This window comes from Pedobacter sp. MR2016-19 (assembly GCF_014947265.1).
In the GTDB taxonomy this organism is placed as follows: domain Bacteria; phylum Bacteroidota; class Bacteroidia; order Sphingobacteriales; family Sphingobacteriaceae; genus Pedobacter.
The window spans coordinates 1-57,671 of the sequence record NZ_JADCNK010000021.1 but is presented as its reverse complement, the minus strand read 5'-3'; the positions used below and the strand labels follow the sequence as shown (position 1 = coordinate 57,671).

At 38.0% G+C, this 57,671-nt stretch carries 49 protein-coding genes (1 of these 49 running past the window's edge); 21 read left to right on the top strand and 28 right to left on the bottom strand.

The window, feature by feature from the left end; translation table 11 throughout:
• From IM793_RS20645 to IM793_RS20625, 5 genes are all read left to right on the top strand, one after another.
• Positions 1 to 1,245: the 3' end of an XrtN system VIT domain-containing protein gene (locus IM793_RS20645; protein ID WP_193424645.1), read on the top strand. It extends 1,269 nt beyond the left edge of the window; the window shows 1,245 of its 2,514 coding nt (coding positions 1,270-2,514); its start codon lies beyond the left edge, outside the window; its stop codon occupies positions 1,243 to 1,245.
• A complete protein-coding gene (gene xrtN / locus IM793_RS20640) occupies positions 1,239 to 2,576 on the top strand; it encodes an exosortase N (RefSeq protein ID WP_370629836.1) in 1,338 nt (445 codons plus the stop codon). The genes IM793_RS20645 and xrtN overlap by 7 nt, the downstream gene beginning before the upstream one ends.
• A complete protein-coding gene (locus IM793_RS20635; protein WP_193424641.1) occupies positions 2,573 to 3,076 on the top strand; it encodes a hypothetical protein in 504 nt (167 codons plus the stop codon). Before xrtN ends, IM793_RS20635 begins: the two co-directional genes overlap by 4 nt.
• Positions 3,039 to 3,815 (top strand): oxygenase MpaB family protein, encoded by a 777-nt coding sequence (locus tag IM793_RS20630; RefSeq protein WP_227256334.1) that lies wholly within the window; start codon positions 3,039 to 3,041, stop codon positions 3,813 to 3,815. The genes IM793_RS20635 and IM793_RS20630 overlap by 38 nt, the downstream gene beginning before the upstream one ends.
• Before the next feature lie 944 nt (positions 3,816 to 4,759).
• Complete coding sequence (locus IM793_RS20625; RefSeq protein ID WP_193424639.1) at positions 4,760 to 5,356, top strand: GIN domain-containing protein; 597 nt, start codon at positions 4,760 to 4,762, stop codon at positions 5,354 to 5,356.
• Between the two features lie 452 nt (positions 5,357 to 5,808).
• Here IM793_RS20625 and IM793_RS20620 read toward each other — a convergent pair whose 3' ends face one another.
• The 6 genes from IM793_RS20620 to IM793_RS20595 all read right to left on the bottom strand — a co-directional run bounded on the left by IM793_RS20620 (position 5,809) and on the right by IM793_RS20595 (position 15,359).
• A complete protein-coding gene (locus IM793_RS20620; RefSeq protein WP_193424637.1) occupies positions 5,809 to 7,443 on the bottom strand; it encodes an ABC-F family ATP-binding cassette domain-containing protein in 1,635 nt (544 codons plus the stop codon).
• A 508-nt stretch (positions 7,444 to 7,951) separates the two neighbouring features.
• The gene (locus IM793_RS20615) at positions 7,952 to 8,851 is read right to left on the bottom strand and encodes a glycerophosphodiester phosphodiesterase family protein (RefSeq protein ID WP_193424635.1); all 900 of its coding nucleotides are present in this window, start codon (positions 8,849 to 8,851) and stop codon (positions 7,952 to 7,954) included.
• A 27-nt stretch (positions 8,852 to 8,878) separates the two neighbouring features.
• On the bottom strand, positions 8,879 to 10,288 hold the full coding sequence (locus tag IM793_RS20610; RefSeq protein WP_193424633.1) for a RagB/SusD family nutrient uptake outer membrane protein: 1,410 nt from the start codon (positions 10,286 to 10,288) through the stop codon (positions 8,879 to 8,881).
• A gap of 67 nt (positions 10,289 to 10,355) precedes the next feature.
• On the bottom strand, positions 10,356 to 13,538 hold the full coding sequence (locus tag IM793_RS20605; protein WP_193424631.1) for a TonB-dependent receptor: 3,183 nt from the start codon (positions 13,536 to 13,538) through the stop codon (positions 10,356 to 10,358).
• A gap of 83 nt (positions 13,539 to 13,621) precedes the next feature.
• Positions 13,622 to 14,692: a FecR family protein gene (locus tag IM793_RS20600; protein ID WP_193424629.1), complete on the bottom strand. Its 1,071-nt coding sequence runs from the start codon at positions 14,690 to 14,692 to the stop codon at positions 13,622 to 13,624.
• A 79-nt stretch (positions 14,693 to 14,771) separates the two neighbouring features.
• A complete protein-coding gene (locus tag IM793_RS20595) occupies positions 14,772 to 15,359 on the bottom strand; it encodes an RNA polymerase sigma factor (RefSeq protein ID WP_193424627.1) in 588 nt (195 codons plus the stop codon).
• 664 nt (positions 15,360 to 16,023) lie between these two features.
• Here IM793_RS20595 and IM793_RS20590 point away from each other — a divergent pair.
• Positions 16,024 to 17,358 carry a putative sensor domain DACNV-containing protein gene (locus tag IM793_RS20590; protein ID WP_193424625.1) on the top strand — a complete coding sequence of 445 codons (1,335 nt, stop codon included), beginning with the start codon at positions 16,024 to 16,026 and terminating at the stop codon, positions 17,356 to 17,358.
• 36 nt (positions 17,359 to 17,394) lie between these two features.
• Positions 17,395 to 18,609, top strand: coding sequence for an ATP-binding protein (locus IM793_RS20585; protein ID WP_193424623.1), 1,215 nt, complete (start codon positions 17,395 to 17,397; stop codon positions 18,607 to 18,609).
• Positions 18,610 to 18,743: 134 nt separating this feature from the next.
• Here the strand turns inward: IM793_RS20585 and rlmB are convergent, their stop codons facing one another.
• Positions 18,744 to 19,511: a 23S rRNA (guanosine(2251)-2'-O)-methyltransferase RlmB gene (gene rlmB / locus IM793_RS20580; protein ID WP_132399762.1), complete on the bottom strand. Its 768-nt coding sequence runs from the start codon at positions 19,509 to 19,511 to the stop codon at positions 18,744 to 18,746.
• A gap of 200 nt (positions 19,512 to 19,711) precedes the next feature.
• Between rlmB and dnaB the strand changes: the two genes are divergently transcribed.
• Positions 19,712 to 21,274, top strand: coding sequence for a replicative DNA helicase (gene dnaB / locus IM793_RS20575; RefSeq protein WP_193424621.1), 1,563 nt, complete (start codon positions 19,712 to 19,714; stop codon positions 21,272 to 21,274).
• Between the two features lie 488 nt (positions 21,275 to 21,762).
• Here the strand turns inward: dnaB and chrA are convergent, their stop codons facing one another.
• Both chrA and IM793_RS20565 read right to left on the bottom strand, forming a co-directional pair.
• Positions 21,763 to 22,980, bottom strand: a complete 1,218-nt coding sequence (gene chrA, locus IM793_RS20570) for a chromate efflux transporter (RefSeq protein WP_132399759.1) — start codon at positions 22,978 to 22,980, stop codon at positions 21,763 to 21,765.
• Between the two features lie 36 nt (positions 22,981 to 23,016).
• The gene (locus tag IM793_RS20565; protein WP_193424619.1) at positions 23,017 to 23,352 is read right to left on the bottom strand and encodes a tetratricopeptide repeat protein; all 336 of its coding nucleotides are present in this window, start codon (positions 23,350 to 23,352) and stop codon (positions 23,017 to 23,019) included.
• A gap of 131 nt (positions 23,353 to 23,483) precedes the next feature.
• On the opposite strand from IM793_RS20565, the gene IM793_RS20560 reads away from it, so the two are divergent.
• From IM793_RS20560 to IM793_RS20540, 5 genes are all read left to right on the top strand, one after another.
• Entirely contained in the window at positions 23,484 to 24,221 is a 738-nt protein-coding gene (locus tag IM793_RS20560; RefSeq protein WP_193424617.1) for an electron transfer flavoprotein subunit beta/FixA family protein, read from the top strand.
• 102 nt (positions 24,222 to 24,323) lie between these two features.
• Entirely contained in the window at positions 24,324 to 25,292 is a 969-nt protein-coding gene (locus IM793_RS20555) for an electron transfer flavoprotein subunit alpha/FixB family protein (RefSeq protein ID WP_193424614.1), read from the top strand.
• Positions 25,293 to 25,343: 51 nt separating this feature from the next.
• Positions 25,344 to 25,958: a bifunctional nuclease family protein gene (locus tag IM793_RS20550; protein WP_121287882.1), complete on the top strand. Its 615-nt coding sequence runs from the start codon at positions 25,344 to 25,346 to the stop codon at positions 25,956 to 25,958.
• A 187-nt stretch (positions 25,959 to 26,145) separates the two neighbouring features.
• Entirely contained in the window at positions 26,146 to 27,525 is a 1,380-nt protein-coding gene (locus IM793_RS20545) for a nucleoside permease (protein ID WP_193424612.1), read from the top strand.
• A 12-nt stretch (positions 27,526 to 27,537) separates the two neighbouring features.
• Positions 27,538 to 28,659 carry a DUF3667 domain-containing protein gene (locus IM793_RS20540; protein ID WP_193424610.1) on the top strand — a complete coding sequence of 374 codons (1,122 nt, stop codon included), beginning with the start codon at positions 27,538 to 27,540 and terminating at the stop codon, positions 28,657 to 28,659.
• A 202-nt stretch (positions 28,660 to 28,861) separates the two neighbouring features.
• Here IM793_RS20540 and IM793_RS20535 read toward each other — a convergent pair whose 3' ends face one another.
• From IM793_RS20535 to IM793_RS20500, 8 genes are all read right to left on the bottom strand, one after another.
• The gene (locus IM793_RS20535) at positions 28,862 to 30,151 is read right to left on the bottom strand and encodes a citrate synthase (protein ID WP_025144812.1); all 1,290 of its coding nucleotides are present in this window, start codon (positions 30,149 to 30,151) and stop codon (positions 28,862 to 28,864) included.
• 133 nt (positions 30,152 to 30,284) lie between these two features.
• The gene (locus tag IM793_RS20530) at positions 30,285 to 30,815 is read right to left on the bottom strand and encodes a DUF3347 domain-containing protein (protein ID WP_193424608.1); all 531 of its coding nucleotides are present in this window, start codon (positions 30,813 to 30,815) and stop codon (positions 30,285 to 30,287) included.
• A gap of 96 nt (positions 30,816 to 30,911) precedes the next feature.
• Entirely contained in the window at positions 30,912 to 31,463 is a 552-nt protein-coding gene (locus tag IM793_RS20525) for a hypothetical protein (protein ID WP_193424606.1), read from the bottom strand.
• A 144-nt stretch (positions 31,464 to 31,607) separates the two neighbouring features.
• Positions 31,608 to 32,132, bottom strand: a complete 525-nt coding sequence (locus tag IM793_RS20520) for a hypothetical protein (RefSeq protein WP_193424604.1) — start codon at positions 32,130 to 32,132, stop codon at positions 31,608 to 31,610.
• A 117-nt stretch (positions 32,133 to 32,249) separates the two neighbouring features.
• A complete protein-coding gene (miaA, locus tag IM793_RS20515) occupies positions 32,250 to 33,179 on the bottom strand; it encodes a tRNA (adenosine(37)-N6)-dimethylallyltransferase MiaA (protein ID WP_193424601.1) in 930 nt (309 codons plus the stop codon).
• A complete protein-coding gene (locus IM793_RS20510) occupies positions 33,179 to 33,961 on the bottom strand; it encodes a hypothetical protein (RefSeq protein WP_193424599.1) in 783 nt (260 codons plus the stop codon). Before IM793_RS20510 ends, miaA begins: the two co-directional genes overlap by 1 nt.
• Positions 33,962 to 34,014: 53 nt before the next feature.
• Positions 34,015 to 34,377 (bottom strand): hypothetical protein, encoded by a 363-nt coding sequence (locus tag IM793_RS20505; RefSeq protein ID WP_193424597.1) that lies wholly within the window; start codon positions 34,375 to 34,377, stop codon positions 34,015 to 34,017.
• 52 nt (positions 34,378 to 34,429) lie between these two features.
• Positions 34,430 to 35,524, bottom strand: coding sequence for an MBL fold metallo-hydrolase (locus IM793_RS20500; protein WP_193424595.1), 1,095 nt, complete (start codon positions 35,522 to 35,524; stop codon positions 34,430 to 34,432).
• Between the two features lie 287 nt (positions 35,525 to 35,811).
• Between IM793_RS20500 and IM793_RS20495 the strand changes: the two genes are divergently transcribed.
• Positions 35,812 to 36,828, top strand: coding sequence for a LacI family DNA-binding transcriptional regulator (locus IM793_RS20495; RefSeq protein ID WP_193424593.1), 1,017 nt, complete (start codon positions 35,812 to 35,814; stop codon positions 36,826 to 36,828).
• A 21-nt stretch (positions 36,829 to 36,849) separates the two neighbouring features.
• Here IM793_RS20495 and IM793_RS20490 read toward each other — a convergent pair whose 3' ends face one another.
• Positions 36,850 to 37,785 carry a helix-turn-helix transcriptional regulator gene (locus IM793_RS20490; RefSeq protein ID WP_193424591.1) on the bottom strand — a complete coding sequence of 312 codons (936 nt, stop codon included), beginning with the start codon at positions 37,783 to 37,785 and terminating at the stop codon, positions 36,850 to 36,852.
• A 102-nt stretch (positions 37,786 to 37,887) separates the two neighbouring features.
• On the opposite strand from IM793_RS20490, the gene IM793_RS20485 reads away from it, so the two are divergent.
• Both IM793_RS20485 and IM793_RS20480 read left to right on the top strand, forming a co-directional pair.
• The gene (locus IM793_RS20485; RefSeq protein ID WP_193424589.1) at positions 37,888 to 39,960 is read left to right on the top strand and encodes a TonB-dependent siderophore receptor; all 2,073 of its coding nucleotides are present in this window, start codon (positions 37,888 to 37,890) and stop codon (positions 39,958 to 39,960) included.
• Positions 39,961 to 39,985: 25 nt separating this feature from the next.
• On the top strand, positions 39,986 to 41,029 hold the full coding sequence (locus IM793_RS20480) for an HmuY family protein (RefSeq protein WP_193424588.1): 1,044 nt from the start codon (positions 39,986 to 39,988) through the stop codon (positions 41,027 to 41,029).
• Positions 41,030 to 41,536: 507 nt separating this feature from the next.
• On the opposite strand, the gene IM793_RS20475 is transcribed toward IM793_RS20480, so the two are convergent.
• From IM793_RS20475 to IM793_RS20460, 4 genes are all read right to left on the bottom strand, one after another.
• Complete coding sequence (locus IM793_RS20475) at positions 41,537 to 41,716, bottom strand: hypothetical protein (RefSeq protein ID WP_010602585.1); 180 nt, start codon at positions 41,714 to 41,716, stop codon at positions 41,537 to 41,539.
• 182 nt (positions 41,717 to 41,898) lie between these two features.
• Entirely contained in the window at positions 41,899 to 42,483 is a 585-nt protein-coding gene (locus IM793_RS20470; protein WP_193424586.1) for a biliverdin-producing heme oxygenase, read from the bottom strand.
• A 72-nt stretch (positions 42,484 to 42,555) separates the two neighbouring features.
• Positions 42,556 to 42,975, bottom strand: a complete 420-nt coding sequence (locus IM793_RS20465; RefSeq protein WP_132399709.1) for a response regulator — start codon at positions 42,973 to 42,975, stop codon at positions 42,556 to 42,558.
• Entirely contained in the window at positions 42,976 to 45,189 is a 2,214-nt protein-coding gene (locus IM793_RS20460; protein ID WP_193424584.1) for an ATP-binding protein, read from the bottom strand.
• A gap of 142 nt (positions 45,190 to 45,331) precedes the next feature.
• On the opposite strand from IM793_RS20460, the gene IM793_RS20455 reads away from it, so the two are divergent.
• A complete protein-coding gene (locus IM793_RS20455; protein ID WP_193424582.1) occupies positions 45,332 to 45,700 on the top strand; it encodes a response regulator transcription factor in 369 nt (122 codons plus the stop codon).
• A gap of 4 nt (positions 45,701 to 45,704) precedes the next feature.
• Here IM793_RS20455 and IM793_RS20450 read toward each other — a convergent pair whose 3' ends face one another.
• From IM793_RS20450 to IM793_RS20440, 3 genes are read right to left on the bottom strand one after another with little or no spacing between them, the layout of a single operon-like run.
• On the bottom strand, positions 45,705 to 46,511 hold the full coding sequence (locus IM793_RS20450; RefSeq protein WP_193424580.1) for a mechanosensitive ion channel family protein: 807 nt from the start codon (positions 46,509 to 46,511) through the stop codon (positions 45,705 to 45,707).
• A 25-nt stretch (positions 46,512 to 46,536) separates the two neighbouring features.
• Complete coding sequence (locus tag IM793_RS20445; protein ID WP_193424577.1) at positions 46,537 to 46,677, bottom strand: hypothetical protein; 141 nt, start codon at positions 46,675 to 46,677, stop codon at positions 46,537 to 46,539.
• Between the two features lie 17 nt (positions 46,678 to 46,694).
• A complete protein-coding gene (locus IM793_RS20440) occupies positions 46,695 to 47,063 on the bottom strand; it encodes an STAS/SEC14 domain-containing protein (RefSeq protein WP_193424575.1) in 369 nt (122 codons plus the stop codon).
• 136 nt (positions 47,064 to 47,199) lie between these two features.
• Between IM793_RS20440 and IM793_RS20435 the strand changes: the two genes are divergently transcribed.
• Complete coding sequence (locus tag IM793_RS20435; RefSeq protein ID WP_193424573.1) at positions 47,200 to 48,318, top strand: alpha/beta hydrolase; 1,119 nt, start codon at positions 47,200 to 47,202, stop codon at positions 48,316 to 48,318.
• 120 nt (positions 48,319 to 48,438) lie between these two features.
• Here IM793_RS20435 and IM793_RS20430 read toward each other — a convergent pair whose 3' ends face one another.
• Positions 48,439 to 49,209: a Ku protein gene (locus IM793_RS20430; RefSeq protein ID WP_193424571.1), complete on the bottom strand. Its 771-nt coding sequence runs from the start codon at positions 49,207 to 49,209 to the stop codon at positions 48,439 to 48,441.
• A gap of 130 nt (positions 49,210 to 49,339) precedes the next feature.
• Here IM793_RS20430 and IM793_RS20425 point away from each other — a divergent pair, with 130 nt between their 5' ends.
• Positions 49,340 to 51,610 carry a glycosyltransferase family 4 protein gene (locus IM793_RS20425; protein WP_193424569.1) on the top strand — a complete coding sequence of 757 codons (2,271 nt, stop codon included), beginning with the start codon at positions 49,340 to 49,342 and terminating at the stop codon, positions 51,608 to 51,610.
• Positions 51,611 to 51,993: 383 nt separating this feature from the next.
• On the opposite strand, the gene IM793_RS20420 is transcribed toward IM793_RS20425, so the two are convergent.
• Entirely contained in the window at positions 51,994 to 53,466 is a 1,473-nt protein-coding gene (locus tag IM793_RS20420) for a glycoside hydrolase family 130 protein (protein ID WP_193424567.1), read from the bottom strand.
• A 150-nt stretch (positions 53,467 to 53,616) separates the two neighbouring features.
• Here IM793_RS20420 and IM793_RS20415 point away from each other — a divergent pair, with 150 nt between their 5' ends.
• Positions 53,617 to 54,684 carry a sensor histidine kinase KdpD gene (locus IM793_RS20415; protein ID WP_193424565.1) on the top strand — a complete coding sequence of 356 codons (1,068 nt, stop codon included), beginning with the start codon at positions 53,617 to 53,619 and terminating at the stop codon, positions 54,682 to 54,684.
• Here the strand turns inward: IM793_RS20415 and IM793_RS20410 are convergent.
• Positions 54,670 to 55,773, bottom strand: coding sequence for a metallophosphoesterase (locus IM793_RS20410; RefSeq protein ID WP_193424563.1), 1,104 nt, complete (start codon positions 55,771 to 55,773; stop codon positions 54,670 to 54,672). The genes IM793_RS20415 and IM793_RS20410 overlap by 15 nt on opposite strands.
• 521 nt (positions 55,774 to 56,294) lie before the next feature.
• Between IM793_RS20410 and IM793_RS20405 the strand changes: the two genes are divergently transcribed.
• Positions 56,295 to 57,497, top strand: coding sequence for a DUF763 domain-containing protein (locus IM793_RS20405; protein ID WP_193424561.1), 1,203 nt, complete (start codon positions 56,295 to 56,297; stop codon positions 57,495 to 57,497).
• Positions 57,498 to 57,671: the final 174 nt, after the last annotated feature.

Sequence of the window (57,671 nt, the reverse complement as noted above, 5' to 3'; positions counted from 1 at the left end):
GTAATTCATTGGCAAGAGGGCAATACCATCACAATACGGGTATTTCCTTGCACGCCTAAGGAAAATCGCAAGTTTAAGATTGGTATAACCAGCCCGCTCCGGAAAGAAGGAAAGCAGCTGATCTATCAACCGATATTTTTTGAGGGTCCGGTTGCCAGCAATGTTTTAGAAACTACCCAACTCACCTATTCAGGCAATATAACGGGATTAAAACTACCCAAATCTTTTAAAGAAATGGATCGGAATGTTTATTTATCTGAAGAAAAACAGCAATTGAATGCAAGTATTTCATGTTTGGCACCTCCATTATCAACGGCAGCATTCTCTTTTGCTGGCAGCAGTTATCAACTCGCCAATTACAATAAAAAATATAACTCATTTAGTCCAGATTGCATATATCTGGACATTAACCGTAGCTGGAGTAAAGCAGAATTCGATTCGGTTTGCATGATGGCGCAAGAAAAACCTGTCTATGTTTTCGATCGTGCGATGATTAAACTTACACCGCAAAACCGCGAAGAGCTGTTTAACAAACTTTCTGGCTACACTTTTAGCTTGTTTCCGATCCAGGAAATAAGCGCTCCCGAAAAAACATTACTTGTATCGAAGGGAGGTGTACAAACCCCTAACCTAAACGACCTGGGGGATAGCCATTTTAGCAAGGAACTTGTAAATTATTTAAAAGTGCCAAAACAGATCCATTTTTTTAACCTGGGAATATTAGAAAGCCCATATCTGAAAGCATTAAAAGAACTTCGGGTATTTAACTATGCGTCTGGAAGTATGGAAGCTCTGGACAAATTAATGGCCAATCATTTATTTATACAGAATCAAGAAAACGAGCAAACTGTTGTAATTGAAGATGCAGCTTTAATGATAAAAAAAGCAGATAATGTACAGACTCAAAATGCCCCTGATCATTTGTTACGCTTATTTGCCTATAATGATATTATGAAAAAAGTAGGCCCGGATTTTTTCTCGAAAAATTACATCAAACCAGATTTAGTTGCAGAGGCAGAGCAAGCTTTCATTGTATCACCTGTATCGAGCTTAATCGTACTCGAAACACAAAAAGATTATGATCGTTTTAATATTGAGGAGAACAAAAACAGTTTAAAAAATGCTTCAATGAAATCATCGGGTGCCGTACCAGAGCCACACGAGTGGGCACTTTTTGCCCTTTGCTTGAGCTTTATTAGCTATATGTTTTTTAAAAGGAAAGATAAAAAGGCTATTGTATGTTAGCTATCAATCTCAAAAAACCAGTCTTTCCCTTTATGTTAGTGGGAATAAGTTTCGTGTATTTTATTATACTATTATGGTTTCTACCTGGCTTTTTAAACTGGGGTATAAATTTATATACAGGACTCCTGTTATCTCCATTTATCTGCAACTTTAAAAGCGGTCAATTCTCTTTAAGGTACTTAATCCCTGCTGTTATAGCAATTGTTTTTGCTATTTGTATACCAGTTAAGACCTTCTTTCTTATTGCGTTGTTATTTGCGACATTATTATTTATAGAAAATAGCCTGGGCAAGTTAAGCGAAGCTTTTTTGTTTTTACTTTTTCTCCTTTCTCCGGTATTTAAATATCTTATTTCCATTGTCGATTTCCCCATCCGCTTATGGCTTACCACCAAAGTAACAGCGCTTCTTAATGCAATAGGCATGCAAGCTACTGCCGTTGGGAACATTATCGAACTCGAAAAACATAGTTTTGCAGTAGATCCGGCCTGCGCAGGCTTAAATATGCTCGTTATTTCGCTCATCATCTGTTTATTCTTATTGGTATATTACCAAAAACAGACAGATAAGCAGTTACGATTTATACTGGTTGGCGGACTGTTTTTCCTAACTATCGGATTAAACATCTGCAGCAATTTTTTCAGGATCTTGTTATTGGTATTTTTCAAAAGTATGCCTGGTACCATTTCTCATGATGCGATCGGGCTAATCTGCTTGTCTATTTATGTTATTTTGCCGTTAATATTTATATCGAAAGCTATAATCAAACGCTTTTCGACGGTCAAACAGCTTTCTAATCAAAGCAGCTCAGTAAGTTATAATATCAGGTTTCAGTTATTACATATCACCTTATTGGCTTTGCTTATTTTTATTGCCCGAAATATTATAAAAGCGGATCAATTGACGCCTATTAACAATCAAATTCAATTATCCGGCTTTAAGAAGAAGCAATTGGAAACAGGAATATCCAAGTTCGAAAATAACGAAGCCCTGATCTATATCAAGCCTGCGGCATTTTATGTTCCCGGGCATGACCCTAAACTATGTTGGACAGGCAGTGGTTATAATTTTAATAATATTAAAAAAGAAAAAGTAGCCAATACTGAAATTTACACTGCCATCCTCAGCAAAGGAACTGATCGGATTTATGCTGCCTGGTGGTTCGACAATGGCACGGTTAAGAGCATTGATCAGCTATTTTGGAGATGGACTGGAGCAACAGGATCAAAGCTTTTTTATCTGGTAAACGTAAATGCGAACAATCGTAAAGACCTTCACCATCAAGTGATGCAATTACTGGCAAATCAACATTATTTAACTGGCAAGCGATGAATACGGAAGAACAAAAACTAAGGTTACACGTCAAAATATATATCTGTACAATTATTGCTGGATTGGCGATAAGCGGATTAACGGCTTTTCCGTTAGAAACCGAAATAGCTTATTTGGTTAAACACAGTGAAACATACCCAATTAGCCTTAAAACCTGGCTTAGAACGGTTTATCAGGCCATTAAAGCGACTAACCTAAGCTATCCATTTTTAAGTTATGGCACCGATTGGCTGGCTTTTGCCCATCTCATGTTGGCCGTACTTTTTATCGGCCCACTAAAAGACCCTGTAAAAAACAAATGGGTGATCGAATTTGGTATGATCTGTTGTATTGCGATTATACCATTGGCTATAATTGCGGGAAATATCCGTCATATCCCGGTATTTTGGCAAATGATCGATTGTTCTTTTTGCATTCTCGGAATTATCCCATTGATATTATGCCGCATTAACATCAAAAAAATTGAAATACTGGAAGAACATTATGGACTTTGTAGATAAACATTCCATCGTAAGGAAAATATGGGGCAATACAGATATTATTCTTTTTATTTTTGCCGGTGCCGCAGCAGAGTTTAGCCTGAATAAAGCTGTTGATTGGTTATATTTTACCGGTAAACTGCCTAAAGATCCATTGGGAAGACTTTTTTCTACGGTTGCCTATGCGCAAAAAATCGTATTTTCTACTTTAACTGAAGCCCATGTAGCGATAGATCAGATTACGATGATCCATCGGCATGTTGAAGCTGGAAGAGGTGCTAAAATTCCAGATTGGGCCTACCGGGATGTGTTATTTATGCTGATTGATTATTCCATCCGCGCTTTCGAAGTGCTGGAAAGAAAACTCACTTTAACAGAAAAAGAGGAAATATTTACCACTTTCTATCAAGTTGGATACCGCATGAAAATAAACGGGCTCCCAACCGATTTTGCGGCATGGCAAATGATGCATGAACAACAGCTCCAGGAAAATTTAATATATAGCCGCTTTTCTCATGATCTTTTTGATCAGTATAAAAAACACCTGGGTGCGCTGAGGTATCTGTTAATGCGAAAAATACAGGCACTGATCGTTCCACTTAAAGTGAATGAGTTGCTTAAACTAGGGGAAGGAAAACCCATTAAACCAGTGCTTGCTTTATACAAAATAAGCAGAAAAATGAAGGTGAACAAACCGTTACGAAACTTAATTCTTCCGGCAGCGTATAAGACACAGATTTTGAACCTCGAAGCTTTTTAAGCATAATGAAGCTGTATCACAAAGTTAATTTCAACTCGTATTGTCACGTTGAGCTCAGCCTGTACTGAGCTTGACGAAGTATCGAAACGCCCTGCCAAGGCCTATTTAATCTAGTACTTCGACAGGTTACCATTGAAAGAATCCAATAAAATGGTCGTCATTGCGAGTAACCATCAGGTCTGTGGCCTGAAAAAAACAGGAATGACATCCTATATGCACTTTCTAAAGTATTAGGTTTAAGATTTTGCATCCTGCAAAACTCATTGGGCTAAGATGTCTAAGGTGGTCGTAAAATTTAAAGACTATGCAGTTTAATTAACCACCTTAGACACCTAAGAACATCTAATTCATTAAATAATCTTTTAAGCTTTACATCATACAAAGAACATGTAAGCTTGTATGTATGGCCTTGAATGTCTTATATGGTCAAAAAAATAACACTAAATATCAGTTGTTTACATAAACGTCATTATAAGGCAAGAAGCAGTCTTAAAGCCCACGCTGGTAGCGATCGTTATAAGAATGCTTCGCCGGCTGAAAAAGCCTTCTCGCATCTGATAGCAATCGAATGACGATTCTGCGCGGCCAATTAATTCTTTTAAATTCCCTGTCTTTCATACCGATTTTAGGCAATAAATTGAATCCATCATTGACATTGTTTTCCAAACAACTATTAATCAATAGGTTAACTACTTCCATACTTAACAGGAGTTCTTTATAAGCGCTATAAAAAAACTGTTCGCCGCCGCACATTTACTGTTCGAAAATGAACAGCCTTCGATAAGCAAATGAGCAGAAACACCTCTTAAGAAGCAATTAAGGACACATTTGTATTTTGGCACCAGCTTGGTTAACCCTGCAAATGAATAACATTGGTACAAACTGATTCGCAGTAGCAGACAGACTACCATCGTATAAAAAAAATAACATTTAATTAAACACAGATGAAAACCTCAATTAAAACGCTGATCACCATTGTACTTACCCTAATAACCTTAACAGCTATCCTTCCAAACAATTTAAGGGCCGCAGAAAAAAACAGGACGTTAATTTACAACATTCAAAACTTTAGAAAGATTGTGATAAAGGGCAATGTAGAAGTAGTATTGGTTCAGGGGAATGCGATTGGAGTATCTTATGCCGATGACAATACTGGAAATGTGAAAGTTACCCAGCAGGGCGAGGTGCTACGTATTGCCAGCCAAGATAAAGAAAAGTGTAAACTTATTGTTTATGTAAACGATATCTACCGTATTGAGGCAGATGAAAATGCAGTAGTAAAAACAGAAGCAAAACTCACCACGAAATTTCTCCAGATCATTCTTAAGGGAAATGCCTTTGCCGATATTGACACCAGTACTGAGGGGCTGTATACTGAAATTCTCGACAGCAGTACGTTAAAATTAAAAGGTAACACCAATCGCCATGCTTTGATTATGGGCAAAGCAACCAATTTAACCATCGATCATTTTGCTGCTGCCCAAACGGATGTTAGCCAGGTAGAAACCTCTGAGGAAGAAATTGCCGCTCTTGTTCTTTAGAAAAATTCTAACCTCTATCATTTACAGATTCTGATAGAATGGTCGTCATCTCGATCCGATAGGTATCGGATGTAGCACCGCGAAATGGAGAGATCTTTGGACTATCTTAAAAGATTTCTCCACTGCGGTCGAAATGACGATGCTTCGAGACCATTCGCGGTGCTTAACTTAACGGAATTGGGTCTTGCTTATATAAAAAGATGCTAGCCACTGACCTTTAATCAAGTACCATGTCTGATTTGATTTTAAATTAGCTTTAAAAAAATTCACTTAAAACAAAAGCAGCTCTCTTCAGAACTGCTTTCAAACCTGGGCTAAGGGTCAATGTCATTAAGTTAAGAGATAAATCACAAAAAGATGTCACCCTGAGCGTAGTCGAAGGGCATTTATTTGCGATTTATCCATCTCAAAAAGTCTTCGACTACGCTCAGACTGACGACCGCGGTACTTATTTAGCTTTGCTCAATTTCCTTCAGGCTATTCATTTTTTTATAGGCTAAGAATCCTTTGATATCTTCAAAGTGTTCACGAACACGTTTATTACCAAATTCAAATACTTTTTGTACCAATCCATCTAGGAAATCCCGATCATGCGATACCAAAATTAAAGTACCGTCAAAATCTTTCAAGGCATCTTTAATAATGTCTTTGGTTTTCATATCCAAATGGTTGGTGGGCTCATCCAGGATTAATACATTTACAGGCTCTAATAACAATTTAATCATCGCTAAACGCGTTTTCTCGCCGCCAGAAAGTACTTTAACCTTTTTAGTCGTATCATCGCCACTAAACATAAAGGCACCTAGAAGGTCTTTGATTTTTATTGAACCGTCGCTTAAAGGAATCTGATCAATGGTTTCGAATACCGTGAGGTTTTCATCAAGTAATGCGGCCTGGTTTTGCGCAAAATAGCCGATTTTAGCATTGTGCCCTACTTTTAAACCGCCTTCAAAATCTATCTCGCCCATAATGGCTTTAATCATAGTCGATTTACCTTCGCCATTTTTACCAACGAAAGCTACTTTTTCTCCCCGTTCGATGACCATGGATGCTTTTTCGAAAACAACATGATCGCCATAAGTTTTGGTAAGTTCTTCTACCATTACCGGATACTGACCTGAACGTGGCGATGGCGGAAACTTTAATCTCAATGCCGATGTATCTACTTCATCAATTTCGATTACTTCAAGCTTCTCGAGCATTTTAACACGCGATTGCACCTGTAAGGTTTTAGAATAAGTTCCCCTAAAACGATCAATAAACTCCTGGTTATCGGCAATAAAACGTTGCTGTTCTTCATAGGCCTTTAACTGGTGGATACGGCGATCAGCACGTAGCTGGAGGTAATGTGTATATTTTGCTTTATAATCATAAATCCTGCCCATAGTTACCTCAATGGTACGGTTGGTAATGTTATCTACAAAAGTACGATCGTGTGAGATGACCATTACGGCCTTCGCCGAATTGATCAGGAAATCTTCCAGCCATTGAATACTTTCGATATCCATGTGGTTGGTAGGCTCATCCAGTAAGATCAGATCAGGTTTCTTTAATAAAATCTTGGCTAACTCAATCCGCATACGCCATCCACCCGAAAATTCAGAAGTTTGGCGGCTAAAGTCTTTGCGTTCAAAACCCAAACCCTTCAACACTTTCTCTACTTCCGCATCATAATTGGTTTCTTCAATCGAATAAAATTGCTCACTTAGTTCCGATACGCGCTCAATAAGCCTCATATAATCATCACTTTCGTAATCGGTACGGATAGTAAGTTGCTCGTTCAGTTCATCAAGCTCTTTTTGCATCTGATTTACCTCCGCAAAAGCCTTCATGGTTTCCTCAAAAACAGTAACATTGTCATGAGTGAGCAAATGTTGTGGCAAATACGCAATCACCGCTTCTTTCGGACCTGTTACATTACCGGAGGTAGGTTTGGCTACATCGGCAATGATCTTTAGAATGGTCGACTTGCCTGCACCATTTTTACCCATTAGCGCAATTTTATCATTCTCGTTTATCGAAAAGGTTACATCGCTAAAAAGGGTAGTTCCGCCAAATGAAACGGAGATGTTATTTACATTAATCACAAACTGGGAATATTAAATTAGCGGCAAAGATAAAGGAAAGCGGTTAAATTTAATAGCCAGTATGGAAAAACCTCAAACTATTGATTCCATCTCATAAAATTTGAACTGAACGAAATTCAAACAAGAAGCTGTATCATAAATATTGAACTGTCAATCTGAGGGATAATTTATTTTATAAAAATCAATATAACAGAACGCTCTATTGCTATGTTCCGGAGAGGAATCGTCATTGCGAGAAGGCTTTTTCAGCCGACGAAGCAATCTTACAACGATCGCTAACAGCGTGCGTATTAAGATTGCTTCGTGCCTCGCAATGACGACCTTTTTTTGGATTCTGTCAATGGTAGCTTGTCGAAGGACCTGTTTTAGATTTCTTACAGGTCGTTTCGATACTTCGTCAAGCTAAGTACAGGCTGAGCTCAACGTGACAAATCCGATTGAATTACAATTTATGATACAGCCTCTATACAATCCTTAGCTATACTTAATCAAAATCCAACCAAATATGCTATTTATGAAGTTTTTTCGCTCTTAAATATTCAATAAGTTCTTTTGGCCGGTCGGTCTGGATCAGGTTTGCTTTACGGCTGATCAGCCAACCCCAGCTTTCATCTTTTTTGTTTTCTTCAACCGCCAGGTCATCATCATGACCACCGTTCTGTTCTGGCCATAAGCTATTGATCCATAAACCATAATTTGTTCTCAGGCTGGCAATATTTTTTAAAACCGACAAGGTATCGGTACTGAAGTTGGCCTGGATAATGGTTTTTTGATGGGGTTTATAACTTGCGATAATTTCTGAAGCATCAGCTCTTTTCATATCTACTATTGGCATGATGGTAATGTCTTCCTCAATTTTACCTACCTCCTGCTCTATCTGGGGCAATGGTGTACTTCCCTTTACATTCACAATGGCCTGGCCGATCATTCCCTTTTCGCGCAATTCCTTAATCACCTGCGGATAATAATCATATCCCTTATCTACATCAATAATGATCTTATCTTTCGCAAAGGCCAGGATTTCTTTAAAGGTTGGCACACGGTGTTTAGTTGGATGGCCTGAACCTGAGCGTAGGAAAAATGTTTTTATTTCAGACAGGGTATAATCAGAAACGTCACCTTTTCCTGTCGTGGTTCTATCAATGGTTTGATCGTGCATGATCACCAAATGGCCGTCTTTTGTTTTCTTCAGATCCAGTTCCATAATGTCGACTCCCATAGCAATACAGTTTTTAAGGGCCTGGATTGAATTTTCAGGCGTATTGCGCCAGTCGCCGCGATGCGCAGTAACCAATACCCTTTGGCTTCTAGGGTTAAGTATTTCTTTTAAACTAGCTTCTGGTACCGATTGTGCAAACCCACTAAAAGCAATGAATGCTATTGATAACTGTAAAATAATTCTTTTCATTTCGTTTTTATTAAAATTTGATGGTATTTATGGATTTTGTTTAATTGCGGGATCTGTATCAATCTGGTCTTGCGGAATAGGTTGCAGCAGATCGTGGTCTGTAATTCTGGTGGTTATATTTTGCGAGGCAAACCAGGCGTTCATTACCGAAATGGCAGTACCTGTTCTAAGCAGATCAAACCAACGCTGGCCTTCCCCTATCAGTTCCAATCTTCTCTCCAGGGCAATCGCAGCCCTTACCTCTACCACACTTTGCTGTGAGGCATCGGCCAGGCCTGCTCTCCTTCGTACCAGATTCAGGTAAGTTTTTGCTGTCTCAGTATTCCCCAGCTCATTTTCATCTTCAGCCAGCATTAACAACACATCTGCATAACGCAATACCACAAAGTTGCTGCCTCCGTCTATAGGTGTTGTTGCCGAAGCTTTCAGCTTGGTAGAAAAAGGAGTTCCGGCACTGGTTAGACCAACATAAGCTGTTTTGCGTTTATCCGAAGCACTATATAACTGATAGAAACTTTTGGTTGGCAGGTTATGGCCTTTTGCGCCGCTGATGGTACCCGATGGGCTGAACTGCTGGTAAGCTGAACTGCCTTCGCTATTTCCGTTTATTCCAGATGCAAACTGCACTGCAAAAATAACTTCATTATTGTTCTTGTTAGTCAATGCGAAAATGTCAGCTGGCTCAGCAAGCAACTGGTGCCTTCCCGAGGCAACTACATCTGCCAGTACGGCTTTGCTTTCTGTAAATTTGCCCAAAGTCAGATAGACTTTCCCGATTAAAGATTGGGCAGCTGTTTTAACAGCTTTTCCCGGTGTAGTGGTACTTGCAGGCAATTCTTGTATGGCATTGGTCAGGTCTGAAATGATCTGCGCATATACCAGATCTTTATTTGTACGCCCCTGCCCGAAAAACTCGTTAGGGTTGGTGGTTTCTTTTATTACCAGTGGTACATCGCCAAATACCCTGACCATATTAAAGTAGAGCAGGGCACGAATAAAGTGCATTTCCCCTTTTCTGGCCTGCTTTGTGGCAGCGCTGGAATAAGAAATACCATCGATCCTGTTCAGTACCGTATTGGCGCGCTGAATGCCCTGGTAAGAACTCTTCCATAAATCTGAAAGCATGCCATTGGAGGCAACGGTGGTAAACTGATCAAGCTGGCCATACATCCCGCTGTCGTTTGCAGGTACCTCATCAAATGTATTGTCTGAGGGAATTTCTCCGATGGCCGGCAGGTAAAGGCCGTATAAGCCGTTTAACTGTAAGGTGCCGTAAACCGCGTTAACATACTCTTCAACTTCAGTTTCTGTTGTGAGAAAATTAGTAAGTGATTTAGAGGTAATGGGCTGTTGATCGAGTTCTTTAGTACAGGAAGTTATTCCTAAAAGACAGAAAAGTCCTCCTGTAAAAAGTATTTTATTGATTATTTTTTTCATCGGTATATTATGGTTTTTAAGCGGCAAGCTTGATGAGGGTTTCATATAATTAAGATGTTGCTTTACATTAAAAGGTTAAATTGAAACCTGCTACAAAAGACCTGGCCACAGGATAGTTGGAATTAGAATAGCCTGAAGTAAGTACGTTATCGCTGGTGGCATCAGGATTAAATCCCCGAAAATTAGTTATGGTGAGCAGGTTATTCCCGGTTATATATACACTTGCCCTGGATACTTTTAGTTTAGATAATAATTTTGAAGACAAGTTATAAGTAAGCTGAACATTACGCAGGCGGATATAATCAGCCTTTTGGAAGAAAATATTCGAGGCATTCGTATTTAGCCTGTTGGCCGAATAATTAGTATTGGGTTGCGCCAAAAAACCATTCGGGTTGTTAACAGGATGGTACCTGTTCTCGTAATAATAAGTATCTGCCATCGAGAAACCTTCTCCGGATTCCATATTGACTAAACCATTATCATAAATTTTCCTTCCCCATATTCCGTTGATGGAGAAACTCAGTTCAAAGCTTTTATAAGCCAGACTACTGTTGAAACCATAGGTAATTTTTGGGGCGTAGGTACCAAAACCCATCCGGTCGTCGGGCGTTATTTTTCCATCGCCGTTTACATCCTGCACAATATAATCGCCAAGCAGGGTTCCGGCAACGTGCGGGCTATTGTCTATCTCACTTTGGTTTTTATATACACCGGTTACATTATAACCATAAAGTTCAGCAATGGGGCCACCCACTTTGGTTCTGAATGCACTATTTGTACCAGTAACAATCTGGTTCTGTCCCGGCCCAAGTTCCAATACCTTATTTTTATTGGAGGCGATATTTGCACCAAAATTCCAGCTTAAGGGACCGAGTTTAATATTTGTACCAGAGAGTTCGAGCTCCAGGCCTTTGTTGCTGGCCCTGCCCACGTTTTGCAGTGCACTATCATAACCTGATTGCGAGGGTACGGGAACCTGTAATAAAAGATCAGAAGTGACCATCGAATAATAATTGGCAGAAAGGTTCAAGACCTTGAAAAGCCCTAAGTCCATTCCAAAATTATAAGAGGTTTTAGTTTCCCAGGATAGTGTACTGTTTGCCGGGTTAACTGCAGCAAAGCCTGGAAGAAGTGTTGATCCGCTTACATAACTTAGCGGATTTGCAAGGGCATAAGAGCTGTAGTTACCAATCTGATTATTTCCGGCCTTGCCGTAAGTAGCCCTGAACTTTAATAAATCAATCCAGTTTACCTTTGGAAAAAAATCTTCTCTACTCAAAATCCATCCCCCGGTTACCGATGGAAAATTACCCCATTTGGCATCCTGGCCAAACCTTGAAGATCCATCTCTCCTGATGGCTGCCGAAAACAGGTATTTGTTTGCATAAGCATACTGTAATCTGGTCAGGTAAGAAAGCTGTGTCCAGACGTACCTTTGCGGAACCACAGAAAATGAAGATGCTCCGGCAATGTTGTCAATGTTATTATCAGGAATTCCGGTACCTGAAACCAGCGTATTGTTACCAGATTCTTTCTGAAAAGTGGTTCCGGCCAGCACATTGATATCGTGTTTTCCAAAGGTCTTCTCAAAAGTAAGGGTGTTCTCCCAAAGGTAATTGATCACTGAGCCATTTGTTTCGCTCGCCCGGGCTGGCTTTGGTGCTGCCGTACGGTATTCACCCACATCAGATGGGGTAAAAAAGTCGATAAAACTATTGCTGTAATCTCCACCTAAAAGTGATTTAAAGGTAAGCCCTGCAACTGGTTTAAAATTAAGGTAGGCATTACCAAAGGTGCGGAACAGATTTTTATTGTATTTCGTCTTTTCCATTATTGCAACAGGATTTTCACCAAGGGCACCATCTTCCGGTGTATTCGCTGTAATCTGCTGGCTTATGGCCAAAGAGCCATCGTTGTTTCTTGCAGGGAAAAAAGGATACATGATCAGTGCGGCACCAATGGCATCGCTGCTCCTGCTGGCATCATTCTGGAAAAATTTCTGACGGTTATAACTTGGGTTAATGCTCAAACCTATATCAAATGATTTAGAGAGTTTGGAATCAAACTTAAACGACATGCTGTAACGTTTAAGTCCGGTTTCTATCACGATCCCGTCCTGATCAAAATAATTGCCCGAGAAATAGTATTTAGATCTATCGTTTCCGCCTGAAACCGCAACATTATAACTGCTGATGGGGGCCGTTCGAAAAATCTCATCCAGCCAATCGGTATTGGTTAATCCTGGCTGATTATTTAAATAGGGCTGAATGTAGTTTAACCTTAAATCTCTTTTATTCGCACCTTTCGAAACCCTGGTGGCATAATCATCGCTAATACTTCTGTTTGTTGGGTTTCTGGACACATAGCCCCAGTCACGTGCTTCGGTATTCAGCTGCGCGAACTGATAACCGTCTACAAGATCAACTTTATCTGCACGCACCTGCGCACCAGTATAAAAGTCGAAAGAAACGGTATTCTTATCTGAACGGCCATTTTTAGTCGTAATCAGGATCACCCCATTGGCAGCCCTTGAACCATAAATGGCTGCTGATGCAGGATCCTTTAGGATATCAATGGTTTCTATATCCTGAGGATTCACGGTATTAAGCGAACTTCCTTCAGAGAGCGGAAAACCATCTACAACTACCAGAGGACTTACGCCTGCCGTAAGTGTACCGATACCGCGAATCACGATCTGTGGATCGGTACCTGGTTGCGCTGAAGCATCATTAATCACCACACCAGCTGCTTTACCGGCGAGTTGCTGGGCGAAGTTACTGCCAGCGTATTTATTCAGTTCCTCTGATTTTACCTGCGAAATTGCTCCCGTAATCTTGGTTTTCCGCTGGCTGCCATAACCTACCACCACCACATCATTCAAACCTGAAGAACTGGTTTCCATACGGATAAGGATAGAGTTATTGGTGCCCGGATTAATTAGAAAGGCAGGTGATGTCTTCTTTTCGTAGCCCACATAATTAAAAGAAAAATCGTACCTGTTTCCTATTTTAGCATTGTTAAAAACAAATATTCCTTTTAAATCGGTAACCGTACTTTCTTGTTTTTTAGTTGTCTGATCTACCATTATTACCGATACCCCGGGAAGTGTAGCGCCTTTTTCATCAACTACGGTTCCTTTAACGGAAGTATTCTGCTGTGCATAAACAGCATGGGTAATCATGGTCAGTAGCGCAAATGCGGCAAAACATTTGAATTTTCTGATTGTCTTTTTAAGTTTGTTTGTTTGCATGATGTAATTAAAAATTAAGCAATAGCGTCCCTTTTATCCCGTTTAGGGGGACATTCATTTTGGTTAAAACCGGGGTTTAAAAATTATTTTTGTTTGCTGATGGTGATGCTTTTAGCGGTAAGTTTAAAGGTTAACCCGTTCATGTTACAGATAACAGGAAGTATAGTATTCAATTTTTCGGCAGCCCCAACGCTACCCGTAAAGTATAATTTCTGCAGTTCGGCCGCTTCAACTCCATCATAAACAAGGTCGGTATCATAGCGTTTCGATAAGCTGCTAAATACCTCACTCAAAGGTGTTTCATTAAATAATAATGCATCCTTTGTGGCTACGCTTAGTACTGGTTGCGGCTTAACTGCTTTATCCGAATCTTTAAAATTGATCAGACTATGCACCTTTAGTTTGGTATTAATGGACAACTGCTCTCCGGGAATTAAATAAACATCGCTCATTTTCATCTTGCTTTCGGTGCCAGCTTTAACAACTACTTTCCCTTCTATCAGCTTTACCGTAAGCCGATTCTCTTTATTGGTGTTAACGGTAAATTCGGTACCCAGTGCAGTTGTGGTAAAGCCATTTGCACTTACGATAAAAGGATGGTGCTTATCTTTAGCAACTTTGAAAGTAGCCTCACCTTTCATGCTGATATTTCTACTTCTGCTATCAAAAGGTTCATAATAACTCAATGAACTCTTGGGCTGCAGGGTAACGCGTGAACCATCAGAAAGATTTATAATCATTGCACTTTTGCCAGAATTGTATGGCTGCCTGAGTATTTCTTTTTTTATCTGTACATAGTGATCGGCTGGTCCTTTCTTCTGTGGGGCATAGTTATGGTTAAAATATAGTGCTGTAGCTAAGGCAACAACTAATAAAGCAGCAACCATTTTTATCCAATGGTAGAGTGGAAATATTTTTGCGCTCTGCTTTACCTCCTGATCATCCATACGGATATGGAGCCTGGCTAAAATATGCTCGAATCGCTTTTCGGTAATTTCTTTCTTACCCTTTGACAGCTCCCGGTCATAGCCAGTTTTTAAATCAGATTTTAACCCAGATGAATCTTCTTTTAAAGATTCCAGGAGTTTATGCTGCTCTTCTAAACTGATCTCGTTAGACCATAATTTATCTATGAGTTGATTTATTTCATTCATCTGCTTGTAAATACGCGGAGGGGGGTGAAATGGGGGTGACTAATAATGTTATTAAAATATTAAGTTACCGTTAAGAAAACTATAGATGAACTAACATAACCAGGACCGACACACTGATTATTCCACAAGTTGGATTTCTGGACAGCATATACTCCCTGATGAAGTATTTGGATTGTTTGAGGTAGTCTTTTACCGATTCAGTAGATAATCCCAGGAGCTGTGCAGTTTCTTTTTGCGATTTCCCTTCAAACCGACATAGCCTGAATACCTTTTGTTTTTGGGGAGATAGCGCATTTATAGCTTCTTCAAGCATGGTGAGTTCTGCCTCGATCAGGTATTGATCAGGAAATATTTCTTCTGCAACAGTATGAAAAGGATCATAACTATCTACATAGCGGATATTTTGTTTTATTTTCTTTCTGAGGTAAGATATTGATCTGTTGTAACTCACTACAAATAACCATGCAGATACCGGTTGTTCAGGATCTAGTTTCGCCTTATTTTCCCAAAGTGCAAAAAATACATCCTGTAGAATATCCTCAGCGATGGAAGAATCCTTGATCAGCTTAAAAATATTGGCATATACAGCCTTATGGTACTCCCCGTAAATCTGATCGAAAACATCCCTATTATGCAACGGATCATTTTGAAATTGATGCTTTACCATGAAGAATTAGATTGACCAAAAATATTTTGCACAAAAATACAGCCTCCATGTTAACTATATATTAAGCTTTCTATTTCAGAATGCTCAGTAATGCAATGCCATTAAGTTAAAGGATAAATCTCCCAGAGGGATCGTCATCCGGTAACTACCGGCTACTATTGACGCCGTTTTTTACAAATCTTTACTAATCAGCACATTAATTTCTTTAGTATATCCACCCAGCTAGGCCATAGCACTATCTCCCCGTTCTGCTTAAATCCGGCCTAACAAATTTTTCGGGTTGCACTGCCTAAGCCAACCTACTAACTTCGAAAGAAAAATTTTCAGCCGGCAGTTTTTGTTTCTTTTTGATGCCAAAAAGAAAGAGCCCTTCGGCGGCGGCGAGCCGAGGCAAGACCGAGCCGTAGGACAAGGGAAAACAACTGTACATCACTCATATTTATTTTATAAAATAAATTATCCCTCAAACTGATAACCGCGGTGCTTAACTTAATCACATTGAGAAGTTAAGAGTTTAACCAAAGATGAGCACAGATAGACACGGATTTTAATATCTGTGTGCATCCTTCCTATCTGTGGTTAATTATTTTTTTTTAAAAACACAATACATCCATATGCTGTTATAAACCGTATATAAAATCAAAATAACAAGTGCGATCTAGCAATGATTGAGGAAAAATCAAAAACAACGGACCTTGCAGCGCACATCCATGCCAAGCTGAAGCATAGCAGATTGGCGCTGGCTACTCCCCCATTAATTGTTCTTGAAGAACTTTTCGAGTGCCTTTTCTACACTTCGATGAGAACCGAAGAGGGCGAGCTGACAAAGGTGGCCGTTACGCTGATCGATCCTGCAAATCCTGATCCCAATCCACCACGGCAGATCGTTTCAGAAAGATGGAGCTGTGTAGAATTCGCCCAGCACATCCCTCTTGATATCAGATCTTTAACCAAGCTTTCTAAGGCAGCCGACCCGTCTGGAACTTCGCTGGCAGTCTATTATGATCAGGATGGAAAACTTTTTATCTGGGGAATGATCGACCAGGCGATGCACTACCAGAGTTTTCTGAACTACGAATCTGAATCGGGATCAGAGCAGCCCGGGCTGTTCCAGGTATTTATAGATGATATTGCCACACTTAAGGTGATGTTCGACTATGAACTGCTGGCTACCTTAAAACAAAATGTACTGGTGACCCGGTACCTGGATGTATTCACCATTGGACCTGTATCCAAGATTATCAGGAAAAATGCCGGCGCAATCCGGGCAGAGATCAAGGCCTTCCTGCTTGCCTCACACCCGCGGGAAGATTTTGCAGACTGGGAAGAATTTGTAGATAGTATCTGGACCCAGACACTTTCCAGATTGTTGCTTAAAATTCAAAACTACCATCATGGCGGAGCGGTGCTGATCTCGGAAGATAGTAGCGCCGTCGACATTAAATATGCACTGAACTATAAAAGGTTGCTACTTGCCATTAGCGGTTACCTTAAACAGACCATAAACAGTTATGTGACGGAACATATGATCGACCAGCGGCTGGCTTCAGGCAAGCAAACGGTTACCAGATCGCTATACCAGCAGGAAACACTCGCCCTACTTGCAAAAACAGAAGTAGCAAACGAGATTAAGGGCTCGGTGAGCTTCATCGCTTCGCAAAGCTGCGTAGACGGCGTAGTTTTATTTGGACAGGACATGGTGGCACGGGGTTTTGGTGGGGTAATCCGATCGAAAAAGATGCCAGGGAAGATCTATATATCTTCTACTGCCACCGCAACCCCTAAATCATTGATCCCCATAGATCCCAAACATTTTGGTACCCGGCACCGCTCAATGATCGCCCACTGCTGGTCGCACCCCGGCAGCCTTGGTATAGTCATTTCCCAGGATGGGGATATCCGCGTATTTTCCAGAATCGAGGACAAGCTGATCATGTGGGAAAACATCAAAACCCAGCAGTACCAAACGAGCGGAAAGCTCAAGGCAACCAGGAACTGACCATAAAGAAAAATTTAACGCTACATTTACCAAGATTTGAACAATACACCAAACCTCCCCGATTACGAAAAACAGCGTCTGCAAGCCTTAGATTCCTACCAGATTATGGATAGCCTGCCTGAAGAGGATTTCGATGAGCTCACCAAAATGGCTTCCCAGATTTGTGGAACACCCATCGCACTGATTACCCTGGTAGACAGCTCGCGACAGTGGTTTAAAAGTAAGCTGGGCATTGATGTCCAACAAACCCCCAGAGAACATGCTTTTTGCGCACATACCATTACTGATCCATCTGGAATACTGATAGTGAGCAACGCAAGGGAAGACCAACGATTTGCAGAAAACCCGCTTGTTACAGATGACCCAAATATTGCCTTCTATGCAGGGATTTCACTGCAGACCCCAGAAGGGATGCAACTAGGTTCGCTATGCGTGATCGATACTGTACCACGAACACTAGATGAACAACAGCTATGGTCGCTGAAGGTACTGGGTAAACAGGTAATTGCCCACATGGAACTGAGAAAGAAATTGCTATTGCTCAGCGAGGCGAACAGGCATCTTACTGAGACCAATCAATTTATGCAACAGTTTGCTACAGCTGCAGCCCACGACATCAAAAACCCGTTAAGTACCATTTCTATGAGTGCAGAGCTTTTGACCCGTCACCTGCACTTAAGTGGTGACCAAAAAGGACACAGGTTGGCATCGACCAGCCTAAATGGTGCAAAAGCCCTCGCGAAACTGATTAACGACATGCTCGACTATTCCATCAGACCAGAAATTCTGACGGCGCAACGCGAACCCATCGAACTTGGCGGCTTCCTTCGTAAAACGGTATCTATGCTCAGCATTCCAGAAAATGTAAAGATCAGCTACCCGGAAGCAAAGATTGAGATCAGCACTTCAGCAATCGCACTCCAGCAGATCATGATCAACCTATTGACCAACTCGGTGCGGTATAACGACAAACAGACTTGCCTGATCCAAATCGGTTGTGTAATTAAAGACGACCTGGCATACATTACCGTTTGCGATAATGGTATGGGCATCAGAAAAGAAGAACTGGAACGTATCTTTCAAAGAAACGTTACCCTAAACACCGCTGACCGCTTCGCCCAGAGCGGAACCGGAATTGGCCTTGCAACGGTAAAACTTTTGGTTGAGAAACTTGGTGGACAAATCAGCGTCCAGTCTACCCCTGGCACAGGCAGCGCCTTTACCTTTACGATCAGATCAAAAAAAAGCTAGCGCTCACAACAATTTGAAAATTGTTATAAAATAAAAAAGGGGCTGTATTATAGATTCACTTAGAATTTTTCACGTTAACCATTCTATATCCATGATACAGCCTATCTTTCTAAGTTATTAATTGCACCAATCCCTTAAACAGTTCTCTGTCTAACAGCTTCGTATAAAATTACCCCTGCAGCTACCGAAACATTTAGCGATTCGATTTTTCCCGCCATTGGTATTTTAGCTAAATGATCAGCTACCCTTAAAAGATCATTAGAAATTCCTTCATCTTCAGAGCCCATTACAATTGCTGTAGGCATGGTATAATCTGGTGCGTAAATAAAATCGCTGGTTTTTTCGGTGCAGGCTACTATCTGCAGACCACTTTCTTGTAAAAACAAGCAGGTTTTGTGCAGGTTGGCATGGCGACAAATCGGAATGCTGAATAATGCACCTGCAGAGGTTTTAATAGCATCGGCATTAATTTGTGCCGCATTTTTTAATGGAACAATTATAGCGTGGACACCTACGCAAGCAGCCGTACGTGCTATTGCACCCATATTGCGGACATCAGTTACGCTATCTAAAACTAAAATTAATGGAACTTCGCCTTTTTCGAAAACGGTTGGAATGATGTCTTCAATATTTTGATAAGTAATTGGAGAAATTACAGCAATCACACCCTGATGGTTTTTCTGCGACATGCGGTTCAGCTTCTCAATTGGAACTGAATTTAAAGGAATCAAAGTATCTTTTAACAGGGCTTTTAATTCTAGAAAAAGTTCCCCGCCCAAACCGCGTTGCTGGTAAATGGTTTCAATGTCTCTTCCTGCTTTAACGGCTTCTATCACAGCTCTGATGCCGAATACAAACTCATTATTCTCTTTTGCGCGTTGCGGTCTTCTAAAATTATCCATGTTTTGAAATTGTTAGGCAAAAGTATTCAAATAAAATGTTTTAGCCTTAAACAATGTGTTCCTTATTAACATTTAATTGTTTAAAAATTTTTATGACATCATAAATGCAATAAAATTCAATCTGATTATGCTTCAATTTGTTAACAAAGAGCTAGTAACTAATTCAAACAACACCATCAAAAATTGATTACTTTTGTGGAATGAGTATCGATAACGAACAAGGCGGAAAGAACAGTATGACTGCTAGAAAAAGCAGGTTAAGTAATACCATAAGTTCACAGGGGAAAATTCCCCCTCAGGCCTTAGACCTTGAGGAAGCAGTTCTTGGGGCGTTAATGCTCGAAAAAGATGCACTTTCTGCTGTAATTGATGTTTTAAAACCAGAGGTTTTCTATAACATTGCCCACCAGAAAATTTTTGAAGCGATTCATATTCTATTTCAGAAATCGCGACCAGTTGATATTTTAACAGTAACGGCAGAACTGCGAACATTAGGCTCTTTAGAAATGGTTGGTGGCGCCTACTACATTACCAACTTAACCAATAGAGTTGCTTCAGCAGCTAATATTGAGTTTCACGCACGTATTATTTCTCAGAAATATATTCAGCGTGAACTGATCAGAATCTCAACTGAAATCATTACAAATGCCTATGAAGATACGACTGATATTTTCGATCTCTTAGATCAGGCAGAAAAAGGCCTTTTTGAAATCGCCCAGAATAACCTGCGTAGAGATACACAGAAAATGGACGATATCATCAAACAATCTCTGGCTACACTTGAGGAACTCCGCACCAAAACCGATGGTTTAACCGGTGTGCCAACGGGTTTTACCGGCTTAGACAGAATTACCGGTGGCTGGCAAAAACAGGATTTGGTAATTATCGCTGCACGTCCGGCGATGGGGAAAACGGCCTTCGTACTAACCTGTGCGAGAAACGCCACCGTCGATTTTGCAAAACCAACCGTAGTATTCTCACTCGAGATGTCGTCGGTGCAGCTGGTGAATCGTTTAATTTCAGGAGAAGCAGAAATTGAGCAGGAAAAAATCAGAAAAGGAAATTTACAGGAATGGGAATGGCAACAGCTGCACAGTAAAATTGGCCGCTTAACCGAAGCTCCCCTGTTAATTGATGATACCCCGGCACTGAATATTTTTGAATTCAGGGCAAAATGCCGAAGGTTAAAATCACAATACGATATCCAATTGGTAATTGTCGATTACTTGCAGTTAATGCATGGTAAAGGCGAAGGAAAAGGCGGTGGTAACCGTGAGCAGGAAATTGGTAGTATTTCGAGAGCGCTAAAATCAGTTGCTAAAGAACTAGATGTACCGGTACTGGCCCTATCACAATTAAGTCGTGCGGTAGAGAGCAGACCAGGTTTACAAGGAAAACGGCCAATGTTATCCGATTTACGTGAATCGGGTTCAATTGAGCAGGATGCGGACATGGTATTATTCTTGTACCGCCCTGAATATTATGGTATTACCGAAGATGAGCAAGGAAGATCGCAGGCGGGTATTGGTGAAGTTATTATTGCAAAGCACCGTAACGGTGAAACCGGAATTGTACCACTTAAATTCATTGGTAAGTTTGTGAAGTTCGTGGATCTGGAAGATGATTTTAATGCTCCACCAAATTCATTTGCCGCAGATCCGTCTGCTGGAATGTACCCGTCTCAGGATTTCGAAAAGCAAAGCAATGTCATTATCCGTCCTTCAAAAATGGATGATTATAATGATGATGATCCACCGTTTTAGTAAATCCCACACAACCTAAAATGCTCCAAAATCTTCATGTCATACATATGATTTTTGTGAGATAATTACTCCTCTTGGGAGATGGACTTCAATAGAATGATCGTCATTCCCGCGCAGGCGGGAATCTTAATCTTTAGGCTTAAAGCATTAAGATTCCCAATCAAGTTGGGAATGACGACCCCACGAAATATATTAATTCATTTAAATCCCCCCTGTCATTCATGTTCTTTTTTATGCAATAAGCTACATAAGCATAACAACAAGTATTTCAGCTGCAATAAAAGGCCAAACTATGGGCACTGGCACGAAAAACTGGCCTAGCAGCAGGGAACCAACCAATCTAAACCCGATAAAACGAATGCTCCCGATTCTTCATCGGAGCAGCAGTGATAGCGGGACTACATTACCCTACATTGCACTGTAATTGCTTTCCAGGTTCTAACTCCTTTTCTATTAGCCAGACCGCAATCTGTTAGTTAGTATGGCATTTAAAATAAATATCCAACCAGGATTCCAGCCAGTACAATTAATGGCGGACTTATCTTAGTGAAATTAAGCAACAGAAATGTAGCGGCCATAATCCCTAAAAATAGCCAGTTAAAACCCATTGGTATTAAAAGCAACACAAAAGCAGCAATAATAAAACCAACACTAACGGCATTGATTCCGGAAAGGCTATGACGGATTCTGGAGATCTTTTTTAAATCATCCCAGAAGGGTACAATAAATAAAACAAGGATAAGTCCAGGTAAGTTAATACCGATCACCCCAATTAATCCTCCTAAAATCTGTCCCCATAATCCGTATCCAAAATTCTTCATGCTTAATGCACCTAAATAACTGGTAAAAGAAAATGTTGGACCAGGTAAAGCTTGTTGTAATGCAAAGCCCGATAAAAATCCAGATGAAGGCAAATAATGTTTCATCTCTACAAACTCGGTAAACATTAAAGGCACAAGTACCTGTCCGCCGCCAAAAACCAATATTCCGTTACGGTAAAAGTTTTCGAGCAAACGAATCGGTAAACTAAAAGGCGAGGTTCTGTTTATAATTGCACCTACTAATGCAAACAAAAGCAAAGCACCTAAAAAGTAGATTAGTTTCCTGGGATTGATATTTGAAAAAAGTTTAACCCTTAACTCGGTTTCCTCTTTTGGCGTTTCGATAGCAGAAGAAATCATTCCTCCGATCAATATTGACAATGGAAATACATAGGCGTTTCTTAAAACTAGTGTGGCAATAACCGAAGCAATGGCCAGAAATATAGAAACCTGGGAGGATAAAACCTTTTTGCCCAGTTTCCAGGCTCCATAAGCTACAATACCCAATGCAATTGGCTGGATGTATTCTAAAATGTCGTTAAACTTTTGTTTTTGATCGAGCAAAGCATAACTAATTGCTGCAAACGTCATGATGGTTGCAGTAGGCAGTATCCAGATCAGGAAAGTGATGATGGCCAGTTTAAGTTTTCCAACCTTCCAGGCTATCCCAACAAGGGTTTGCGTAGATGCTGGTCCGGGGAGTACCTGTGCCAGTGCATTTAATTCTAAAAGTTCTTCCTCTGAGATAAATTTGGTGCTCTGAACAAAATATTTAAGCAATAAAGCCAGGTGCGCCTGTGCGCCTCCAAAAGAAGTAAATGTAAAAAAAATTACATTACGGATAAACAGCCACTGCTTTTTGGCAGCGATGGGTTTGGTTTGCATTAGCTCAAAACTAAAAGCCCCTTTAGGGGTTTGGGGTTAATCGTCTTCATAATCTAATCCGGCGGCTATATTGTATGCGCCCTGTAATTCTGAAAAGGCATGCATATCTCTTTTATTTCGGGCCACTTGCATCCCCTTCTGATAAATTTCGATTGCTTTCTCTTTTTGGTCATCTTTTTCCAATAACTTACCTAAATGATAGTATGTACCTACATAATCAGGATGTTTATCAGTTAACTGAAGGTAAAAAGAAAAGGCTTTTTCTTTATCATTTTGAGCGTTATACTCTGTGGCTAAGGCATATAGTATAAACGGATCATTCGGATCGCTTTCTAAAAATTCTAATAACTTGCTTAAACGGGTGGATGACATTTTATTTCCTTGCTTTTTTAATTAAATTTGCAGAAAGACCTTATATAATAATGATATCATATATGAACCGATCAGCAGCTAAACAATTTTAGTTCCAGAACGTTCATAGCAATAAAAACCACTATTAACATATGAAAATATTAGTTTGTATCAGTAACGTGCCAGACACGACGACAAAAATAACTTTTACTAATGATAATACCGAATTCAATACGGCGGGAGTGCAATATATTGTTAATCCATACGATGAAATCGCTTTATCACGTGCAATTGAGTTAACCGAAGGTGGAAAAGGAACCGTAACTGCGATCAATGTTGGCGAAGCAGCTAACGATCCAACCATCAGGAAAGCACTGGCCATTGGTGCCGATGATGCCATTAGGGTAAATGCAGCTCCCAGAGACGCTTATTTCGTGGCTAAACAGATTGCAGAATATGCAAAGGACAAAGATTTTGATCTGATTTTAACAGGTCGCGAATCTATCGATTATAACGGTAATCAGGTTGCTGCTATGGTTGGCGAATTTTTAGACATCCCTTCAATATCAATTATTAAAAAATTAACTCTTGATGGCGATACAGCAACAATTGAAAGAGAGATTGAAGGTGGTAAAGAAGTTTTGACCGTTTCTGGTAAGTTTATTGCAAGTTGCGCTGAAGGTGTGGCAGAACCTAAAATTCCGACTATGCGTGGTATCATGAGTGCCAGAACTAAACCGTTGAATGTAGTAGATGCTGTTGCAACTGAAGAAGTAGCCAAATTAACCAGGTATGAAACTCCTGCCCCTCGTGGAACGGTAAAATTAATTCCTGCCGATCAAACAGAATCGTTAATTAGCTTACTCCACAGCGAAGCTAAAGTAATCTAACCACTAAGTCAGTTAGCAACTTCCGGTTACCTGGTATTGCAGCGTTAATAAATAATAATTAATTATAAAAAATAGCCCCTTTAGGGGATTAAGGGTAAATATATGTCAGTATTAGTATATGTAGAACAAGCTGAGGGAAAATTTAAGAAATCTGTTTTTGAAGCCGTTTCTTATGCCAAAGCCATTGCCGATCAACAATCAACTCATTTAACCGCAATTTCTATTGGCGACGTAGCCGAAGGTGAATTAAAGGAATTAGGTAAATATGGTGCATCAAAAGTATTAAATGTAAATGCTGATCAATTAAAAACCTTTGTAAATCAAGCTTATGCAAGCGTTATTGCTGCTGCAGCAGAAAAAGAAGGTGCCGATATTATCGTTTTATCTAACTCTTTCTCTGGCAAAGGTTTGGCGCCACGTATTGCAGTAAAACTTAAAGCAGGTTTAGCTGATGGTGCAGTAGAATTACCAAGTACTGATGGTAAATTCTCGGTTAAGAAAACAGCTTTCTCAGGTAAAGCATTCGCCATTACCGAATTAACATCGGCTAATAAAGTAATCGCTTTAAATCCAAATGCATTTGGTGTTAAAGAAAATGCTACAGATGCGGTAATAGAAGCGTTCAGTGCAGATGTTAAACAATCAGATTTAGGAACTGTTATTAAAGAGATTGTGAGGGCAACCGATAAGGTTTCACTACCTGATGCAGAATTAGTGGTTTCGGCTGGCAGAGGTTTAAAAGGACCAGAAAACTGGGGAATGATTGAAGAATTAGCTGGCTTGCTGGGCGCTGCTACTGCATGTTCTAAACCGGTATCGGATGCAGACTGGAGGCCACACTCAGAACACGTTGGTCAAACCGGGATTGCGATTAGCCCTAACCTTTATATCGCTATTGGTATCTCTGGCGCGATCCAGCATTTGGCGGGTGTTAGTTCATCAAAAGTGATTGTTGTAATCAACAAAGATCCGGAAGCTCCTTTCTTCAAAGTGGCTGATTATGGTATTGTTGGTGATGCTTTTGAGGTTGTACCAAAATTAATTGAAGCATTAAAAGCACATAAAGGATAATATCTTATAGACCTTATAGGTTTTAATAACCTATAAGGTCTTACCATAAATATGAAAAAAGTTAAATTAGATATTGTAGGTTTATCTTACAGCCAGACTCAATCTGGTGCTTATGCCCTTGTTTTAGGAGAAGTAAATGGACGCCGCCGCTTACCAATTATTATTGGTGCATTCGAAGCGCAGGCCATTGCCATAGAAATTGAGAAAATGACTCCTAGTAGGCCATTAACACATGATTTATTCAAATCAATGGCTGATACTTTTCATATTAATATTAAGGAAATTATTATCTACAATCTGGTTGATGGTGTTTTTTATGCAAAGTTAATTTGTAGCGATGGTAAAAACACACATGAAGTTGACGCCAGAACATCTGATGCTATTGCTTTAGCCGTTCGGTTTAATGCCATGATTTACACTTACGAATTTATTTTGGCTTCTGCCGGAATCGTGATAGAAGGTAATGACTTTCTTTTTCTTGAAAATATGGATTCAATTGCTAAAGAACCAGAAGCCGATAGCATGCCAACCTCAACCCAGCAACAGGGCTTTGGCGATTTTACGTTAGAAGAACTTCAACAAAAATTACAGGAAGCAATTGCCGAAGAAGCCTATGAAAAGGCCGCAAGATTAAGAGATGAATTGAATAAACGCGGAACATCTTAGTTTTGGTGGATCTAAAACGTTTATTCACTCAAAATTTGTCGGAATCTTTTTCTCAATTACCCTCCATAAAAGCTAAATTCTAAAATGAGCCAGATTATTTTAAATAATTTAGGTTCATTTTGGATTATCATTCAAAATAGTTCTATATTCAGCTTTTACTTTCAATCATTCAAACTAAATTATTATTATGAATGTTAAGTTTCGCTTAACTATAATGAGTTTCATGCAATTCTTTGTATGGGCTGCCTGGTTAATTACAATTGCAAATTATTGGTTTGGAACCAAACAATGGGACGGCGCAGATTTTGGAATCATTTTTTCTACCATGGGCATCGCCTCGCTGTTTATGCCTACCCTAACCGGTATTTTAGCCGATAAATGGATTAACGCAGAAAAACTTTATGCGATTTTGCATCTTCTTTACGCAGCAACCATGTTTTACCTGCCGCAGGTGAATGATCCGCACACTTTTTTTTGGGTAATATTGGTAGCCATGTGTTTTTACATGCCAACCATAGCGCTGAGCAATTCGATAAGTTACACCACCTTAAAAAATGGAAATTTCGATGTAATAAAAGACTTTCCGCCCATCAGGGTTTGGGGTACCATTGGTTTTATTGCAGCCATGTGGATTACCAATTTAACGGGTAATAAGGCAAGTGCCAACCAGTTCTACATTGCAGGTATAAGTGCCTTATTGTTGGGCGTATACTCTTTCACGTTACCTGCTTGTAAACCTTTAAACTTAATCAGCGATAAGAAGACATTTACACAGAAACTCGGGCTCGAATCTTTTAAGCTTTTTACCGATTACAAAATGGCTTTGTTTTTTATCTTCTCTATGTTTTTAGGAGCTGCATTGCAACTTACAAATGCTTATGGTGATGTTTTTCTGGATGAATTTAAATTATTCCCTGTTTTTGCAGAGTCATTTGTGATAAAATATTCTACCATCATTTTATCGATCTCGCAGGTATCAGAAACACTATTTATCCTGGCTATCCCTTTCTTTTTGAAAAGATTTGGTATTAAATGGGTAATTGCAATTGCCATGTTTGCCTGGGTACTGCGTTTTGGTTTATTTGCCTATGGCGATCCTTCAACCAATCTCTGGATGATCATTACTTCATGTATCGTTTACGGAATGGCATTCGATTTCTTTAACATATCAGGATCACTGTTTGTAGAAACATCAACTGCGCCAAAAATCCGTTCTTCTGCACAGGGCTTATTTATGATGATGACCAATGGCTTTGGTGCCGTGTTTGGCAGTTTGGTTTCAGGCTGGATGATTAGCCGCTTTTTTACCACTTACTACCATACCATCGGTTCGCTTTCCAAATATGTAAAAAGTGAGCAAGACAATGTACACTTGCTTAAATTTCTCAAAAATAAAGGAATTGATGTATTGCCTAACGGAGATCTGAGCAGAGCCCTTGATGTAAAGGACTGGCATAACATCTGGTTGACTTTTACCATTTACGTCCTGGTTATTGCAGTCGTTTTTGTGGTGATATTTAAACATAAACATACCCGGGCAGAAGTAGAAGCCATTAACCATTTATAATTTCAATTATCCATGTCAGCAGGTAAGTACAGAAAAGAACACAATTGCCTAAACTGTGGTTCGCACGTTGAAAGCCATTATTGCAGTAATTGCGGCCAGCCTAATTTAGAATTAAAAGAAAGTTTCTGGGGCTTTATAAGCCATAGTATTGCCCATTATTTCCACTTCGACAATAAGTTTTTCCAGACATTAACTCCACTACTAACGAAACCCGGTCAAGTTACACTTGATTATTTAGCTGGTAAAAGAGCGAGATACATCAATCCGGTAAGTATGTATATTTTTGTATCAATCGTTTACTTCTTAGTGGCGTATTCTCCTGAGCATAGCACTAATAACGATGAGCATATCGATACAAAGACAAGAGTTCAGCAAAAGGCCACTTTAGATACTGTTAACAGTAAACTCGAAAAAGCAGGTATTTTAGGAAAAGCTCCGGGTATTGCAAACAAAGTTAAAGCAGAAATTAAAGAAGATTTAGACAGAAGTACTTTTAAAACCTTAGGCTTTAAAGAACAAGCGATTGTTTTAGTTGATTTGAAGAAACAACAAAAAGCCAATAAATCAGATTCTCTGGAAAAAGTTATTAAAAGATTTAGTACCATTCATAATGATAGAAATGACTCAACCTATGATGCTTACCTATCGAGACAAAACACATTGCCTTTAATTGAAAGAGACAATTGGTTTAAACGAATGGCTACAAAACGCTCTATATCAATTGGCCAAAAATCTGAAGTTATACAGGAAACTTTAGAGCACAACAGGCCGAAACAATATTTTTTGCTGATGCCTTTACTTGCGCTGTTTATTATGTGGAACTTCAGGAAAAATCACATTTACTATCTTGATCACCTGATATTTACGATACATGGAATGACAGCCTACTTCATTGTGTCGATTTTCACAAAACCATTTATGAAGTACATATTCGGCGAAGATTCTATCATATCCAATCTAATTGGGCTTGCTATTATCGTATGGATTTGCTGGTATATGTTTAATGCATTAAAAATATTCTATCAGCGTAAAAAAGTAATTGGCAAAATGATAATGATATTTATTCTTTACGCTATTGCGTTTAAATTAACTGAAATGCTCATGTTGAATCTAATTTATTACGTGGCTACTTAAATTACGTTGTCATTTCGACCACGCTTCGTTAAAAAAGTGCCGTCATCTCGACTGGAACGCAGTGGAATGGAGAGATCTATCTCTGCAGATCTCTCGACTACGTTACACTTCGCTCGAGATGACGGTTAGTGGATAAAAAATCTATCCCCATAAAAAAAACACTTGAGATACTCAAGTGGTTTTTTTATGGGGTTTTATAGAATTATTTCCGGTCTTTAAGCTCAACAAATTCTCTATCGGTTTCGCCAACGTAAATCTGACGAGGGCGACCAATCGGTTCCTTATTCTCGTGCATTTCTTTCCATTGAGCAATCCATCCTGGTAAACGGCCTAAAGCAAATAGAACGGTAAACATTTCAGATGGAAAGCCTAGTGCGCGGTAAATAATACCTGAATAGAAATCTACATTCGGATATAACTTACGGTCGATGAAGTATTGATCAGTTAAAGCTGCTTCTTCCAGCTTTTTAGCAATTTCTAAAATCGGATCATCAATACCTAAATTTTCTAAGATATCATCACAAGCTTTTTTAATGATTTTAGCTCTTGGATCGAAGTTTTTATAAACACGGTGACCAAAGCCCATCATACGGAACGGATCATTTTTATCTTTCGCTTTTGCAATCCATTTCTCTGTATCACCACCATCAGCTTTAATCAATTCTAACATATCAATCACAGCCTGGTTAGCACCACCATGTAATGGTCCCCAAAGCGCAGCAATACCGGCAGCAATTGAAGCATATAAATTACAATCAGAAGAACCTACAATACGAACAGTCGATGCTGAACAGTTTTGCTCGTGATCTGCATGCAGAATAAGCAATTTATTCATCGCATTAACAACAATCGGATTTACATCATAATCTTCAGTACGTTGCCCGAATGTCATCCAAAGGAAATTGGTTACATAATCGTATTTATTTTTTGGATAAATAAGCGGATGACCTAATGATTTTTTATAAACAAAAGAAACAATGGTTGGAAATTTGGCCAAAAGTTTGATAATGGTTAAATCTTGTTCTTCTGCGGTCTGATTTGGTTTCAAACATTCGGGATAGAATGTAGATAATGAGAAGATTAACGAACCCAATTGACCCATTGGATGAGATCTTGATGGATAACCATCAAAGAATTTCTTCATGTCCTCATGAATCAGGGTATGCTTGCTGATATCAGCCTGTAAATCTTCCAGTTGTTTTTGTGTTGGAAGATCTCCGTAAATGATCAGATAAATCACTTCTAAAAAACTCGACTTTGCCGCAAGCTCTTCAATAGAATATCCCCTATATTTTAAAATGCCTTTTTCACCATCTAAAAAAGTGATTTTACTTTTTGTAGAACCAGTATTTTTAAAACCAGTATCTAAAGTTACGAAGCCCGTTAGATCTCTTAATTTCGAAATATCAATGGCCTTTTCATCTTCTGTTCCTGTAATTACTGGCAATTCTATTGTCTTACCATCAACTTTTATCTCTGCAATATCTGACATATTATTGTATTATGTTTATAGCTTTCTAAATTATATAAAATTAATATACATGCATAACAAATCTGTTAAATTAATATGAATAATTAGTCAAAATGAAGTAACAATCATGCTTAATTAAACCTGTTTTAGCACCTTATTTTGCTTTAATCTCTTCGGCAACTCTACCACATTCTAACATTTCGTCACCATAATAAGGATTTTTAATTTCCTTTTCAGTTGATAACCAATCACCTCCGTCTCCTTTATTCGCCATAGGGCAATGCTGAACATATATCGTGCCTTTTTCTATTTCTGCATTTTTAAGTAAAGCGATTAAATCAGCACTTAAAACCGTGAAATCTTTTCTTTGCGAAACGAGATTGTTGCTTGCAGCGATTTTGCCTGCAACAGCTGCAGTAGGCTCGCAACCTTTATAGGCGGCCAAACTCGTTTGTAACTTTGCCGCAGTTTTTTGTGTAGTGGCAGAATCTGATTTTACCAGTGCATTTTTTAAATCTACATACTGGTTAAAGATTTCAGATTTCTGCTTGTCTTTTATAGAAACCTCATTTTTAACCGATACTGAATCCGTTTTTATTGAATCTTTAGTTTCTGTAGATTTTTTTTCTGCCTGGTTGCAGGCCATTAGAATGGTAAGTACGGCTATTCCGAATATTCTTTTCATGGTATTTGGTTTTCGGCTCAAAATAGCAATTTAAATGGTAAATAAATAAAAAAGTCCCGACTTTCGTCGGGACTCTAAAATTATATGATGTTTGAATTATAATTTAAAATTATAGGCCAGCCTCAGGTTAAATTGTCCTGTTTTCATGAAGTAAAGATCCGAAGCGCTGTTGTTTACATAACCTTCATATTTTACACCAAGATCAAGGCCGTTTTTCCATTCGTAACCTAAACCACCGGTATAAATAAAGTTCATGTTAGCCCCATCTTTAATGGCCAGACCTGAACCAAGTTCCGTAGCCAGGTACATCCTTTCAATTGGGAACACCCTAACACCACCCATTACCGGAATGAATTCGAATTTTAAAGGGCTACCTTTCCATTTCAAACGGGTATAACCGCCAGAAGCTGTAACGGCTACATACGGGCTTAAATCATACTGAAGTTTTACGTCTGCCCCATAACCATAATCCATTTCCGAACGATCTGGAAATAATCCGGCATTTACACCTACGCCAATTTTGAAAGCCATACCGCTTCCGGTGGTCATTGGCTCGGTGGAACCCATAGTTTGTGCTTTCAAATTAGATGTGGTTAAAATGGCAAGAGCCGTTAAAGTCGTTGCAAAAAGTTTAGTAGTAGTTTTCATTTTAAGATATTTTAAGTTATTAATTAAGGGTTTAGGTTATATACGTTAAAATATCAATGCTGGATTTTCATGTTTTTCAGAATGTTATGAAATAAAAAAGCCCCAACTAAAGTCGGGGCTTTCCAATATTATTTAGCGGGATGATTATAAGTTAAATCCGTAAGCTAAACGTAGGCCAACATAACCAGTGCTGCTACCATCTCTAGCTAAACCTTCATATTTAAGGCCTAAATCTAAACCGTTACTCCATGCATAACCAACAGCTGGTGAATATACAAATGATGTACCGCTACCTTCGTTAGTACCGAAACCAGCACCTAACTCTGCAAGGCCATAAGCACCAGCACCTGAATCATTAAAGAAATATTTAACGCCAGCTTTTACAGGGATATAGCCAAAGTCTACACCATCATAAGTTACATTTCCTACAGTGAAGTCTTTCGCCAGGAAACGGGTATAACCAGCAGTTACAGGGATTGATAATTGTTTATCAATATCAAACTGATAACGTAAATCTGCACCAAGTGCTACATTATATCCATCACTGGTAGGTATACCACCGATAATTCCTATTCCTAATTTTGGAGAAGATTGCGCATTAGCATTTGTAGTAAAGAATAAAGCCACGACAGCTGCTGAGGTAGCAATAATTTTAGTAATTGTTTTCATTTCAATATTATTGTTTTTGAGTTAAACTAATATGCATCAACAAATACAAAGGCTGTGCCAAAACGGCTTTTTCGCTGTTTTTAATGGATAAAGCAACGTTAAAATGACCAATAATCTTTAATTGAGCTTTACTGAAACTTTTTCCAGAATTTGCTGTTGTAAAAGGTTTGCAGGTCCTGATGCATCCAGCCAGATAATCTCCACATTGTCCTTTTCCATTTTCCTGAAAAAAGTATTTTGTCTTTTGGCGTATTGACAAATGGCAATGCCAAGTCTCAGCTTTAGCTCATCAAAAGTGAATAAGCCATCCAGGTAATTCACAATGAATTTATATTCCAATCCATAGAAAACCAGCATTTCTTTACTAATGCCTTCCTTAAGCAATTGCTCTACCTCTTCAATTAAGCCTGCTTTAAATCTTTGGTCAAGCCTTGCCAGGATTTTGGCACGTGTTATTTCCACTTCATTTTTTAATCCAAAAATAATGGGTTTAACTTCGGGCCGCTCTACAACTTCCAGTGTGTGATATTTTAAATAATCTGCTACTTCTAATGCGCGGATTAATCTCTTTTTAGAGGATAGATCAACATGATTGGTGTCCTGGCTTTTATCATTTTGCAATTTTAAAATCAATTCCTCTTTCGATAATAAATTTAGTTGATCTCTAAATTGTTGATTTACCGGAATAGCGGTAAAAGTTTGATTTTGCAAAAGGCTGTGGATATACATTCCTGTTCCGCCACAAAGGATAGGTATTTTGTTTTTTTGTTTTATCGATTCAAAAGCCTGATAGAAGTCGTTTTTAAAGGCGTCTACATGATAACGTTCTCCAGGTGCTAAAATATCAATTAAATGATAAGGGATTTTTTTTTCGTTAATATGATATTCTTGCAGGTCTTTCCCCGTGCCAATATCCATTCGTTTAAATACCTGGCGGCTATCAGCACTAATAATTTCTCCATTTAAAACATCCGCTATGCTTACGGCCAGTTTAGTTTTGCCAGATGCCGTGGCCCCTAAAATAATGATGAGATTGTGCTGATCCATTAAAACTGGAGAATAAACTTTAAACTTCCTGTATTAAACACTTCTTGTGCAAAAACCTCCTGGTCTTTTTTAAGCAGACGATTTAGATTTCCATCTAATCCATAAATCTGAGGTTCCAAAACAGCGGTTTGCCTGAAACCCAATTTGATATAAGCCTCCCCTGCCGACCAGTCCCGATCTGCGTAAGTCATCAGATCATTTGGGTGATATGTTGCAGCGAAAAAGGAAATCAATTTACTTAATCCGCCGGTGATGGAATAACCCGCTTTAACGGCAAACCTGATCAGTTCTGCAGATTTATAATTTTCGGTATGATTCATTTTGCGCAGTGCAGAAAAGGTAGCTACAGCCACAAGTTCATCTTTTTCAAATAAACCAATTTTATAACGGCTACTTACCGATCCCTGTAAATGGTTTTCTGTTAAAAAAGAATCAGCAACGGGTTTAGTAATTTTGCATACTTTGGTTTTCCTGCCATGAATGCGGATATTTTCACCAATCAGGGATTTTATTCTCGCTAAAACCTGGTCTGGTTTTGATAGCCAAAGGTCTTCCCATAAGTGAATAAGTTTAGTACCTTCCTGATGATATCTTTCCTGAAGCTTAATGAGCGCCTGAGAATTGAACTTATTATTTAAACTGACGAGGTTAATGATCAGTTGATCATCAATCCGTAATAACTGAAACCCATCTTCTAAATAAAAAAAGCAGCCAATTTTGTGATGAGCAAGTGCCAGACTAAATTGATGATGCCAGTTATCCTGGGAAATTAAATTATTCAATCAGCAGAATTTATTCGAAAAAATTATCTGCTGCAAATTTAGCCATCAAATTATTAAATCCATCCTTTTTCTTTAAAGTTCGTATGGATAATTTCTATTAAAGTTTCTACTTCCTTTAATTTAGCATCATCCAACTGGGTAATTTTTAAAACCGCAGTATCGTTTCCTAAATCGCTCAGGTTTTGGTTTTCGGTAGAAAAATCTGTTGTATTGATTTTAACCTCCACTTGATTTCCGTTGATATAAACACCTGCAAAAAAACGTTCGGTTACTTTTTCACCGTTTAATTCTATATTCTTTTCACTATAAAGATCGTATCCACTTTCGGAGTTTTCATGAACGGTATAACCAAGGGTTGCGTATGGCTGTACCCCTGCCCTAATGGTTTGAAAAATTTCTACAAGATCAGTTTTCATAATGCAATTTGTTTTAGAAATTAAACACCATAAAATGCTTATTGTTTAATTTTTATTCTTCTGGCCACCAGCGCCCGGTAGGTAAATACGCACCCAACACTACAGTTTCACCCAATTTTGGAGTCATTAAAGGAAGCTGCCTCGCTGCAGCCGCTAAAACAACTCTTTTAACAGGTTCGTTCCAGGGATGCATGGCTAAGCTAAACTTACCCCAATGCACCGGCATTAAAACTTTTGCTTTTAAATCGATTGCGGCCTGCACCGTTTGTTCCGGAAACATGTGGATGTATGGCCAATAGGCATTGTATTGCCCACACTCGAGCAAGGCTAAATCAAAGGGACCAAACTCCTCACCTATTTTGGCAAAGTGTGTATCATATCCAGAATCGCCACCCAAAAATAGTTGGGAGGTTGCACTTTTCAATACAAAGGCCGACCAAAGCGTTTGATTTCTTTTAAACTTTCTCCCGGTAAAATGTCTGGCCGGAACAGCTGTTAATTGTACGTTGTTAAATAATGTTATTGATTCGTTCCAGCTTAGTTCATGTATGTTTTCTTTTTTAATTCCCCATCGCTCCAGATGCGAACCTACTCCCAGCGAAGTAACAATGCTTTTAACTTGTGGTGTAATTTTTAAAATACTATCATAATCGAGATGATCATAATGGTCGTGTGTGATGATCAGGATATCGATATTTGTAAATTCTTCTGCTTTTATTACGTCTGTGCCCAAAAAGGCCTTGCTCCCGATAAATGAAAATGGAGAAGGAGTTTTACTAAATATAGGATCAACCAGAATTCTTAAACCAGCTATTTTAATCAGGTAAGATGAATGCCCAAACCAGATAATTTCGGGCGCATCGCTTTTAGGAGTGCCGTTTAAGTCAGGTAAAATATATGGAAGCGCTTTATCCGGAACCTTATTCGGATGTTTTTCGAAAAGAAATGCGCTTAAAACCTTAAAGAAGCTTACCCCTTCAGGTTGCATGAGCGTTAACGACTCATTTTGCAGGGCACCATCACGATAATTAGCCAAGTGGCGGATTTTTTCCAAGCGTAATCCTTTTGGCAAACGCCCAAAAACCGGAAGATTTATAATGACTAAAAATGCAATAAAGAGAGTGAGTACAATATATAAGGTTATCATGTTATTTATTAATTCAGGCAAAGTATGAATATGCTTTTATAAAAATAACATGCCATGGATATTTGACGTATGGATTACTGTTAATGATTCACACTGAGCTTAGTCGATTGCTTTATTAATGTGTTGAAATGGTCTTCGACTACGCTCAGACTGACATACGAAATAAATTTATTTAATTTTAAACAGGCTTTTATAACAGCGGAAAGAATGAGAAAAACACATGGCAAACGTTTGATTAATTTGTATTATTACATACCGAAGAAATTTAATGTAGTTTAGCACTCAGAATGCAGTCGAAACCAACAACCATCAAAGAAATAGCCAGAATCTTAAACATTTCTCCATCCAGTGTTTCAAGGGGATTACATGATCATCCGAGCATTGGGGCAATTACAAAAGAGAAAATTAAGCAGCTGGCGAAGTCGTTAAACTATGAGCCCAATAATGCGGCAATTCTTTTTCAAAAAGGCAAAACATATACTATTGGCGTAATTTTACCGGAGCTATCAGAATATTTTTTCTCCGTCGCTATTTCTGCAATTGAAGATGAAGCTATTAAGAAAAACTATACCGTAATTTTTGCTCAATCGCACGATCATTATGAGCAGGAAGTAAAGCTCGTTGAAAAAATGAAAAATCAGCGGGTAGACGGTTTATTGGTTTCCATAAGTAAAGAAACTTCCAGGTTCGATCATTTCGAAAAACTTAATTCATTTAATATACCAGTCGTATTTTTTGATCGGATACCGCCATTAAAAAACGTGCATTACGTTGCGTGCAGTTTAGAAAGTGCAACAGTAAAAGCTGTAAACTATCTTTTGAAAAAGGGACACAGAAGCATTGGAATGATTAACGGACCGAGCACCTTATATGCGAGTGAGGAGCGCAAAGATGGCTATATGCGTGCAATTGCTTTTAACCGCTTAAAGTTCGATCCATCTTTAGTGGTAAACTGCGATTTAACCGAAGAAGGTACAATAGACGCTGCCGGACAGTTTTTAAACCACAAAAGAAAACCGACAGCTATCGTTGTTTTTAATGATTATGTGGCGCTATTTCTAATCAGACACTTTAAAAAGTTAAATGTAATTAATGATTATGATATCGTGAGTTACTCAAATTTACCTATTATCAGTTACTTGGATAATTCACCTATAGCTTCGGTAGAGCAATATCCATATTTGCAGGGGCAAAAAGCCGCCAATATCTTGTTAGATCTTATTCATAGTCCTAATTCTGAGAACCGGGCCTATTACAATACCATTGTAGAATCTGATTTGATTATAAACGAGGTAAAAGAATAAGCCAACCTTTGTGCTGAATAACTAGCTTTTGTTTAAACTTCCTGGCAAAATATTATACTGCTTTTTAAAGGCAGTAATAAAGTGTTGTGCATTTTTATAGCCTACAAGAAAAGAAACTTCATTAACAGTTTTCTTTTCCTTTGATAAAAAATAATGAGCTTTTTCCATCCTTATCTTATAAAGATAGCCAAAAACAGTATATCCGGTTAGTTCTTTAAAGCCTCTTTTAAGCTTAAAATCATTAATACCAGCCTTACGCGACAATTCCATTAAAGAATTTGGTTTTTGTAAATCGTACTCTACCAATTTTTTGGCCAATAGAATTTTTTCTACATCATCCTTTTTTATTATGCCTGTCTGTTTCTTTGGTTTTTGATTAAAATAAGCAATAATCAATTCAAATATCCGGGCCTCCAGATACAGGCGTTTTACCCTACCTTCGTGCCTGGGATAAATAATTTGCTGCAGTATTAAACCAATTTCCGGACTAATGGATTTCTGGATGGTCTTTTTGAGATCATCAGCAAGTTCTGCACCTGTTAATTGACAGAAATACGCTTGTGTGAGTTGTATATAAAGGCATCTGGTTTTTCCTGCCACATTAAATTTAATCGAATTAATCAGGCCCATATTAAAGTCCTGCTCGTTTTTAGCAAGTGATAAAAAATTATTTTGGTGCTGGTTATGGCAATAATTAATCGTGCCGTTCAGGCAAAATAGAAAACCAATATGCTGTTGGGAAGATTCAAAGCAAAAACTTTCTTCCCGTTGCGGATCAATTTCGAAAATAGAAATGTGAATCCCGCTAAACCATTTTTGGATGATGTGGAAGTTGAAATCATCTGTTTTTAATTCAGTTACAATCTCCTCTACATCTTTAGCTCCATCAAAATTATCTGGGTAGGTGTGTTCATAAATAATTTTTCCTTCCGGATCGGTTGAGAGTTTAACTTCCATATTGATTTAATCCGTTTAGCGGTATTAATTATCCGTTTAACGTTATCTGTTTTTTGTGAATATCTACAAATTTGCATAATTATTTATAATTAGTCTAAATAAATGAAGATATATTTATCAATTGCCTTATCGCTTTGTGGGTTTGTAACTGTGGCTCAAGAAATTAAAATAGATACAGTGAAGGCAAATGATTTGAGAGAGGTAGTGATTACGGGGCAGTACGGGCCGCAAACTTTGAGAAATTCGGTATACAATGTAAAAACCATAAGTGCAGAACGGATTAAGTTAAGAGCAGCAACCAATGTACAGCAGATTTTAAATACCGAACTCGGTTTTCGTTTTAGTAATGATTTAACCTTAGGCACAACTGATGTTTCTTTAATGGGGATGACCGGTAGAAATATTAAAATTTTACTGGATGGTGTACCGATGGTAGACCGATCGGATGCCCGCGAAAGTTTAAATCAGATAGACGTTAATACGATCGAAAGGATCGAAATTGTAGAAGGCCCGATGTCTGTTGTGTATGGTACCGATGCTTTGGCCGGCGTAATTAATATTATAACCAAAAATCCTGGTAAGCAATTCCTGAGTATTCATGCGCGTGTACAGGAAGAAACAGCTGGAAAAGAATATAACCTGCTTCATGGTGCAGGTCAGCACAATCAGAATCTAAGTGTTAGCTGGCAGCAAAAAGGCTGGAGTGCTTTGCTTGGTGTATCACATAACGATTTTGGTGGCTGGAATATGGCTCCGAAAACAGCATTTTTAGAAGAATTTAATAGTTATAAAAATCAATGGAAGCCTAAGGAGCAATGGCTCGGTAATACTAAAATCGGTTATAGAAATCAAAATTTCAATATATGGTATCGTTTGGATGGACTAAATGAGGATATTGATTCGCGTTTTGGAATAAATCCATCAAGCTTTGAAGGGAAGCTATCTACCTATACCACCAAACGTTATACGCAACAATTACAGTCTGAATGGAGGGTAAATGATAAATTACAGGTCACCGCTATAGGAGGTTACACCGATTTACAACGATCAACCCATACCGTTATCCATAATTTCACAAACAACACAGAACGATTAAGCGTGGATAAGGGTGAACAGGATATCGCAAAATTCAACTCAGCTATTTTTAGGGCTACTGCAATTTACGTATTGAATAAATCAATTGTATTTCAGCCCGGGATCGAATACAACAGAGATGCAGCTAGTGGACAGAGAATTAATGGATCGCCGGTTATTAATGATTATGCAGCGTTTATTTCTGCCGAGATTAAACTTACTGGCGGAATAAGTGTTAGACCAGGATTGAGGTTTATTAAAAATTCCATTTACGATGCCCCTCCTGTAATTCCTTCATTAAATGCCAAGTTTACTTTAACCCAAGATTTAGATCTTAGACTGGCTTACGCTAAAGGTTTCCGTTCTCCAGCTTTGAGAGAATTATATTACGATTTTGTAGATGCCAGTCATAATATTTTAGGTAACCCTAATTTAAAAGCCGAAGAATCGAACAGTTTTAATGGCTCGCTGGCCTGGACCGGCGTACATGAAAAAGATTTGCAGTTCCGTTCTACCCTATCGGGATTCTACAATTTGTTTAAAAACAGGATTAATTTTGCCCAGTCTCCTACAGATAACTCCATAACCTCACTATTTAATGTAGACAAGTATAAAACGACAGGTGCTACATTAGACAATACATTGATTTACAAAAATATTCAGGCTACACTGGGTGTATCATATATTGGCCGATACAATGATTTAAGGGTGAGCAATCCAGACCTGGAGACTCCTGAATTTGCATGGGCTACGGAAGTAAACTCGAATATAACTTATACGCTTCCTAAAATAAATGGGAGTATCAGTCTCTTTTATAAATATACCGGGAGCTTACCAAACTATAAACTTATGGTAGAAAACGATCCCAACTCAGTAATACTGACGAAAATCAGTGATTTCCATACCGCAGATTTAATGCTGAACAAAAATCTGTTTAAATCTTTAACCATTAATGCAGGTATTAAAAACCTTTTTGATGTTACACAACTCAGCAATACCTCAACCGCTACCGGCGGAGCGCATAGTACAGGTGGCGATGTTCCATATAGTTATGGTCGATCTTACGTGCTTGGGCTAACCTATAACTGGAATAAACTTTAACAATAAATAACATAATTAAAACAAGATGAATAAACTTAACTCAATGATTGCCGTGGCTTTTCTGGCTATAACATTTACGGCTTGTAAAAAAGATACCGATGAACCCATTTTTATTGCTCCACCTTCTGATGGAAGTACGTTAACATTAAATGGCAAAACAGCAGAATCAAATTATACTAATATCGTGTATGTAGATTTCAGCGCTGACAAACAAACTCCTATAGATAGAAAAAGTTTCAATATTGGATTAACCTCTGATAGCAAATTTAGAGTGGTGCTTAATCCTTCTTATCAAACAACAGCAACTGCAACATCTAAAACTGATATTACAGCCGTTACTTTGGCTGATCCCGGTACTATGGTAGAATTAAATCATGATATAACAAATCCGCTGACAGTATCCCTGGTAGATTATTGGGACGGCGACATAACCAAAACTGCTTTCGCTGAAGTTAGTGCCGCGGATGTTGAGAACAAAGTTTATCTGCTAAGTTTTGAAGGAAATAAGGATAAAGATAAATGGTTTAAAATTAAAGTTATCAGAAATAGCACTGGTTATAAAATCCAATACGCAAGATTAAACGAAACTGCTATAAAAACCCTGGATGTACCAAAAAGCTCAGATCACAATCTGGTATTTGTATCTCTTGAAAACAATAAAATTGTACAGGCTGAGCCAGTTAAAGCTGCGTGGGATATTTCATGGAGTTACAGTACTTACAATTCAGGATTGGGTTCTCCTTATTGGTTTCAGGATTATGTTGCAATTAACAACCTTGGGAATGTAACCGCTGCAAAAATTTCAACAACAACCAAAGCTTACGCTTCATTTATGGAGTCAGACATTGCTGGCCTAACCTTTTCTGCATCAAGAGATGTAATCGGCTCTTCATGGAGAACCTCTCCTAGCCAGGCCGGTGTTGGTGGTGGCGTTAAAGCCGATGTTTTTTATGTGATTAAAGATGGCGCAAGTAACGTATATAAACTAAAATTCAACAGTTATATATCTGGTGATGGTGGTGAGCGTGGCAAACCAGTAATCGAATACAAACTAATTAAGAAAGGATAATATAAGCTAAGGCTTAATAAAAATATGTTTTGTTAGTTGGATAAAAGCTCTCCGCGATGGGGAGCTTTATCTTTTTACAGGTGTTATTAATTTATGGGCGTCATGCTGATCAGATAGCTATCGGATTTATTGCAGCATCTATACCGTAACTCTCATTAAGACTCTGAAACAAGCTACCATTGACAGACTCCAAAAAAAGGTCGTCATTGCGAGGCACGAAGCAATCTTAAAGCGCAAGCTGTTAGCGATAGTTGTAAGATTGCTTCGTCGGCTGAAAAAGCCTTCTCGCAATGACGATTCCTCGCCGGAACATAGCAATAGAACCCTCTGTTCAATATATTGATTTTTATAAAATAAATTATCCCTCAGGGTGAAGATGTGCGAAGCTGCAGACTTACGAAGTTTGACATGCATATTACGGTTAAACTTCGTAAGTCTAACGAATGCTATAAACGCAAAAAGGGGCCTGGCATACCAGAACCCTTTTTGTTTCATACTCGCGAAATATTATTTTCCAGAGTTTTTCTTGTCAGTTACTTCTGCACGGATTTCTTGTGCTAAAACTTTAAGATCTTGCATTGCTTTACGCACACGAGTACCAGCAGCTGCGTTGCCAGCATTATAAAATTTTTCTACATCTGCTTCAATAGCAGCAACAGCAGCTTTAACTTTTGAGAATTTTTCCATCGCTAATTGATGTTTTTAGGGTTTAAAAAATTTATTTTTTTCAATAATACATATTTACCTTGAATTAACAACAGAAAGCAAATATTTATTTGCAATAAGTTTTGCACATTTTCACAATCAAAAAAATGCCTTTACACTTATTGCAGCCACATTTTTACAATCCGAAGATAAAATATTAGCACTTATGCAATTTGCTCAGAGAGCTTAATCAGGTTATTAAAGGTAAAGTTGGCACTATTTACACAGCGTTCATAATCTGCCTCAGTAACATGCTCATTTAATACAGAAAGAAATATTTTCCAATTTGCGCTCAGCCCTTCCCCGTAAACGCCATAATAATTTAGGCCATCCTCGTGGTTTTTAAAATTAGGATTGGCTAAAAGATGCCTTTTAATGACGTTACCGCCCAATGTTGCCCCTTCCAGCACATATAATGCACCTAAAACTTCTGCAATATTTTTTTCCGGAATAAACAATTCAAAACTTAACTCTGGCAAGGTTAAGGTGCTGATATTCCAGTAATTTAGGTCTTGTTCTAAAGCGCCCAGCTTTAACCGGTCCTTCATCCCCAATTGCTCAGCAATAGTTGAGTCTAAACTATTTGCGAGTGTATTTTCTAATTTCTGGTGAATGATATAATTAATAGTTAACAACTTTTTATACTGATCGGTACTTAACGTATTGTTCATAATCTCATTAACGAACATCAGCGATTCTAATGTTTTATGATTTTGTGCAGTTTCGGTTCTCAATAAATTGGAAATCATATTTGGGAGTTTATTATAAAATAAAAAAGATTCGGACTAATGCCCGAATCTATCCATATTTTTTATTCAATTTTAATTTAATTTTAAATGTTGGTTAAACCAAAAGTCGTGTACGGAATGTACACATTTAACTAAGTTATCGTAACCGTCGGGTTTGGTAAGGTATGCATTCGCGCCAAATTCGATTGAGGCCTTAACATCGTCCGGATTATCGGATGTCGAAAACAAGATTACGGGTATGGATTTAAGATAGGGAATATCCCGTATAAATTTTAGTAAATCCAAACCAGATAAGCCTGGTAAATTCAAATCGAGCAAAATTAATTTAGGTTTGGTTTTATTTTCTGCAAAACCCTGAAGTTTTTTCAATGCTTCTACCCCATCTTCAACTATCGTTAAATTCAGTGTATCCTTAACTTCCTGTACAGCACTTTGCATAAAAAAAGCATAATCTATATCATCCTCAACATAAAATATATCTGGTGTTTTCATTTATCTGTTTTTAAAAGCTACAAAAAAGGTCGATCCTACATTTAACTTACTCTCAAACCAAACTCTGCCATGATGTTTTTCTACAATCCTTTTTACAATAGCCAGGCCCACTCCTGATCCTTCAATCTCCTTCACATTATCCATACGTTTAAAAAGCTCAAAAACCCTGTCATAATAACGATTATCAATTCCTATACCATTGTCTTTAACCGAATAGATAATCTCCCCTTCGTCTATATACGCAGAAACTTCAATTTTGGGTTGCTCAACCATAGCAGAGTACTTTACAGCATTTCCAATCAGATTTGTAAAAACCTGCGTAATCATGGTTTTATCTCCTTTGATGTTAGGAAGTTGTCCTAAAATTAACACTGACTGATCTGCTTTATAGGCCGACCATACCTCGTTTTTGATGTCTTTAAGCAAAGATTCCATATTTACGGTTTCAAAATGAATCTCAGAACGGCCAACTCTTGCTAAATTTAAAATCTCCTTAATCAACAAGTTCATTTTATCAGCACCAACCAAAATCCTGCTTAACATTTTTTTACCTCCCTCATCTATACTTTTGTTTTTAAGCATTAGCTCTGTATAGGTTTTAATCGAGGTAAGCGGAGTTCTCAGATCATGAGATATGGTATAACTAAACGTATCCAGTTCTTCATAAGCGGCCTGCAGCTTCTCATTAAGTGCTCTGATTTCATTCGCCTTTTTATTAATATCGGCAATGATAATTTCGCGTATCCTCAACACAGAGGCAACTTCTTCAGCCATCCATTTTTCAGAGGTATTATTAACTACCTCCGACCAGATTTCGAAAGATTTGCGTGGAGACAGGCTCATTAAACCATTTTCTGATTCAACTACGGATTTATCCGGATTTCCAGCCCAATTTACATCGGTAATTATTTCGGGTTTAAACCAAATGATCATTTCGCCCAGTTCTTTATTTATCAGACAAGAAAGAACGCCAGATGCGATTGACTTATATTTTTTAGCCGGAGAATAGATTTCAGACAACCGATGGGTATAATATATCGACTCATCGTTGGTCGTTCTCAACCATTCAGCAAGTTCCCTTATATCTTCTTCTAATGGTACATTTCCAATGGTTTTGAGTTCATTTTCAAAAATGACAGCAACTCCGGATGCTTTGGTCGCATCTAAAATAGTCCGTTTGTGGGTGGTTATAGCCTCAATTAAATATTTATCGCGTGTTAAATGCTCAGACAGGATATTCGCCGTACTTTTAAATTGCTCAATAATTTTTGCATCTTCTTCTTCCTGGCGGTATTCCAAAGCTGAAGAAAGAATTTGGCCGATTAGCTTAGCGCCTTCTCTAGCTTTATAATCAATAAATTTAGGGCTATAATTATGGCAGGCAATTAAACCCCAAAGCTCACCATGAGAAATCAGGGATATGCTAAAACTGGATTGCACACCCATGTTCTTTAAATATTGAATGTGTATGGGCGATACTGCCCGTAAACCTCCATTCGTTAAATCTAGTGCTTCGTTTTCTTTGAAGGTAATAATGGGTGAATCGGCTACGTTTACATCAGCAATTAGTCTGGTTAAATTCAGTTTATATAGCTCTCGTGCTTGTTTCGGAATATCTGATGCGGGATAATGCAAGCCAAAAAAGGACTCTAACATTTCTTCTTTTTCTTCTGCAACTACTTCGCCATGTCCATCCTCTAAAAACTTGTAAACCATAATACGGTCGTAATTGATCAATCTTTTTACTTCTTTGGCTGCTCCCTTTAATAAGGCCGAAATATTTTTACCCTGGAGCATAGATGAAGCCGAACGGCCAATTGAACTTTGAATGTCGAACTGCAGCGTAACGGGTTCAAATTCTAATAACCAGTCGTTTTTTGACGAAGAAATAATGAGGTAAAATGGAAGTCCGTTAATCTCCAAAGGATGTGGACTAATGGCATCAAAACTTTTACGGATAATACCCAGTTTAAGCAAGTCTTCAATGTTAAACGCAGAATCTTGTTGTTTAATAAAATGATTTATCTCAGACAGTGGTTTATTTAATAAGTTCCTGGCTGGTTCTTTTAAGAAATCTCCTGTATTTTCACTCAAATAAGTAATGGTTGAACTGTTCTTATCAACAGCCACGAGGAAACCATGTGATTGAATTTTGCCCGGTATGTGAATGGGCTCTTTATCACAATTGGTTAAGTCTACAGAAAATTTAGTCATATGTATTTTTTTGCAGCATATTTAATCTTACGAATTAACAAATATAAAGCGTATATTTTAGAATGTCTATAATTTGATAAATTCGGATTTGAGATTTGTTTTTTATTATATATTTGTTTGAATTTAAAAAAATCATTCAAACTTGGCAAAGAAAAATATTTTGGTTATTGAAGATAACCATGCGATCCTTGATGTTATAACTCTTATTTTGGAAAGCGAAGCTTTTAATGTTGATGGGCTAAACAAAGGTGCTAACTTTATCAATCATGTTCAGGAATTTAATCCGGATGTAATAATTATGGATATTATGCTCCCTGATGTTGATGGAAGGGTACTTTTAAAAGAATTAAAAGAGACTGATACTACAAATCATATTCCTGTATTAATGATTTCTGCCCGTTATAATGCAAACAACTATTCATTAGATGGTATAGAAGCAGATGATTTTATGGCCAAGCCTTTTAACATTGACGAATTGATGGATAAGATTTATGCTTTACTGAGAAAATAAGCTTTTACTCAGGCATACCAGGTAACTTTATTCCCCCAAGTTTTAGGTTTTTCATTAATACTTCCAGAAAAGAGAATTTAGTATCAGTAAATCCGTGTGCATTGACCCAAACATTTATATTTGCTCTATAACCACTATCTTCTAAAGCAGACACGCCTATTCTTCGTTCGGGTGTTTTTAAACAAGGACTAAATTCATCTACAGTTTTATTGAAAATAGAAACAACTTTTTCATAATCGATCCCATAACTAAATTTAATTTCAATATCCAATCTTCTAATCCCCTCTCTGCTAATATTGATAATCACTTCATTTGATAATTTACTATTTGGAATAACTACTGTTCTATTATCAAAGGTTTTAACTATGGTGTAAAATATCTGGATTGAGGTTACTGTTCCTTCCTGGCCTTGTGCAATAATATTATCCCCTACAACAAAAGGTTTTAATAGTAAAATCAATACTCCACTGGCAAAATTTTGCAGGGTACCTGATAAAGCTAAACCTGCCGCAACTCCGATACCACCTATAAGTACGGTTAAAAAAGTAAGCTGAATGCCAATAATCTGCATTACCGTAAGTACTAATAAAATTCTTAAGGTAATCAGTATTAAGCTCGTTAGAAAAGGTCGCAATGATGGATTTATATCTTTGCGGTGCATACCACCCTGCATCCATTTTCCCAGTAACTTAATTAACCACAAGCCTAAAATAAGCAACACAATACCTAAAATTACAGATGGCCCTTTATCAATTATCCAATCGTAGGCTTTATCATAAAAAAGGTCAACATTACCGGCATCAATCTTCATATTAATATTCTCTTGTATCTCATTATTACTTAACTAGCTTGTCTTTAGTTATATCTACTTTCTTTGCATCTTTGGCTGATGTTACTTTTTCCTCAGCTCCTTTAGCTTTTGTATTTTTCGGTGCAGTAGCCTTGCTACTTTCTGCCGCTGTTTTAGCATTTTTCATATTCTGTTCTTTAATAATTAATCTTCGGCGTTGAGCCAGGCTTTTGCTTCTTCTATTTCTTCTGGTTTAAAGCCTTTAGACTTGCCCGGCGTAACTACTGTAAAAATATCAGTAAACCACTCCACTCCTTTTTCCGCACTTACTACAGCAATTTTTTTCCATTTGGCAAAATTTTGCAAGCCAGCTTTAACATCTTCTACCCATGCACCAGCCGTGAAATTTTTCACGTCAGTTTCTAACACAAGCAAATACCTGATTTCATTAAATCGCTTAGCGGTTCTTTGCAAGCCAGTTAATAAAACACTCTTTACATCATCGCTCGTCACTTCTCCGGTAGCTCTTACACCAAAAATATGATCTGGTAGTCCTGTTATTTCAGTTAGCATAAAATTTCTTTTATTTAAGAACACCATAATTCACCAAGATGTTTGCTATTTAAATAAATTCTGAAAGTTGTGTCGTAACCCAAACACTATCATGCTGATACTGTTATAGAAACAATATTTATAAATAAACAATCCTATGGAGATAAATTTCTTAAAATCTTTTACGCTTGCTTGTGGGCTGGCTGTTTTACTTTCTTCCTGTACGGGTGGAATAAAAAATACAACCGTTACAGATTCGACTACGACTGATTCAACACTGGCTGCAGCATTAAAACCTGCCGGTCCTGCCCCTGAATGGGGGAAAACAATAAAGCCGGAAATGCAGGTGGTTATAGAAAAACTAAGTAGTTACGGAGATAAACCTTTAGAAACTTTAAGCACTGCTGATGCGCGCAAAAACCATACACCAACGGATGCCGTAATGGATTTAATAAAACAGAATAATATTACGGTGCCGGCGCCTAAGGTAGATACCATGGGTAAAGATATTGATGTTACTGGTGGCAAAATCCATTTGCGTATTTACACCCCAAAGGAAGGAAACGGACCATATCCACTCATTGTTTATTATCACGGTGGTGGTTTCGTAATTGCCAATTTAGATGTTTATAACGCATCTGCACAGGCTTTGGCAGAGCAGGTTGGTGCAATTGTAGTTTCTGTAGCTTATCGCTTAGCCCCCGAAAATAAATTCCCTACCGCGCACAATGATGCTTTTACTGCTTATGAATGGGCTGTGAAAAACGCAGTAGACTTAAAAGCCGATCCGGCAAAAATTGCAGTTGTTGGCGAAAGTGCAGGTGGTAATTTAGCGGCAAACGTATCTATTATGGCCAGAGACAAACATATTATGCTTCCTGTACACGAGGTTTTGATCTATCCTATTGCTCAGGCCGATATCAATACTGAATCTTATAAAATGTATCAGAATGCAAAACCGTTAAACAAAGCAATGATGAGCTGGTTTAATGAACAATACCTAAACACGATGATTGAAGCGCAAGATCCTAAAATATCTTTGATAAATGCCAATTTAAAAGGCCTTCCATCAACAACCATTATTACTGCAGAAATAGATCCTTTGCACGATGATGGCATCATGTTAGCCAATAAACTAAAAGCTGCAGGCGTTAAGGTGGATACAAAGAATTATGAGGGCGTTACGCATGAGTTCTTTGGTATGGCTTTGCTTGTACCCGAAGCAAAAGCGGCACAGGCTTATGCTGCTGATCAGTTAAAAACTGCTTTTAAATAAGCGTTCTTTAACCACAGATGGACACAGATAAACACGGATTTTTATCTGTGTCCATCCTTAATATCTGTGGTTAAAATTTTTAGCTATAAGCAAATGATGCTTTGGTCGCTTCCAAACTAATTAAGCTCCTTTATTCGAACCCAAACTCTGCATCAATTGATCATATAGATCATCGCTTGAAGCTTTTTGCGGTTTCATCTTTTTCACTGTAGCTCGTTTTCCTTTAGCTTTTGCTTTGATAATTTTTAATAATTCACTACTGTAATCATCTTTAAATGTACTCAAGTCGAATTTTGAGCTATATTGTTTGATCAAAGCCAGTCCTACATCCATTTCTTTTTTGGTAATGGTAACATCATCAACCTTATTAATTTCTGACAGGCTCCTGATTTCCTGTTCAAATCTGATTTTTGTAATAACAATTACATGTTCCATAGGATGGATTACACAAAGGTTTTCTGTGTTCCTTAATACAAACCTGGCGACACCAGCTTTGCCCGATTTCTCTAATGCCTTTAGTAATAATCCATAAGCTTTTTTGCCCTGCTTTTCAGGCTCGGTATAATAAGAAGTTTCGTAATAAATAGGATTAATATCCTTTATATCAACAAAATTCTCCAGTTCTATAATTTTAGTTTTTTCAGGTGCAGCCTCTTCAAAATCGTGCTTATCTAACACAATATACCTGTCTTTTAAAAAATAGCCCTTAACTATCTTCTCATAGGGCACCTCTTTATGTGTATTTTCATTCACTCTTAGAAATTTAATCTTTGCCTGATCACGTTCATCGAGCATATCTAAATCAAGATTACTATTCTGGACTCCTGAAAACAACTTAATCGGGATATTTACCAAACCAAACCCAATCGAACCTTTCCATATTGATCTCATAGCTTAATATTTACTTACTAACAAGCTCCTAAAACAGATTGTTTTGGGTTTATTAAGCGTAAATTGAGGAAATCACAAACTATTTAGATAATGCAATGTTATTTAAGTATCAACCCTATCTGAAATACATATGAAAATCGCCTATATTTCAACCTATCCTCCGCGCGAATGTGGTTTAGCAACATTTAATCAGAATTTGGTTAACGCATTAAGTTTAAATCCTGCTTACAATCCACAAAAAAGTTTTGTTGTTGCCTTAAATGAATCGGATGATGTTAATGAACACAATTACCCAAACGAAGTAAAATTTGTCATCCGTCAACAAAATCAAAAAGATTATATTGATGCTGCAGATTTTATCAATAACAGTGATGTAGATAGCTGTATCATTGAACATGAATTTGGTATATATGGTGGCAACAGCGGTGTATTCTTATTGTCTTTAATTAACAGATTAAAAAAACCATTCATTACCATTTTGCATACGGTTTTAAAAGAACCTAATTTTATGCAGCAGACCATTATTAAAGAGATTGCGGTTAAATCGTCTAAAATAGTGGTGATGAGCAAAAAAGCAGTCTTATTTTTAACCAGTATTTACCAAATCCCTAAGGCTTCTATCAAATTAATAGAGCATGGTGTTCCAGATCTGGAACCTCTACCTAATAACGAAATTGCACAAAGTGAACTTTTTAAAAATCGAAAAGTGCTTTTTACATTTGGTTTAATTAGCAGGAATAAAGGTTTAGAAACGGTGATTAAAGCATTACCCAGCATTGTAGTGCAACATCCTGATGTTTTATATGTGATTTTGGGCAATACCCATCCTGGTGTGGTAAAACATAATGGTGAAGAATATCGAGATAGTTTAAAAGCATTGGCGAAAGATTTAGGGGTTGAAAACAATATTGCTTTCGTCAATAAATTTGTATCTGAAGAAGAATTGCATCAATATTTAACGGCCTGTTATTTATATATTACGCCTTATTTAAATGAAGCCCAAATTACCAGCGGTACCTTATCTTATGCGGTAGGCGCTGGTGCGGCAGTAGTTTCTACCCCATATTGGCATGCGCAGGAGCTTTTAGCCGATAACAGAGGGAAATTATTTGACTTTAAGAATGATGTACAATTGGCAACCATTGTAAACGAACTTTTAAGTGATCAAGATAAATATCAGAAACTGAAGCAAAATGCTTACGAATATGGATTGAAACTGCGCTGGCCTGCTATTGGGAGTGTTTATCTTAACGTATTAACCCAGGCTTTGACCGCAGGAAAAAAACCAGAAAGAGTTACTCCTCCTATTATTGATATTGAAAGTATGCCAGTGCTCAATTTAAACCATATTTCATTGTTAACAGATGATACCGGAATAATTCAGCATGCCCGTTTTGGTATTCCAAATTTGAAGGAAGGCTATTGTATTGACGACAATGCCAGAGCTTTGATTATGGCGTTAATGGCTATCGGGCAGGATAAAAATCCTAAAGCTTTAAAATTGATGCCCGTTTATCTTAGTTTCATTCAATATATGCAAACGGATGATGGAAATTTCAGGAATTTCCTGAGTTTTAACCGCAATTATCTGGATGAAATAGGCTCTGAAGATTCTTTTGGCCGGACCATTTGGTCATTGGGCTATTTAGTTTGCAGTGCACCCAACAATTCTTACCGTGAATTCGGCAGAGAATTATTTTCGCATGCTATTCCACATTTCAGGGAATTAAAATACCTCCGTGGAAAAGCAAATACCATTATTGGTTTATCCTATTACCTGTGTGCTCATCCTGGTGATGAGTTAATTACAAAAGAAATCAATTTGCTGGCCAATTCATTGATGGCATCATATAATGACAATAAAGATGGCGACTGGCATTGGTTCGAAGATATTCTAACCTATGATAATGCAATACTTCCTTTGGCATTACTTCATCATTATGAAGTTACCGGGAATACTGAATCTTATAAAATTGCCATGGAAAGTATCGAATTTTTGAATAGCTTTTCTTTCGAAAATGGATATCTAAATCCTGTGGGCAATGCCGGATGGATGAAAAAACATGGTAAAAATCCAATTTACGATCAACAGGCTATAGAAACAATGGCAATGGTTTTACTGTACGCTAAAACCTTTGAGGTGACTAAAGATGATCAATATTTGAGTTTAATGCATATCAGCTATGAGTGGTTTTTAGGAAAAAATAGCTTACACATTCCTTTGTACGATTTTGAAACACATGGTTGTGCAGATGGTCTACAATTTAACAGTGTAAACAGGAATCAAGGTGCGGAAAGTACATTGGCCTATTTTATTTCACATTTGGCTATTCTTAAAGCAGCAGAAGCAGAATATGAAACCTTGTCTTCCCCCTTAGTGGAAGCAGATAAATGCAGCTAGAGATAAATCTGTCCTGGAAATATTAAGGCTGGTTCAGAAACGAATCAGCCTTTTTTTGTAGTAAAAGCCAGGTCATCCTTAAATGGGCTCAGATGACTCAGGTGGTCAATATTATTTTGAAGATCAGGGTTTGGTACGCTTCGGTTACAGCAGTCCTGCTATCTCTTCAAGTCCTCACTCATCGCTCCGGGCTTTCCGTTCTATCAGGTTTATTTAAATTTGGTATGTGGTTCTTAGGATTTTAGATTCACCACTACCCTCGGTCTGTGTACTCACAGACCATGGAAAGGAACTTATGCTATCAAAACCTCGCAGTTTTTTTAAACCTGCGAGGTTTAATGATATTAAATTCATTGCCTCGTTGTAATGAGAAATATCGTTAATTATTTATCATTATTCTCCAACAATTTATTCAACAGCAGCTCTAAATTTACCGTTGCAAAAGAAGAACTATAATCAGACAATCCGTAAGGAATAATCAGTTCACCGTTGCTGATAATCGATCCGCAGGAATATACCACGTTAGGCACATAACCTTCACGTTCATCATTATTAGGAATAATCAGTGGTTCTTTTAAATGGCCTATTTCTATACTTGGGTCTTCAAGATCCAGTAAACTTACACCAATGCAGTACCTGCGCATTGGACCTACCCCATGCGTAATTACAATCCATCCTTTTTCTGTTTCTATCGGAGAACCACAATTGCCAATCTGTACCAGCTCCCAATCGTAACGTGGCTGTTTTAACAGGATTGGGTTTTCCCAAACATTAACCTTGTCCGAAAACATCAGGTAATTATTCCAGCCATCTATCCGGCTCATCATTACATATTTTCCTTTAATTTTTCTTGGAAATAAGGCCAGGTTTTTGTTTTGTGCACCATCGCCATAAAGTGGAATCACTTTAAATTCATAAAAATCTTCAGTTTGTACCAGTTTGGGGATGATTAAAGAACCATCAAAAGCTGTATACGTGGCATAGTACAGCACTTTTCCATCATCTTTAATAAATTTTACGAAACGTGCATCCTCAATCCCTTTACGTTCAAATTCTGAAATAGGAAAAATTACACGATCAGATATGTCTGTATCTTTCGAGAAAGTGATGGTGTGATAGGTATCTGATAACCAAAGTACTTTATCGTATTCGATTAAACGGGAAGGATTATCTTTGTATAAGCTTTTAGAATCTTTGATGATATTGCTCAAACTGGTATATTCAAATTTGTCATCCAGTTTTGATTCAATTTCTTCTAATACAGAAGGATCGATCTGCGCATAAGCCGCTTTTTTCAGGAACAGTTTTTTAACGTAAATCGCATTTTTTACTACCTCGGCTTCATCAACATAATTCCCTACCGGCAAAACCTGGATATTATTGTTTTTATCAATTAAAGCACGGCGGAAAACAATCGAAGAAATATGTCCCTCACCTACGGCCCTAAAGCTAATAATTACTCTCTTTTCACCATCCACTAAATCGGTTTGATCAGGATCATCAACAATACTGGGATTAAAAAAAGCAGCAGATTCTATTGAATATTCGTGCGTAAAGTAAGCACCAATCAGCAATCTGGTGTATTCATCAATATCTTCAAATTCGGTGCCTAATGCTGCAAATTGTTTTTTTAACTTTTTACAGTGCCGGGTCAGGATTTTGGTAATATTCCGGTGTCTTTTAGAATATTCCTGTAATATAGGCGATATCAGCGAAAATACTTTTTCATCTGAAAACTCTAAAACCTTCCTGATTACTTCTAATGCTCTCTCCTCTCCATTAAAAAAAAAACGTGCAATAACTCTTTTAGTATCTGGGTTAACCTTAACAGGTTTACGTTCTATGTATAATCTCATTATTTTAGCTGTTTTATTGTAATTTTAACGTTTTCCACTGATGTCATCCAACGCTATAATAACGGAAGTTACGACTTAATTGTTTATATTATTTACAGTATTTGCACATAATTTTTACCTTTAATTATTCTCCCTTTTAAAGCAGATAACATGATTCCATCAGACGAAACCTTACGTTTAGAAAAATTAAAATACTACGAAATTGTAAGCACGCCTGCAGAAAGTGCTTTTGATCAGATCGCACAATTGGCTGCTGAAATATTTGATGTTCCGACTGCAGGTATCGGTTTCGAGACAGAGGAGGACATTTTTATGAAAGCTCAGATGGGATCAGCCATCGGCTTACCTTTAAAAAATGATGCATTTACTTTTTTTGCCTCTGCTCCCCTCATGTCGCCGGAAGGTTATCCTCTTGGCCTGATTTACGTTGCCGATACTAAATTTAAAACAGCCGAAGCGCAGCAGCTAAAAATGCTGAGTAACTTAGCGGATATGGTGATGGAAAAACTGGAGTCCAGAATTGCAGTTAGAAAAGCTTTAAGAGCATACGATGACCGTTTACACGTGCTTGTTCATGATCTTAAAAACCCGATGACCACCATTTCACTTCAATCTGAATTGCTTGGACGCATGCCGGGTATTGATGATAAAGCTGCATTAATTGCAGGTAAGATTAATGCACAATCGAAAAGAATGATTGATAATTTGAATGGCATTTTAAGCGCTGCCCGGAAAGAAGGTAACTCATTTAAGCCGAAGAAAGATAAAGTAGATATAAAAGCAATATTAGAACAGGTAAAACTTGCACTCAATTTATCCCTTAAGCTTAAAGATCAAACCGTTTTAATTGATATTAACGAACCCGTTGAAATTTTTGCTGATCCTGATAAATTAGCAACGGTTTTTAGTGAATTACTTAACAATGCCATCAAGTTTTCACCAGTAGGAAAAGAGATTTACATCACCCATCAAATAGCTGAAAATGCGGTAACGATTGCGATAAAAGACAATGGCGTGGGCCTGACTGAAGAAGATCTGGAGAAAGTTTTTATGAAATTCGCCCGGTTGAGTCCGGTAAGCACCAATCAGGAAAACACTTACGGATTAGGGCTGATTACCGCAAATGCATTAGTGGATATCCATAAAGGAAAGTTATGGGTAGAAAGCGATGGAAAAGACCTGGGTACAACTTTTTACGTAACATTACCCATTAAATAGGTTTGAATCTGATAATTCGCTGAGTTTCATTTCTTCGAGCAAAATTCTTTCAGGAATGGCATTTCTATGGTATGACCATTTTATTAATCTTATAAGGCCGTTTTCAATTTCAATACCCGTTATATCGCCATCACTAAAACAGCAACATCCGCTATTAAAGTAACCTGGTTTGTATTTACCGAAGCTTGGTGCTTCATCCCCTTCTTTTATCCGTTTATGAAGCTCTGTGTTTAAAAAAGCAAGATCAACAGCATTCTTTTCCTTTTTCGCTTTGTTTAATTTTACATAAATCCGTTCCAGATGTGTTAAAGATGCAAAAACAGGCTGATGTGTATGTCCGGTAATTAAAGCCATGTTCTTTTTTGTCATTATCCAGTTGTACATCAATGTATTATGCACCGTTTTAAGCTGATTGTCGTAGGCAGGCGTATTGGGATTAATTTGAAGGTACGACTGTAGTGGTGCCCAAATGGTACTCACAAACCACTTGCTAAACCAGTTCCCATCACTCTGTAAATCTCCCTGGTGTCCGTGAGTCAAAAAAATATCAAGTTTACTTTCTCCTACTGGCAACCTTAAAATAGCCCCTTCGTAAATACGGATTTTAGTTCCATAAATTCTATTGAGGTTAAATCCGGCTAAAGGATCATTATCCCAATATAAATCATGGTTACCAAATATCTTAGTGAATCGCTTTTTTGAAATAAAGGCTTTTTCTGCTTCGAAAGTAGCCTGATTGTGTTTAATCACAGATTCCAGCAAATTCTCCCAAAGTTCCTCGCTATCGCCCAGATTTATATAATGGAAATCTTGCTGGTTATAATATTCGAGCGCTTTCAGGTAATTCTTTTCTGCTAAAGTGAAATCATCAGCATAATCACGGGCACCCTTATGCTGATCTGATAAAATGATAAATTTATCTGTATCAGCAATTTCAAAAATAAGTCCCCGTTTCCCTGGTGCTGTATTAATGTTTCTGTAAAGTTTATTTAAAGCTTCATGGATACGTTTACGGTTAGGCCTTGAACCAAATCTATTCGACATACGGATAATCCAGGCACTGAGTAAACGTTGTAAGAATTTCCGCATTTATGAATGAGTCTTCGCTAGGATTATTGTTTCTCAAAGTAACAAAAAATATCATGAATCGTTTTAAACTGTCATTCTGAGGGATAATTTATTGGATAAAATCAATAGGAATGACAGATAATTCAGCAAATTGAAAGGCCAAGAGGCATCGTCATTGCGAGAAGGCTTTTTCAGCCGACGAAGCAATCTTACAACGATCGCTACTAGCGTGCGCATTAAGATTGCTTCGTTCCTCGCAATGACGATTTTTCTATTGGGGCTGTCAATGGTAACATAGTGAAGAATCTCTGGCCTATGAAACATAGCCCCCAAAACCTTTTCAGAAATGATCATGGTTACTTGGTATAAGAAGTTAAGTGAATTAAGCCCTGCTTCCTATAATTCGGTGACGAAATGCTAATACAGATTTAACTGAATAAATACCCTAACCTGCAATCCGACTTCTTTAAAGATTCTTCATTGCATTCAGAATGACAAATAAAAGCGTTCAATTTTAAAAATATTTACTAATTTTGTTAGCATTGAAAAGATCAGGAAGCGCAGATTTACCCTTACATTATGGCCATGTGCCGCCATGGCTGGCTCAGCGTATGGCTACACTTGGTTTAGCTATAACGGAAGCTATATTACTGGAGTATGGTAAAGCAGAAGTAATCCGTCGTTTAAGCAGTCCTTTTTGGTTTCAGAGTTTAGGTGCGGTAATGGGGATGGATTGGCATTCTTCCGGAATTACCACATCAGTTATGGGTGCTTTGAAGAAATCAATTAATCCCTTATCAAAAGAGTTGGGGATTTACATTTGTGGTGGCAAAGGAAAACACAGCAGAGAAACGCCAAATGAACTTTTAAAAATTGCTGATAAAACGGGGTTAAATGGAACCGAATTGGTTCGGGCAAGTAAACTTAGTGCAAAAGTAGACAATACTGCCATTCAGGATGGTTTTCAATTGTACCTTCATAGTTTTATTTTAAGCAGCGAAGGCGATTGGGCAGTGGTACAACAAGGCATGAGCGATAGCAGCTCAACAGCAAGAAGATACCACTGGCATTCTGAAAACTTAAAATCTTTTGTGGAAGAACCACATACAGGTATTTGCGGTATTAATCAAGGTAAAATCCTGAACCTAACGGCTAATGATGCTGATCAGGCAAGGCAGAGCATGATGAGTATGACGGCTGAATCGCCAACACGGATGCTCAGTGAAATACAAAAGCTGGTAATGCCCGATCATCATGAGGTAAAATCTAAAGATGTAGATTTAAAACGTTTGGGAAGTATTTTGTGGCTGGCCCAGGAAAAGCAACCCAGCGATTTTGAAGAATTATTATTACTCGAAGGCATGGGACCAAGAACCTTACAATCTATGGCTTTAGTGAGTGAGGTGATTTACGGTACGCCTTCACGGTTTACCGATCCCGCCCGTTATTCTTTTGCGCATGGTGGCAAAGATGGGCATCCCTTCCCTGTTCCCGTAAACGTTTATGATGAAACGATAAATGTTTTACAAAAAGCAATTGAAAAAGCGAAGATTGGAAACACTGATAAGCAACAAGCCATTAAATCATTACATCAAATTGCCCGTAATGCAGAAAAAGACTTTGTTCCGAATATGGATTTTGAAAAGGTAATTCAAAAAGAACGTGCTGAAAGCTGGAAATATGGTGGCAGAACAATTTTTGGGAAAGAAAAGCCACCGGGAGACAAGCAGTTGAAGTTGTTTTAAACACTATAAATAATCCTCCTCTAATGATGGCCATATTATCCCGTAAAGAATCGTCATCCTGAATTTATTTCAGGATCTATCCCAGTAATTATGTTTTAAGTATTCCATTCCGTGGTCTCTGTGTTTCCATGGCAGAAATAGCGCATATGATGAAAGGTCTTAGCGAGACGCTAA

Excerpts from the sequence above, each read along its gene's own strand:
- IM793_RS20540 (WP_193424610.1), top strand. The coding sequence starts at position 27,538 with ATGTCAGCAGGTAAGTACAGAAAAGAACACAATTGCCTAAACTGTGGT.
- IM793_RS20440 (WP_193424575.1), bottom strand. The coding sequence starts at position 47,063 with ATGCTAACTGAAATAACAGGACTACCAGATCATATTTTTGGTGTAAGA.
- IM793_RS20500 (WP_193424595.1), bottom strand. The coding sequence starts at position 35,524 with ATGATAACCTTATATATTGTACTCACTCTCTTTATTGCATTTTTAGTC.
- xrtN (WP_370629836.1), top strand. The coding sequence starts at position 1,239 with ATGTTAGCTATCAATCTCAAAAAACCAGTCTTTCCCTTTATGTTAGTG.
- IM793_RS20525 (WP_193424606.1), bottom strand. The coding sequence starts at position 31,463 with ATGAAAACTACTACTAAACTTTTTGCAACGACTTTAACGGCTCTTGCC.
- IM793_RS20505 (WP_193424597.1), bottom strand. The coding sequence starts at position 34,377 with ATGAAAACTGATCTTGTAGAAATTTTTCAAACCATTAGGGCAGGGGTA.
- miaA (WP_193424601.1), bottom strand. The coding sequence starts at position 33,179 with ATGGATCAGCACAATCTCATCATTATTTTAGGGGCCACGGCATCTGGC.
- IM793_RS20480 (WP_193424588.1), top strand. The coding sequence starts at position 39,986 with ATGAATAAACTTAACTCAATGATTGCCGTGGCTTTTCTGGCTATAACA.
- IM793_RS20520 (WP_193424604.1), bottom strand. The coding sequence starts at position 32,132 with ATGAAAACAATTACTAAAATTATTGCTACCTCAGCAGCTGTCGTGGCT.
- IM793_RS20435 (WP_193424573.1), top strand. The coding sequence starts at position 47,200 with ATGGAGATAAATTTCTTAAAATCTTTTACGCTTGCTTGTGGGCTGGCT.
- IM793_RS20555 (WP_193424614.1), top strand. The coding sequence starts at position 24,324 with ATGTCAGTATTAGTATATGTAGAACAAGCTGAGGGAAAATTTAAGAAA.
- IM793_RS20410 (WP_193424563.1), bottom strand. The coding sequence starts at position 55,773 with ATGCGGAAATTCTTACAACGTTTACTCAGTGCCTGGATTATCCGTATG.
- chrA (WP_132399759.1), bottom strand. The coding sequence starts at position 22,980 with ATGCAAACCAAACCCATCGCTGCCAAAAAGCAGTGGCTGTTTATCCGT.
- IM793_RS20535 (WP_025144812.1), bottom strand. The coding sequence starts at position 30,151 with ATGTCAGATATTGCAGAGATAAAAGTTGATGGTAAGACAATAGAATTG.
- IM793_RS20610 (WP_193424633.1), bottom strand. The coding sequence starts at position 10,288 with ATGAAAAAAATAATCAATAAAATACTTTTTACAGGAGGACTTTTCTGT.
- IM793_RS20460 (WP_193424584.1), bottom strand. The coding sequence starts at position 45,189 with ATGACTAAATTTTCTGTAGACTTAACCAATTGTGATAAAGAGCCCATT.
- IM793_RS20475 (WP_010602585.1), bottom strand. The coding sequence starts at position 41,716 with ATGGAAAAATTCTCAAAAGTTAAAGCTGCTGTTGCTGCTATTGAAGCA.
- IM793_RS20615 (WP_193424635.1), bottom strand. The coding sequence starts at position 8,851 with ATGAAAAGAATTATTTTACAGTTATCAATAGCATTCATTGCTTTTAGT.
- IM793_RS20485 (WP_193424589.1), top strand. The coding sequence starts at position 37,888 with ATGAAGATATATTTATCAATTGCCTTATCGCTTTGTGGGTTTGTAACT.
- IM793_RS20470 (WP_193424586.1), bottom strand. The coding sequence starts at position 42,483 with ATGATTTCCAATTTATTGAGAACCGAAACTGCACAAAATCATAAAACA.
- IM793_RS20550 (WP_121287882.1), top strand. The coding sequence starts at position 25,344 with ATGAAAAAAGTTAAATTAGATATTGTAGGTTTATCTTACAGCCAGACT.
- IM793_RS20565 (WP_193424619.1), bottom strand. The coding sequence starts at position 23,352 with ATGTCATCCACCCGTTTAAGCAAGTTATTAGAATTTTTAGAAAGCGAT.
- IM793_RS20490 (WP_193424591.1), bottom strand. The coding sequence starts at position 37,785 with ATGGAAGTTAAACTCTCAACCGATCCGGAAGGAAAAATTATTTATGAA.
- IM793_RS20590 (WP_193424625.1), top strand. The coding sequence starts at position 16,024 with ATGATTGAGGAAAAATCAAAAACAACGGACCTTGCAGCGCACATCCAT.
- rlmB (WP_132399762.1), bottom strand. The coding sequence starts at position 19,511 with ATGGATAATTTTAGAAGACCGCAACGCGCAAAAGAGAATAATGAGTTT.
- IM793_RS20545 (WP_193424612.1), top strand. The coding sequence starts at position 26,146 with ATGAATGTTAAGTTTCGCTTAACTATAATGAGTTTCATGCAATTCTTT.
- IM793_RS20635 (WP_193424641.1), top strand. The coding sequence starts at position 2,573 with ATGAATACGGAAGAACAAAAACTAAGGTTACACGTCAAAATATATATC.
- IM793_RS20425 (WP_193424569.1), top strand. The coding sequence starts at position 49,340 with ATGAAAATCGCCTATATTTCAACCTATCCTCCGCGCGAATGTGGTTTA.
- IM793_RS20450 (WP_193424580.1), bottom strand. The coding sequence starts at position 46,511 with ATGAAGATTGATGCCGGTAATGTTGACCTTTTTTATGATAAAGCCTAC.
- IM793_RS20530 (WP_193424608.1), bottom strand. The coding sequence starts at position 30,815 with ATGAAAAGAATATTCGGAATAGCCGTACTTACCATTCTAATGGCCTGC.
- IM793_RS20605 (WP_193424631.1), bottom strand. The coding sequence starts at position 13,538 with ATGCAAACAAACAAACTTAAAAAGACAATCAGAAAATTCAAATGTTTT.
- IM793_RS20445 (WP_193424577.1), bottom strand. The coding sequence starts at position 46,677 with ATGAAAAATGCTAAAACAGCGGCAGAAAGTAGCAAGGCTACTGCACCG.
- IM793_RS20600 (WP_193424629.1), bottom strand. The coding sequence starts at position 14,692 with ATGAATGAAATAAATCAACTCATAGATAAATTATGGTCTAACGAGATC.
- dnaB (WP_193424621.1), top strand. The coding sequence starts at position 19,712 with ATGAGTATCGATAACGAACAAGGCGGAAAGAACAGTATGACTGCTAGA.
- IM793_RS20415 (WP_193424565.1), top strand. The coding sequence starts at position 53,617 with ATGATTCCATCAGACGAAACCTTACGTTTAGAAAAATTAAAATACTAC.
- IM793_RS20595 (WP_193424627.1), bottom strand. The coding sequence starts at position 15,359 with ATGGTAAAGCATCAATTTCAAAATGATCCGTTGCATAATAGGGATGTT.
- IM793_RS20625 (WP_193424639.1), top strand. The coding sequence starts at position 4,760 with ATGAAAACCTCAATTAAAACGCTGATCACCATTGTACTTACCCTAATA.
- IM793_RS20560 (WP_193424617.1), top strand. The coding sequence starts at position 23,484 with ATGAAAATATTAGTTTGTATCAGTAACGTGCCAGACACGACGACAAAA.
- IM793_RS20495 (WP_193424593.1), top strand. The coding sequence starts at position 35,812 with ATGCAGTCGAAACCAACAACCATCAAAGAAATAGCCAGAATCTTAAAC.
- IM793_RS20420 (WP_193424567.1), bottom strand. The coding sequence starts at position 53,466 with ATGAGATTATACATAGAACGTAAACCTGTTAAGGTTAACCCAGATACT.
- IM793_RS20430 (WP_193424571.1), bottom strand. The coding sequence starts at position 49,209 with ATGAGATCAATATGGAAAGGTTCGATTGGGTTTGGTTTGGTAAATATC.
- IM793_RS20465 (WP_132399709.1), bottom strand. The coding sequence starts at position 42,975 with ATGAAAACACCAGATATATTTTATGTTGAGGATGATATAGATTATGCT.